Below are 57671 nucleotides of genomic sequence, written 5' to 3'. Positions count from 1 at the left end.
TTCGGCTTGGCAGTATGCGTCGTCTAGTACGATTTCGCCTACTTCGTCTTCCATAGACTCAAGAACTTGGTTACGTTGTTTGACGGTTAGATCACCATTAGACACCAAACCATTCAAGAAGATCTTAATGTTAACTTCGTTATCCGAGCAGTCTACACCACCAACGTTATCAACGAAGTCAGTATTAACTCGACCGCCCGTTAGAGCGTATTCAATACGACCCAATTGAGTCATACCCAAGTTCCCACCTTCGCCAACAACCTTGGCCTTTAGGTCGCGACCATCGATACGTAGAACGTCATTTGCACGGTCACCTACATCAGTATGAGTCTCGCTTGAAGACTTAACATAAGTACCAATACCACCGTTCCAAAGTAGATCAACGTTCATAGACAGGATCGCTTTGATCAAGTCATTTGGTGCCATTGATGCTTTCTTCGTGCCCAGCATTTTCTGTATTTCAGGTGTCAGAGAGATAGACTTCGCTCGGCGAGAGAAGATGCCACCACCTTGAGAAATCAGGTCTTTATTATAATCTTCCCAGCTTGAGCGAGGTAGATTAAATAGACGATCACGCTCTACCCAGCTTGACGCTGATTCTGGGTTAGGATCAATGAAGATGTGCATGTGGTTAAACGCAGCTTGTAAACGGATGTGCTTAGATAACAGCATGCCGTTACCAAACACGTCACCAGCCATATCACCAACACCTATCGCAGTGAAGTCTGTGGTTTGACAGTTAATACCCATCTCACGGAAGTGACGCTTAACCGATTCCCAACCACCTTTTGCTGTAATCCCCATGGCTTTATGGTCATAACCATTAGAACCACCCGATGCAAACGCGTCTCCTAGCCAGAAGTTGTACTCTGCAGCAACTGAGTTAGCCAGATCTGAGAATGTCGCGGTACCTTTATCCGCAGCAACAACTAAATATGGGTCGTCTTCATCATGACGAACGACGCTCTTAGGTGGGATAACCTCACCCTCGATGATGTTGTCTGATACGTCGAGTAATGCACGGATGAAGCGCTTATAACAACGTTGACCTTCAGCGAAGATTTCATCACGGCCAGACATCATATGCTGACGCTTACAAACGAAACCACCTTTTGCACCAACGGGCACAATCACCGTATTCTTAACTTGCTGTGCTTTAACTAGGCCTAGAATCTCCGTACGGAAATCCTCTTGACGGTCTGACCAACGTAAACCACCACGCGCAACTTTGCCGCCACGTAGATGCACACCTTCAATGTCCGGTGCGTAAACGAAAATCTCAAATACAGGAACCGGTGCCGGGATATCTGGAATCTCACTTGGTCTCATTTTCAGAGCCAACCAAGGCTTAGATTGCTTATTTTCATCTACTTGGTAGTAGTTAGTACGCAGCGTGGCAGTGATCATTTCCATGTAGCGACGAATGATACGATCATCATCCAAGCTTTCTACGTGATCCAACTGCTCAGTGATCTTCTTGATAAGATCTTGTTGGCCCTTCGCGCTACCCTTGAGTTTAGGATCAAAACGCTTGCCAAATAAACTGACTAGACCTTTTGCTAAATCTGGGTAATGAGACAGTGTGTCTTCAATATATTGTTGACTGAATGGGAAGCCAACTTGGCGCATGTAGCGTGCATAAGCACGTAAAATTGAAATTTCACGACCAGAAAGACCCGCGCCTAGCACCAAGCGGTTGAAACCATCGCTGTCTAACTCGCCCGCCCAAATTGCCGCAAACGCTTGTTGGAAAAGATCACGAGCTTCACGAAGATCAATTGTCTTGTCACTCTTATGCAGCATTGAGAAATCCAAGATCCAATATGTCACACCATTGGTTTTACGGACTTCATATGGAGATTCACCGATAACGCGCAGGCCAAAATTTTCAAGCATTGGCATTACATCTGAAAGGTGGATTGGCTCATCACTGTGATAGAACAACTTCAAACGAACAGCTTTTGAATCCGCCGCTTCTTCTTGAGGACGGTAGAAAAGCATACCCAGTTTGTTGTCTACACTTAACGCTTCTAAACGTTCGATGTCAGCAACAGCTGAGCCTGGCATCATGTCCTCTTTGTACGAACGTGGGAATGCACGCATATACTCTTTCGACAATGGAAGGCCTTTGCTTTCACCAAAGTTTGCAATGATTGATTCAGAGAGACGGTCATCCCATGTAGACGATACTTCCATTAAATTTTGCTCAATTGTTTTCACGTCCACATCCATGTTGTTGTTATCAACACGAACAATATAATGCGTTCTCGCCAGTGGGCTTTCAGAGAAGTATGTTGTGAATTCCACTTCCTGCTCACAACCAAAGTACTGCTTCAAGATGCGTTGTGTTTGACGGCGAAGCTCAGTGTTGTAACGATCTTTTGTTACGTAAACCATACAACTAAAGAAACGGCCAAACGGGTCTTTGCGAACAAACAAGCGCAGAAGATCACGATCTTGCATTTGTACGACACCAGTGCCCACTTCTAGTAGCTCTTCTTCTCGAGCTTGAAGCAATTCATCTCGTGGGTAGTTTTCAAGAATGTTGTGTAGTGCTTTGTAAGAATATGAACCCTCACGGTAACCACTCGCGTCTAAGATACGCTCTACTTTTTCACGAACTAGAGGAATACTTTCAACGGTTTGGTTATAAACGGCTGAAGTGTAAAGGCCTGTAAAGCGGTGCTCGCCAATGACCTTACCGTTCTTGTCGAATTTCTTAATGCCAATGTAGTCATTGTAAGCTGGGCGATGAATGCGAGAAGCCGTGTTACCTTTAGTTACGATAAGTACATAAGGTTTTTTCGCTTCTAGACGTGCCGAGTCAGAAAATTCAGACAGCTTAACATTGCGAACGCGATCTGAATTTGCGAACAAACCAAGGCCTTGCTCTTTAGTCGGTTGCAATTCTGTGTCGCCATTCACAGAAACAAGGTCATATTCCTTGTAGCCCATAAACGTAAAGTTGTGCTCACCTAACCAACGAAGAAATGCCAATGTTTCATCAAAGCGCTGGCTGTCGACAGGAATGGTATCTTTCTGCTCTTCAACTTGGTTAGTAACTTCTCCAAGTCTTTCTACCATTTTCAGCCAATCGTTAACAACAAGCCCAGTGTCGGTAAAAATATCCAGCAGTTCCGTTTTGAGCGCTGTCATTTCAGCTTTGCTGCTAAGACGGTCAACTTCGATATGGAAAAGCGATTGGAATGCACCTTCGTTATTGCTAACGCCGACAACACTGCCCTTATCAGAGCGAGATATTTGAGTTGGGTTGTGAAGCATAAGGTGAGAAGAAAGATCGAGACGGGTTAATGCCATTTTTACTGAATCAACCAGGAATGGGCTGTCTGGTACTACAATCTCTACGATTGTGTGAGTAGACTGCCAACCTTGACGACTTACTGTTGGGTTAAATACTCGAACAGAGATTTCGTCGGCTTTTTTTTCATTGATGTGATGCCATAAGCTAACTACAGCACCATATAAATCGGATTCGTTTCTCTGAGTCAAGTCGTCGTGAGAAACATTACTAAACAAGTGTTGAGCAAGTTGAGTTACGAGAGGTCGATGAGCAAGGTCAAGTTTGTCTTGAATCAGTTTGTAAACTTTTTCAAGTAAAACTGGAACCACAGTTTCACGTGCGGTCATAGTCACACTCCACAATTAGAATTATATTTTATTATTAGGGGGATCACTTAATCGGGTGTTTGAAACGTGCCGTTGAGCGCTTTTCTACTAACGAGTTAAGCAAAGGTAATGCATTCATTTATTGTAAAAGCATTATTGAAAAATAGTTAATTGTTTTGGAGGTGGTAAGAGGTGAAATGTTTGATTATGTGATTAAGATTCCTTTTAACTCACTAGGCACGCCAAGCTTTACAGAGCTTCTAACTTAATAAACTTATTTTTTTGGTCAGTTGTCAGCCTAAACTGCCCTCTAACCCCTATTTGTGTAAGAAATGGTCTGAACCGAGTTGCAGGTAACTGTAAACGTAAACCTGTTGTTGTTATCACTTGAACTTTGCTAGCCGCCCCAGAATAACTCACCAAGAATTGCTGATACGAAATGTTAAGTTGGAAAATATAGTGATTCATACGATACCTGTATAAATATACAGTGCCGGTGTTTTTTGGCACAAATGGGTTAAAATTAGCAAAGTGTTAGCGCTTATAGCTATGTTCGCACATGCCTATGTTCGTATACGTCTATGGTCCATATACTATGTTTAAGATTTAAAACGACATTTAGGCTTCTAACAAACTGAGTAGCATTGAAAGCAAAAAATCAGTGACAGATTCCTCTGTCACTGATTTAGTTTACCTGTTTTATCGCTTAACTTAAGCCTCTAGTGCTTTATTCACTTTTTCAAACAGATCTTTAGCTAAGTTATCCATGTTCTTGAGCGTCTCAAGTTCTTTTATGATCAAAGCTTGACGCTCATCGTCGTATTTACGGAACTTAAGCAGTGGGTCTATTAAACGCGACGCCACTTGAGGGTTGCTGCTGTTAAGCTCGCGTAAGATTTCACCAGCAAACGCATAACCTTGGCCTGACTTGTCATGGAATTGAACCGGGTTCATATTTAGGAATGAGCCAACCAAATTACGGGTACGGTTCGGGTTCTTCAAACTGAACGCTTGGTGCGACATCGACGCTTTGATCACGTCAAGCGCGCTTGCACTTGGGTTTGTACCTTGCAAGGCAAACCATTTGTCCATAACAAGGCCATCGCGTTTCCACTTGTCACTGTAATCTGCCATCAAGGTTTCACGACATGCTAGCTGTGCACTGTTGGCCGCCCCCATTGCAGCCATAGTATCTGTCATGTTGTTTGCCTGTTGATACATAGTCACAACCAAATCATTACCCTGTTCAGTATGTGCTAAGTAACTTAGGCAAACTTTACGCAGAGTACGCTTACCAATCGAATCATGATCAATTGTGTATTCAGTTAATGCATGACTGTGATAAACCGCAGACAGTTCATCTTCCAACTCTTTCGCTAATGTCACTTTCATCGCATTTAATACCGACGCAACTGCATCGATATCGACGCGATCATACCAACCAGAAACTTCGTTGTGACTTGGCAATGAAAGCATCTCTGCAATAAATGCAGGCTCCAATGAGTCACTAAGCAGTACTCCACGGAACGCATCTACAACAGAAATTGAAAGTTCAAACTCTTCACCTTGTTGAACTCTTTCAACGTTACTGCGGATGTACTTAGCCAGTAGCATTTGACCCGCATCCCAACGAGAAAACTCGTTGCGAGCATTAACCATCAAGAAGATCAGCTCTTCATCTGAGTAATCGTACTCAAGTTTCACTGGTGCAGAGAATTCACGAAGTAATGATGGGATCGGTTGCTCAGAAACGTTTTCAAACACGAAAGTCTGTTCCGCCTCTTTCACATCTAGCACATTGTGAACTGACCTTCCGTTACGTTGTAACTCAATCACATTACCCGTAGCTGTGTACAGTTCTATATCAAAAGGAATATGTAGAGCTTGCTTTTCCGTTTGCTCATGAGTTGGAGCCGTTACTTGGCGAGTTGTTAACGTGTACTGTTTCTTCTCTGCATCGTAATGGCTTTCAACCGAAAGTGTCGGCGTACCTGATTGGCTATACCATAAACGGAACTGAGACAGATCAACACCCGACGCATCTTCCATTGCCGCTACGAAGTCTTCACACGTTGCTGCCGTGCCATCGTGACGTTCAAAGTACAACTTCATGCCTTTTTGGAAACCTTCCTCACCCAACAATGTGTGGATCATTCGGATCACTTCACTGCCCTTTTCGTATACCGTTAATGTGTAGAAGTTATTCATTTCTATCACTTTTTCTGGGCGAATTGGGTGAGACATTGGACTCGCATCTTCAGCGAATTGTGGCCCGCGGATAATACGAACATTGTTGATACGATTTACTGCGCGAGAGCCAAGATCAGAAGAGAACTCCTGGTCACGGAACACCGTTAAACCTTCTTTCAAGCTTAACTGGAACCAATCACGACAAGTAACTCGGTTACCCGTCCAGTTATGGAAGTATTCGTGACCGATTACAGCTTCAATACCTAGGTAGTCTGTATCTGTTGCTGTTTGGTCATTAGCTAAAACGAACTTAGAGTTGAATACGTTCAAGCCTTTGTTTTCCATCGCACCCATATTGAAGAAATCAACGGCTACGATCATGTAGATGTCTAAGTCATACTCAAGATTGAAACGCTCTTCGTCCCACTTCATGGAGTTAATCAAAGAAACCATCGCGTGGTTTGCGCGGTCTAGATTGCCTTTGTCGACAAAGATTTCCAAATCAACATTACGACCAGATTTTGTGGTGTATGCGTCACGAAGTACATCGAAGTCACCCGCAACTAAAGCAAACAAGTACGCTGGTTTTGGATGTGGGTCTTGCCATTTCACCCAGTGACGACCATTTTCAGCTTCGCCTTGATCTACTCGGTTACCGTTACTGAGTAAGAATGGATTCTCTGCTTTGTCCGCAATGACAGTTGTCGTGAACTTAGCCAGAACATCTGGGCGATCCATGTAGTAAGTAATACGACGGAAACCTTCAGCTTCACATTGAGTGCAGAAAGCACCACCCGATTTGTATAGGCCTTCAAGCGCACTGTTCCCCTCAGGGTTCACCTCAGTCACGATGGTCAACGTAAAGTCTTTCGGTAAAGCGTTCAGAATAAGCTGAGTTTCAGATAGCTCGTACTGAGTCCACTCGTTACCTTCAACTACAACAGAAACCAGCTTCAAGCCTTCACCATCAAGTACTAAGGTCGAGCTATCTCTCTCTTGCTTAACACTAGACACCGCCGTAATGATGGATGCTGAATCGTACAAATCGAAAGTAAGGTCGATTTGAGAAATAGTGTGAGATGGTGATTGATAATCTTTACGATACTTGGCTTGAGGTGTATGTGCCATGACGGGTTCCTTTTGATCGTTATACGTAATTTTTCTTAACTGTATATATCTAAAGGTTGAACGCCAAGAACACAAGAGGAAAGTTAAAAAAAGAAGGCATTGTTGGAAAATGCCTCCATGTTTTGCTATTTTTTCAATCAAATCAGAAAGGAACGCCTAAGAAATGACCTGCACACCATATTATCAACGAACGGCGTTTTACAAATAAACCGAATACTTATCGAATACGATTGAGCACCGCAAACATATCTCCCTCTTCACCTTGAAGGGTCAACACATCGCTATTTAGTGTGTAACGCGTACCGTGTTCACCATTTTCATATAAGAGCACCAACTGATCACCCTCTGTGTAATAAACACCACGACGAACCACTTCACTGCCCACTTCATCGGATACTCGGAACATAAATACAAAGTCAGGTTGAAGTACTAAATCCATTTTTTGAATGTTACTTGCCCGCAAGTCACTACCTGAAAGTTCGGCACTTGACCAAATCCCAGCCAAGGCGTTTGGCAACGCTTTGGTAAACATAACACCATTAAGGTTCAGCATATTGTGATTACTGCTATAGGCGTAAACCTGAGGTTCTGAAGTATTCAAACCAAGGATGAGCGTATCTTCATTGGCGTTGTACAAACCTTCCCAATGGTCAACGCTGTAGTCTTTCTTCTGAATATCAATGGTGAACGAGTAATTAGAATCAAGGGTCAATTTGATCGCCCTGAAATTTTCAGTGCCTTGATCTGGTTCCGGATTCATTAAATACCAATCACCAAGCAATAAAGGAAGATCAAAATGGGATAGATTACTGTCGCTTTTTGATTGTTGCGTGCTTGAAGCAACCTCGCTCCCAAAAGCAACAAAACTTACGCAAGATAAAAATAGTAGAATCCATTTCATAAACGTCCCCTCGTTTTCTTTAAGCTTAGGCACGTAATGAATAGAAAGCGAAAAAATACGATCCAAGTCACTAAATTTTAAATGCGAAGTAACTTAAATGTCATTATTAAACGCAAAATAGAGCTAGATACCCTGAATATTGGATGTGTTTTGCGTCGATCCCGACCGATACGGTCAAATATTTCTGTCAAATATTTCTGTCAAATATTTCTGTCAAATATTAGGCATAAAAAAAGCGAGCCTAAGCTCGCTTTTTAAATTATGTATCTTTAAACAATCACCTTTGATAGGTAACTGCTCTACTTTTTGATCATATCCAGCATGATAGCAACAGACTCATCAAGGTAAGCATCGGGAGCTTCGTAGTCTTTAGGAATATCATCCAACGTTTTAAAAGCTTCTTGCTTAGCAGCCTTTTGACGTTGATTAATACGTTCTAAGCGGAGTACATCTGCTTCATCGCTTTCTTGCTGACGAATCTTTTCATTAAGAGAAAGGTCGTTATCATCTTTATCTGCTTTATACTTTTCAATATCTTGTGCAATAAAGCCAAACTCCATGTCAGTCGCGATACGAGCTTGGTGTTGAGCGGTTAAAGCTGCAACTTTTTCATCGTTACGCTGTAACACTGAGTAATTCGCTTTATCGATACTATCCCAAGGCAGAGCGTTATCTTCAACACTTTCCCCAGTATCTGCCGGGTCAATTGGCGTTGGGTAAGCAATATCAGGCACTACACCTTTGTTTTGCGTACTGCCACCATTGATTCGGTAGAATTTCTGGATTGTGTATTGAACGTAACCCAACTCTTTATCGAACAAATCATAAATATGATTCAAAGAGCGATGCTGTTGCACCGTACCTTTACCGAAAGAGTTTTCACCCAAAATGATTGCACGACCGTAATCTTGCATCGCGGCTGCAAAGATTTCAGATGCTGAAGCACTATAGCGATTCACCAATACCGTCAACGGACCTTGGTAACTGATTTGACCATCAGTATCGCTGTTCACTTTGACACGACCGTAGCTATCACGAACCTGGACAACGGGGCCCTCTTTGATAAACAACCCAGAAAGTTCGGTTGCTTCAGTGAGTGCACCACCACCATTATTTCGAAGATCGACAATGATACCATCGACACCTTGCTCTTTAAGTTCGGTGATCAGTTTATCGGTATCTTTAGATAGACCAACATAGAAACTTGGTACTTCGAGTACACCAATCTTCTTGCCATCTTTCTCGATGACTTCTGATTTAACAGCTCGGTCTTCTAAACGAATCTTATCGCGTACAATTGTGACAACGTGACTTTTTGCATCTTTACCATCAGGCAAAATCTGTAGCTTAACTTTGGTCCCTTTCGGGCCTTTAATCAATTGCACTACATCGTCTAAACGCCAGCCGATAACATCTACTATCTCTTCGCCATCTTGACCAACACCAACAATACGATCGCCATCACTTAGTTGTTTGCTATTTGACGCTGGGCCACCAGCAACTAATGAGCGAATAATGGTGTAATCATCTGTCATCTGAAGCACAGCGCCAATACCTTCTAAAGATAGGTTCATCTCAGATTGGAATTGCTCTGCATTTCTTGGAGAAAGGTAACTGGTGTGCGGATCAACTTCACGCGCGAATGCGTTCATGTAGATTTGAAAAGCATCTTCATTATGCGATTGCGTAATACGCTTCATCGCATTGTTGTAACGCTTTTCCAAAACTTCTTGAATCTCTGGCCACTCTTTACCAGTGAGTTTTAGATTCAACGCATCGTATTTAACGCGTTTTCTCCAAAGCTCATTCACTTCAGCGATATCTTTTGGCCATTCAGCTTCACTACGATTGAGTTCAATACTTTCATCGGTATCAAACTTAATCTCTGTATCAAGCAAAGACAATGCATATTGAAAACGTTCAAAACGCTTCTGCATAGACAAATTATAAACATCAAATGCAATCTGGTTATTGCCTGCTTTCAACTGATCATCAATTTGTATGGATGAAGCAGCGAAAGAGTCAATATCAGCTTGAGTGAAGATATTACGATTATAATCCAGCATCTCTAAGTAACGATTAAAGATAGCTTGAGAGAAATCATCGTTGAGATTGAAGTGTTTATAGTGAGAACGAGTAAATCGAGAAGTAACACGTTTACTAGCAGTTTCGTGTTGGACCTCAGGAGCGAGTAGAGGTAAATCGTCCTGATCTAATTTGGCTTCGAGAGCCTGAGCTGAAGCTGCTAGCCAAAAGCTAGCAGCAATCAGTGTCAATTTTGAACGGCATTTCATGCGTAGGAGTATCTCCTTTAAGCGCGCAAGTGCTCCGCTTTAACAACCATTTGTAGGCCGTTTGCTAACTGAACACGCACATCTTCCTTATTGATTTCAACAATGGTCGCAGCCATGTTTCCTTTACCCATGTTCACATTTACTTCGTTGCCAGCGACAAATTCGTCAGCGTTCAAAGCGCGTGTTTCAACAGGCTTTTCTACTTTTGGAGCTTTAGGCGCTTGACGACGAGGCTGTTGAGCTTTCTTCGCCTTAGGTTTCGCTTTGCCTTCTTCACGAGCTTTCTGTGCTTGTTCTTTACGACGAGCTTGCACTTTAGCTTTGCTTTCAGCAAGTGTAGCTTTAGCGTGCTCTACATGCTCTTCTTCTAATGTGCCACACGAGTTGCCGTCTAGGTCAACACGATCTGCGCCAGCTTTTACGCCGTGCAGGTAACGCCATGATGATGTGTACTGTCTTAACGCTGCACGAAGCTGAGTCTTACTGACTTTTTCGTCTTCATTTAGACGTTCAGCAAGATCTTGAAAAATACCAATTTTAAGTGGTTTTGCTTCACCTTCTAGAGTAAAGCATTTAGGGAAACATTCAGCAATATATGCGATAACTTCTTTGCTGTTTTTTAACTTTTCAGTGTTTTCCATGTGGGTTCCTGGTTTTTGCGGTTTTCCGCGAGCATTAAGAAAATATTTTTACGTATTATAGAGAGATGCTTGGGAAAAACCACAGTAAGAGAATAATTTATGCCTTGTTCGCGTGCGAATTAAGCAGCTTTTCCACTTCTGCCATGAAAAATGTCAATCCGTCTTCGTCTATTTGCGAAAAACGACCAACATTTGGGCTATCTATATCAAGAACGCCCGCTACTTTTCCGTCAATTGAGAACGGAATAACGATTTCTGAGTTACTCGCAGCATCACAAGCGATGTGACCTTCAAACTCATGAACATCATGAATACGTTGAACTGTATTCGTCGCAACCGCAGTTCCACACACACCACGCCCTACAGGAATTCGCACACAAGCAGGTTGACCTTGAAAAGGACCAAGTACTAGTTCGTCTTTTTCCTTAGCTTGGTCTTGCTTTATTAAATAGAAACCCGCCCAGTTCAATTCATCCAATTCCATAAACAACAGTGAACTTATATTAGCTAGATTAGCAGTTAGATCGGTTTCTGATTCAATTAATGCAACAGCTTGTTTGGTTAAGCGTTGGTAATGTTCTATTTTCATATTAGCTTCCAATTAAATTGAGACTTCCATTATCAAGAGAACGCAGTAAAATGCGGCCATCAAACTAAATAGGACTTATTCTCATTACAATGAACAATTCAGAAGACACTATTAGCCGTTCTTGGTTAATAACTCAAGTAAAAAAACACAAGTCCAAATTACTGTTTGCTAACATTATTGCCATTTTTGCAACTCTCATTAGTGTCCCTATCCCGTTGCTGATGCCACTAATGGTTGATGAAGTTTTACTTGATAAGCCGGCCTCTGGCTTAGAAATGATGAATCACCTGCTTCCATCATCGTTACAAACACCCACAGGTTACATTGCGCTAACTTTGCTGTTAGTCATCCTCATGCGAACGACCAGTCAAGCATTGAATATTCTGCAGGGACGTCAGTTTACGCTTGTATCCAAAACAATCACCTACCAAATGCGTAGTAAGATGATAGATAAGCTTGGCCGAATCAGTATTCGACAATACGAGACCAAAGGCAGCGGAGGTATTAATGCTCACCTAATTACAGACATAGAGACCATTGATAAGTTCATTGGTTCTACCCTATCTAAATTTATCATCAGCTTTTTAACTGTGCTCGGAACGGCGATCGTTCTACTGTGGTTAGAATGGCGACTAGGTCTCTTCATCTTACTGGTCAATCCTGTTGTTATTTATTTTTCTCGTAAACTAGGCAGTAAGGTAAAACACCTTAAGAAGTATGAAAATCAGTCTTTCGAACATTTTCAAAACCGCTTAGTAGAAACCTTAGATGGCATTTATCAGCTACGAGCAGCCAATAAAGAACGAATTTTCCTAGATGAACTTAAGGTCCAAGCGAACCAAGTAAGAATCGATGCCGACAAGTACGCATGGCAGTCTGAAGCTGCAGGTCGTGTTTCATTTTTGCTGTTTTTACTAGGCTTCGAGCTTTTCCGTGCGGTTGCGATGCTAATGGTATTATTTAGTGACTTAACCATTGGTCAAATATTCGCGGTATTTGGTTACTTATGGTTCATGTTAGGTCCCGTCCAAGAATTGCTGGGAATTCAATTCTCTTGGTATAGCGCCAAAGCCGCATTGCAACGTATCAACGACTTACTTCAATTAGAAGAAGAAAAACGACCGATAAGTAAGATCAATCCGTTCAATGAAGATAAAGAAGTGACAGTAGACATAGACAACGTTACATTTTCTTACACATCAGAAAACACTGTTTTAAATAAACTATCGCTGCATATTCCAGCAGGTAAAAAAGTCGCTTTAGTCGGCGCTAGTGGTGGTGGAAAATCAACACTGATCCAGCTGCTCATTGGGGTTTATCAAGCAGATTCAGGTTGTATACGCTTTAACGGTGAAACCACCGATGACATTAGCTTTGACGTAATTCGAAGTCAAATTGCCGTTGTTTTACAACAACCTATACTCTTTAACGATACATTGAGGCATAATCTGACCCTTGGAGCCGAATACGATGACATGTCGTTATGGCGATCTCTAGAAGTTGCTCAAATGCAAGACGTGATCAAGCAACTGAGTAATGGTCTTGATACTCAAATAGGCCGAAATGGCGTTCGCTTATCTGGCGGTCAAAGACAACGCCTAGCCATTGCCCGCATGGTGTTGAGTAATCCGAAGTTTGTTATTCTTGATGAAGCAACATCGGCATTAGATACTGCAACAGAGGCGGCACTACACAAAGCATTAAGCGAATTTTTGAAAGATCGCACAACTTTGATTGTGGCTCATCGATTATCAGCGGTGAAACAGGCCGATCTAATCTATGTTTTAGAAGACGGGCAAGTGACACAAACGGGAACACATGGTGAATTGGTTGAACAGCAAGGACTATATCAAACACTCTATGGCAGTGTGCAATCGCACGCCTGATGTATGTTGTTCCGAGCGTTTAAGTGAGATAAAAAGCCTGGCTTACGTTTCAACTTGGGAGGTCGCGTGACCTCCCCATCATTAACTACCCCTTTATCAACTCAACACCAGTTGTCAACTAAATCTCCGTTAACAGCTGAATCTTCGTTAACAACCGAGCACCAGTGCGACAGCAGCTCCGTACGTCTTTGTCAGGGTTGCGAACTCCCGGTTGATAAAATGGACATCCCACACGGCAAATCCGCGTATTGCCCTAGATGTGGCACCCAACTTTATCGAGGTGGTACACCGAGTCTTTCCGGAAATCTAGCAATCGCCATCACTTGTCTGTTGCTGTTTATCCCTTCTCACTTTTTTGAATTCATTAGTATCCGTCTGATTGGGGTGATGATTCCAGCTACATTGCCATCCGGTGTATTTACGTTAATGGGAGAAGACTTCCCACTACTTGGTTTACTAATATTATTCTGTAGCTCAATAGCACCGTTACTGGTGTGCAGTTCTGTACTCATCACCCATGTATCACTACGTTTTAAGATTTTTGTGCCATTTCGCTATTCGCTAGCGATTATCCAAACCCTTAAACACTGGATGATGTTAGACGTATTCTTGGTAAGCGTCGCGATTTCCTGTTTCAAACTACAAGATTACTCTGACATTTTTGTCGGCCCAGGATTGATAGGTTTAATTCTATTGCAGTTGTGTAGCGTGTTACTGGTAAGTCGTATTAGTGTGAGACGTTATTGGGAAGCATGGGCCAAAGAGTCAGACTACGCGTTCGCCGAGAGTAAGAACGTTCATTGTCATAACTGCCACCTATCTCAACCTGATGGACATGCTTGTGTGCGTTGTCATCATGAGTTGTATCACCGTAAGCCCTACTCTGTACAAAAGACGTGGGCGTTGTTGTTTGCAGCGACCGTCGCCATCATACCGGCAAACGTCATTCCAATATCGATCCTGATTACCAACGGACAAAGACTGGAAGATACAATTCTCTCAGGCGTTGCTTCACTAATTAATAGCGATATGTATGGCATTGCAGTGATCATTTTTGTTGCCAGTATTGTCGTGCCTGTGGCAAAAATTCTTGGCCTTGCTTACATCCTAATTTGTATTCAAACGAAGCGCGCGGTCTACCACAGACAACGTATGACCATCTACTTTATTGTTAAATGGGTGGGGAAATGGTCCGTAATGGATCTGTTCGTTATTTCGATCATGATGACCTTGGTCGACCGTGGGCAAATTTTAAATTTTACACCAGGTTATGGTGCTGTGGCTTTTGGCGTCGTGGTTGTTCTCACGATGTTGGCAGCTGAAAGCTTAGATCCTAGGCTAATTTGGGATAACTACACCTCTAAAGATGAGTCAGTGAATGAACAACAATAACCAATCACAAACGTCATATTCACCAGAAGTCAGGAAAAACAAGGGCATCTCGCCTTTGTGGATTCTTCCTATTTTGACTGTCGTGCTCGCCGGTTGGCTGGTAATGAAGTCAATACACGATGCTGGTCAACGTGTGCAAATCTACTTCTCAGACGCTGCGGGGTTAGTCGCAGGACGCACAACCATTCGATACCAAGGCTTAGAGGTCGGTATGGTTCGTGACATCACATTATCTAAAGACCTATCTAATATTTACGTTGATGCTGATATCTACCCTGAAGCTAAAAAGTTACTGTCGAAAGGCACGCGCTTTTGGTTAGTGAAACCAACGGCGAGCTTATCCGGTATCTCTGGGTTAGATGCGCTGGTGTCCGGTAACTATATTGCGATTCACCCAAGTGAAACCAAAGAAGAACCTGAAACCGTATTTCATGCATTGGAGTCATCCCCTTCCGATCTCTTGGCGTCTGAGGGGCTTAACATCTCTCTTACAACTAAAGATCTCGGCGGCGTGTCTATTGGTTCTCAAATAGTCTATCGCAAGATTCCAATTGGTGAAGTCTACAATTACCAGCTCAACGACAACGCGAAATCAGTGACAATTCAAGCTGCAATTAAAGATGAATATAGCCACATAATCACTGATCAAAGCCGTTTCTGGAATGTAAGTGGCTTGGGGGCGAGTATTGGTTTCTCTGGCGTTGATGTTCGCTTAGAAAGCTTGAGTGCTCTATTAGGAGGCTCAATTGCGGTTGATTCACCGGGAGAAGGTCAACCGGTCGAGATGAACACCAAATTCAAGCTCTACCCTGATTTAAAAACTGCGGGTCGTGGTATTTCGATCCAAATCGCCGTTCCGGACGACAACAAGATCAGTGCGACTGGCGCTCCAATCATGTATAGAGGCATTGAAATTGGACAAATCACCAACTTATCTTTGAGCGAAGGTCGCGAACACGTGATTGCTTCTGCTGCTATCCAACCTGCATTCAGTGACTTTTTAAACAGCGGCAGTAAATTCGTTCTAGAAGAAGCGGAACTGTCGCTAACAGGGATGAAAAACATCGCGAATTTGGTAACCGGCAATTTCCTTACCTTGGTACCCGGTGAAGGTGACAAGGCTCGCAAGTTTACTGCTATTCGTAAGAATGAGTTCAGTCAGGAACAGGAGAAGTCGGTCTCGATTCGTCTAACGTCGAACAATTCATTTGGTTTAGATGTTGGAACCCAGTTGTTATACAAGGGAATCGCTGTGGGCTCTATCATTAACGTAGGGTTAGTAGAAGGTGTCGGTACTGGAAGCGACAAGCACGAAGTGTTCATGGATGCTTTAATCGACAACGAATACTCTCACTTGATTAAAAGCCACAATCGATTCTTTGTTACAGGCAGCGCGACTGCAGAACTAACAGAATCTGGATTAAGTGTAACAGTACCACCTGCTAAACAATTACTGTCAGGCTCCATCAGCTTTGTGAGCGAAGGTAAAAACCAATCTCGCACCCATTATCAACTATTTCAAAGTAAATCATTGGCAGAGATAGCAAAGTTCAATCAGACTGGTTCAAAAACATTGTCATTGTTTGCTAGTGAGTTACCTTCAATTTCCAAAGGAAGCCCACTGCTCTATCGTAATCTTCAAGTCGGCAGTATCTCAGATTTCCAACTCGCTGATGGCGGCGTAAGAATTAAAGTTACGATTGAAAACCGCTATACGCACCTAATCAACAAGCATACTGTTTTCTGGAACCGATCTGGTGTAGAAGTAGATGCGTCTTTGGCTGGGATCAGTATTAAAGCTGCACCGGTAAAAACACTGATTCAAGGTGGTATCGCCTTTGATTCGTTACCTGGAATCGACAACAAACTAGGCGACGTATGGAAATTATATAACGATTCGAAGTCAGCTCGTAAATTTGGTCGTGCCATTACGATTACTTCTGCAGGCGATCAAGAAGTCAGCAAAGGTACTACCATCAAATATCAAGGTGTCACAGTTGGTGAAGTGACCTTAGTTATTCCTAACTTTAACAAAGGTGGCATTGAGATTACGGCTCGCATTTTACCCGAGTATGTCGACAAAATTGCGGTCGCTAACAGTCATTTCTGGCTCGCAGAACCAGAGATTGGGTTGAATGGTATTAAGAACGTTTCCGCATTAATATCCAAATATATCAACGTCGAACCGGGCCAAGGTGAAAGAAAAACGAAGTTCAAACTGAGCAAAGGGCCTGTCCAGCCAGAAGGAAAGATATTCCAACTGCAAAGTGAAACACGAGGGTCTGTATCGGAAGGAACGCCTATCTTATTTCGTGAGTTAGAAATAGGTACCGTTATAGATGTCCAGCTCGGCGAATTTGCAGACCGCATTATCTCAACGATTCAAATTAAGCCTGAATTCGCATACTTGATCCGTGCAAACAGTGTATTTTGGAACGTTTCTGGTGTAGATGTTTCTATTGGCCTCACAGGTGCAAACATCAAAGCTGGGACCGTTGATAGCCTAATCAGAGGTGGGATAACTTTCTCAACGCCACCAACGAATGAACTACAACCTTTGGCAAGTGAAGACCAGTCTTTCTACTTATATCCGCAAGCGGAAGATGAATGGAAATCATGGAGAACGGCTATACCAAAGCCATAAGCCGAACCTCTGTTACGGTACATATAAATTTAACTAAAAGTGCAGCCATTGAGCTGCATTTTTATTGTTTGAAACAAATATGGTTTAGGACAATCTCATTTTGCTTTAAACTGCCCGCATTAACGCTATAAATCGAGATACCCTTTTGCACGCTAACGTATATATCCCAGAAGAATTCCTAACTCACATTAAAGGCATTATGCCAAGCCACTTAGACATGGCTTCTTTTATCGCATCTTGTCAAAAGCCACTTCGTAAAAGTATTCGAGTAAACACACTAAAAATCAGTGTCGAAGACTTTCTCGTACGTGCGAAAGATAAAGGTTGGGAACTGGAACCTGTGCCGTGGTGTGAAACGGGATTTTGGATCACCGCTAATGAAAGCGAGGCGCCTTTAGGCAATACAGCTGAACACATGTCTGGCTTATTTTATATCCAAGAAGCCAGCTCTATGATGCCACCTTCTGCATTGTTTCAAGGCGAAGAAGACTATCAAGCCGTGTTAGATACAGCAGCTGCACCCGGCTCTAAAACAACGCAAATCGCGGCGCTAATGAATAATCGCGGCGTACTGGTTGCCAATGAGTACGCTGCAAGCCGAGTGAAAGTACTTCACGCTAACATCGAGCGTTGTGGCGTTCGCAATACAGCGCTGAGCAATTTTGATGGACGTGTATTCGGCGGCTGGTTACCAGAACAGTTTGATGCCGTATTACTAGACGCCCCCTGCTCTGGTGAAGGTACGATTCGTAAAGACGCGGATGCCATGAAAAACTGGACGTATCAATCAGTGGTCGATATTGCTAATACCCAGAAAGACCTGATTGAAAGTGCGTTCCACGCGCTAAAGCCTAACGGCGTATTAGTTTACTCGACTTGCACATTAAGCACAGAAGAAAACCAACAAGTATGTCATCACCTAAAAGAGACTTTTGGTGACGCTGTAGAATTTGAATCTCTTGAATCACTATTCGACAACGCAAAAGCAACCACGACGGAAGAAGGCTTTCTTCATATATTCCCACAGGTGTATGACTCTGAAGGTTTCTTTGTCGCACGCATCCGTAAACTGGCATCTGTTACTCCACCAGAAGTTAAAAAACGCCTGGGTAAATTCCCATTTGAAAAAGCGTCAAAGAAAGTTCAACAAGAAGTCGCTGAACAACTGATGAGCACGCTTGATATAGAATTACCAACTGATACTCAAGTATGGATTCGCGATAAAGACGTTTGGTTGTTCCCTGAAGCATTAGAGCCAATGATTGGTGAGTTCCGCTTCTCTCGTATGGGCATCAAGATCGCTGAAACTCATAAAAAAGGCTACCGATGGCAACACCAGGTGGCGACAACACTGGCTACAGGCAACGAAACTAATATTGTAGAGCTATGTATTGAAGACGCTCGAGAATGGTTTATGGGTCGCGATGTACGTCCTGAAGGCCTATCGGGCAAAGGAGAAGTATTGGTGAAGTATAACGGCGCAATCATCGGCCTTGGTAAGTGGGTAGGTAACCGAGTTAAAAATGGCTTACCACGAGAGCTGGTACGCGATAAAAATCTTTTCTAATCCTACAATTAAAGGCACCGCCGTCTTTTATGCGCAAAAAACAAAAAGCCCAAACAACGTGAGTTGTTTGGGCTTTTTCTATTTCACTTGAGAAACTATTAACTGTTTTATAGCAACAGTGCGATTAGCGCAAATTAAAACATTGTCAAATCAACGTTTAATTACATAACCATCAATTCAAGTCACTATTTGTGTGATGAAAAATCGCATTATGGAGAATTTAAACTAGACTTTGCTCTATTAGACACAGAACTACAACGATTAGCGTAGGCTCTTCGGAGCCCTTTCCCCTAAGCCCAAACAGGAAGGTTTGGGCTTTTTTTTACCTATAATAGTTTCGCTTATTCAGCTAAACGGATGCCTTCTTTATCGATAGCAATCTTGCCTGACTTGTACAAACCGCCGATCGTCTTTTTGAATGTGCCTTTACTGGTTCTGAATGCAGAGAAAATCGCTTCAGGTGAAGACTTGTCATTCAAAGGCAAGAAGCCACCTTTCTTCTCAAGCAAATCCAAAATCTTAGTGCTTAGATCATCCATCTTGGCCACACCGATTTTTTGAAGAGACAGATCGATTTTTCCGTCTTCTTCACGAACGTTCTTGATGTAGCCTTTCAACGTTTTACCAATGAACAACTTGCCGATGATATCTGATGGGAAGATCATGCCCCAGTGTTCACCGTTCACGATCGCTTTGTAACCAAGTTGGCTGCGCTCAGCGATGATAAGATCTACTTGCTCATTTTGCTTATAAGTCGCAGGCGTGTTGTCTAACCACTTGTTAAACTTCGTTGTACCAACAATGCGGCTAGATGCTTTATCAATATACACATATACTAAGATTGATTGACCTTCGTTTAAACGTCCGCGCTGCTCGCTGAAAGGAACCAGTAGCTCTTTCCCTTTCACGCCCCAGCTCATAAATGCACCGGTACTGTTTACACCTTCAACCGTCATTAGGCCAAACTGCCCTACTTGAGCTATGGGTTTTTCAGTGGTTGCTGCGATCTGGTTGTCAGAATCAATGTATAAGAAAACATCTAACTTTTGACCAATTTCAACACCTTCAGGAGTAAACCGTTTCGGAAGCAACACAGTTCCATAGTCGCTAGCGTCAAGGAATACACCGAAGTCTGCTTGTTTTACTACTTCTAAATTGTTTATTTGACCAATATTAATCATCAAGATTGTCTCTACTTTAAATTTGGCGGTGATTATACGTGATCTCTGATATGCTTTCGCTAGTTTCATTCATATTTTTACATTCTAGGAGACATCGTTGATCACCGTTGATAAACAAGATGCGATAACACTTAAAATTAACCATGCGATGGCAAAAACAAAAAAGCTCGACATGGACGTTTATCTATTCATTCCCGGTGAACTCGGGCTGACGCCTGAAGTGCTTTCTGAAAGTGCATTTTTTTATAGCTCGATTACACAAAACCGTGCCTACTATAGTGATAAAACACTGTTACCACTCGTACACAGTCGTTTGGCAAAACGTGGACGCTTATCAACGACTCAATATCGTGTGAGTTTGAGTTTGTTCGCATATCAATACGTTATTGCTTTAGATAAAGCCGTGAGCAGCTTAAACAAGACAGATAGTGACGACGTAACGGCTGATGAGGTCGACGAAGTCATTGAGCTTGCGTTAGATATCTTGAAAAAGCTCCGCCGAAGCATTCCTTATGAAGAAAACCTCAAACGCTACTACGCAAACATTGATAACTACCTTTCTTGGTACACAGAGCAAAAGTTCTTGTCACTGGTCTCACATATGCCACGTGGCAGTGAATATTCAACCATCAAAGAACGCCTTTTAATACTATGCGAAAAAGAGACGGCTCACCGGAAGCTCAATCGCTACAACTCCACGAGAGTTCGAGAAGACGTCACTCGTTTGAGCAACAAGATGCGTTTATTGCGCCGCTTGATTGAACACCCTATCGTGCTCAAAGAAAAGACCACCTCGATGGGAAAAAACGTAAAGCGTGCAGTTAAAGGTATCGCTACCGGTTTGGTGATGGTGGTCGTGACAACAACCGTTATATTAGCTCGTGATTTCTTGGGCGAGATTACCGCTTCTTTTATCGTTTCGATGTCATTTATCTATGCGTTGCGCGAGATCTTCAAAGATGACTTAAGAGATATCCTTTGGCGCTGGCTTCGTAAGGGCAAGCCAAAATGGAAACGTCGCTACTTTGATCCGACGACCAACAAATCAGTTGGCCACAAATTAGAATGGCTGGACTACGCAAGCTTTTCTAAGCTAGCTGATCGTATTCAGTCGATCCGTAAGAAGCGCGTGGTACAGCGTGAAGAACAAATTCTGCACTATCGTTCACATACAGAAATGTCTACCTCAACCTTCATGAGTGGTTACGAAGAGACTCGTGAAACGCTTTCTATCAGCTTGAGAGCTCTAACCCGTCTAATGGATAAAGGGTCGAACAAGGTTTATCGCTTGAACGAGGGGCAAGTGAGTCGTGAATCAGTAGAAAAGCGCCATCTACTCAACTTGATCATCAAAGAGAACAATCACGACAACGAACCAACATATTACCGTTGGAAAATCGTTATGAACCGTTCAAAAATTGTTGATATTGAAGAGATTAGCCAAGAATCGTAGAACGCCGCAGTATGTGGTAATCACATACTGCGATTTTGGTTTGTTATTGTTCGATATGAAATTTAACGCTTTGAAGGAACTTTTTTAATAGACAGTGTCAATTGAAACTCCGCCATGGGTTCATCACCATGTAAAGAAGGACAAGTCGCGATGATCGTTACGGTTTGATTAACACGTTCGCCAGTCGACATTGTTTCAGCCAGCATAGTATTGATGAGTTCACCGTCATTACATGTAAAATGCACATCAGCTTCAGGACGCTTTAAGAAGTTTCCCGTCACCTCTTTAAATGCTAACGATATTTTTTCCCCTTGCTGTTGGGATTTACTCATCGCAAGAAAGCCCCCGGCAACATCTGCGCCCACAGCTAATACACCAAAATACATACTATTTAAGTGATTCTTCGTTCGTCTTTTTAGGGGGATCTTAAGCTCGACATGCTTGTCATCAAGGGCGAGTAACTTCGGCCTGCATAACCAAATTAATGGCACTTTGAACATACCAAACATAGTTAAGTAGAGATTTGCTTTTTGTAGAGGGGTTAGCATCCGAGTCACCTAGCATAATTAGTCCTCTGACCAGTTAATAGACTCAAGATCAAAATGTCAAAAAAATGTTACAAAAAAGAGATATCATCGGCAATGATATCTCTTTCATTCTTAAAGCATTAGTGTTTCAAATCAAACTTATAAACGTTGCGAATTGAATTACGCGGTAATCACCGTTTCAACGCCTTCAAGATCTGCGATATAGCCTTGTAAACGAGGGTAATCAACCAAACCTTGAGTCACCAGCAATACAGGTTTCTTCGCGTGCAACGTTGCTTTAACGATCATATCCAATAGGGTAATAACGGCCTCATTTTGAGGGTCAAAAGCATGTTGTTGAGCTTCATTTTGTTTATCTACACCTAATGTAAAAGATGCCAAGCTATCAACATTAACCACTACACCATCAAAATAATGCAGTAATCGTTCACTCAACAATACCGCTGATGGTACATCGCAAGAGAACAGAACTTTCAAACCGTTGAGGCCACGTGGTAAGCCTTGCTCGGCAAGCAAATCGATAATCTTCGCGGCATCACTCAATGCGCGAACGTAAGGAACAACCACTTCAACGTTGATACCCTGATCTCGCAATGTTTTGATCACCTGACACTCTAGCGCGAATGCCTTGCTGTATTCCTGTGTCGCGTAGCGAGCCACACCACGAACCCCAAGCGCTGGGTTAACTTCTTCTACTTCACAATGACCACCTAGCAATGAACGGAAGCCATAACTATCTGCGCTGCTCAAAGCAATCCGAACTTTAGTGTGACTAGGTTGAATTGCCGCTTGAATTGCCACGACAAGTGTAGATACAAAATGTTCATCGACAGTCTTATCACCAAGAATGGCATTTAACGAGGTTTTCTCTATATCAGAAAGAGTCTCTATATGACTTTCAATACTTGGGTGATAGAAAACACGGTCCATAACCAATTCAGATAATGAAACGTAGAGATGGTTGGAATTATTATTATCGTTATAAGAAGGCAGCACATCACCTAAGACAAGTTCTGGGTGCAAAGTGCTTTGATTTTCTTGAGTCATTGCTGCTCCAGCATTTTTATATTGTGTTCAAACGAAAATACCGATAGCTGCCTGTTAATACAAGTGAAAATCCCCTATTTGCCGCCGCGCTGCTGATAAAAATAAGAATATTAGCAATAACAGAGATAACTTTGACTTAAGAGAGTTTATTCCTCTGTTCAATTCCGTTATCTTAACCACTTCGCAATAGAATAAAAAAAGCTATCACATGCCATTAAAAACTGATGAGTTGAGAACCCAAGCTCTGGGTCCTATGCCAACTCCTGCCGAATTAGGCAATGCACACCCTATTACTGACGACGTTGCTGAGCGCATTAAAAATTCTCGCCGCCAAATCGAAGATATCCTAACGGGTCGTGATAACCGCTTGTTAGTTATCGTTGGCCCTTGCTCTGTACATGACACAGATGCAGCTCTTGATTACGCAGAGCGTCTAAGCCAAATTCAAGAACAGTATAAAGATGAACTGTTCGTCGTAATGAGAACCTACTTTGAGAAACCTCGTACTGTTGTAGGATGGAAAGGTTTGATCACCGATCCTAACCTTGACGGCTCGTATGCTCTTGAAACGGGCTTAAACAAGGCTCGTAAGCTTTTGCTAGACATCAATAAACTTGGCCTTGCTACTGCAACTGAGTTCCTTGATATGATCACTGGCCAATACATTGCAGACCTGATCACTTGGGGCGCGATTGGCGCTCGTACAACAGAATCTCAAATTCACCGTGAAATGGCTTCTGCACTGTCTTGCCCTGTTGGTTTCAAGAACGCAACTAATGGCAACATCAAGATTGCTATTGATGCTATTCGCGCTGCGCATGCTTCACACTACTTCTATTCTCCAGATAAGAATGGCCGCATGACAGTTTACCGTACTTCTGGTAACCCATACGGTCACGTAATTCTACGTGGTGGTGACAAAGGCCCGAACTTCGATGCTGAATCTGTCGATAACGCATGTAAGCAATTAGCTGAATTCGAACTTCCTCAACGCTTGGTTGTAGACTTTAGCCATGCTAACTGTCAGAAACAACACCGTAAGCAGTTAGACGTTGCACAAGATATTTGTGAACAGATAAAATCTAACAAGAATCAAATTGCAGGCATCATGGCGGAAAGCTTCATTGTTGAAGGCAACCAGCCAATGACAGACATCAATAACCTAGAATACGGCAAATCTATTACCGACCCATGCCTTAGCTGGGAAGATACTGCAACAATGCTCGACATGCTTGCAACGGCAATTAAAGATAGAAATTTAGCTTAAGGACACAACACAATGCCATCATTTGACATTATCTCTGAAGTAGAATCAGTAGAACTACGCAACGCTGTAGACAACGCTAACCGTGAACTATCGACTCGTTTCGATTTCCGTGGCGTAGAGGCTAGCTTTGATTACAAAGATGAATCAGTAAAACTGAGCGCTCAAGACGATTTTCAGCTAAAGCAGATGCGCGATATTCTTCGTAGCAACCTGACAAAGCGTAATGTTGATCCTAACGCGATGGAAGCAAAAGCCGCTGATCAAACAGGTCGAACTTGGCACCAAACGGTTATTTTTAAGCAAGGTATCGAAACGGATGTCGCTAAAAAAATCGTCAAGCTAATCAAAGACAATAAAGTGAAAGTTCAAGCCGCTATCCAAGGCGACAAAGTTCGAGTAACGGGCAAGAAGCGCGATGATCTGCAAGCGGTTATGGCCTTAGTTCGTAGTGCTGAGCTTGGTCAACCTTTCCAATTTGATAACTTCCGCGATTAATTATACTGACAATAAAGCGACGGCTTTAATCACCGATCGCGAATAGGCAGCACCGCAGAAGGTGATTTCGATACATAAACAATTATCGAAGATGCAATTGGAAAAAAGCCACTTCTTTTAGGGAAGTGGCTTTTTATTTGTCGGAGCATTTTTCCAGAACATCGACAGTCTATTTAGATTTTTCCGAAAAGCTCTTTCCTCAATCTAATACTCTCGCAGAAGACAGTTTCAGATCTTTACCTGCCAGTAAATTAAACTCTACGCTTGCTGGTGGAATGAAGACACACACTCTTAAGTTTTCCGCTCTTGCTTGCTCTAACTTGGTAGAAAGCTCACCACTGTTAGCATAGCTCTCCCTTTCCGCGTCTCGACGACACAAATCGACGAACTCGAATGGACAATCATTCGGAGCAAGAACAAGCTCCGCTTCTTGCATCAAACGTAAAGCTTTCATTGGTAACAGCTCAATATCTTGCTCGAACTCAATCCAAGTGACCTGTCCTTCATTGTCAATGCCTTCAGTCAACGCTTGTTGGTAATACGCTTCTAATTGCTCTCTGTCTGCCACCTGCTCTATAAAACTTGATGACAGAAACCGTTCCCAAAACTTACGACGCTCGTCGACAGTTGGGAATGACTCTTTGATCGAATTGCGTTTTGATGCACCAAAATCTGCGATTAACCCTATGTTTTGCGGAAGTATCGTTTCGAGTTTTTCTCTAATATTTCTCACTAAAACAGGTGATGCACCGCCGCTAGAGATCGCAATTTGGATTCTTCCGCGATTTATCATCGAAGGAGTAATGAAGTCACAATAAGGCAAATCATCGACCACATTGACTAAAATACCCAGTTTTTTCGCATCATTATGTACTTGATGGTTAAGACTTGGATTGTCTGTAGTCGCCCAAACTTGTAGATAATCTTTTGAGATAATTTGTGACGAGTAAAAGTTTTGTACCCAATGAAGTTTACTCTCGTCAACTAGCTGCTTTAAGTAAGGTGCAACCTTGGGAGACACCAAAGTCACATTAGCCCCTGCTCTTAATAAGCTATCTACTTTTCGGCAAGCAACCTCACCCCCACCAACCACTAGAATTGGCTTATTCTCTACATCCAAAAACATTGGGAAATAACGCATGTTCTTCCTTGAGACTACTTCAATAACTATTCAACCATGTTACCAAATTTGGAGCACATTAATAACTATCCAAGTGTAATAAAAATATTTATTCACCAAATTTCAACATCTCTTAAGTTTAATGTTTCATCATTGTGATGTTGATTCAGAATATTTATCTAGTCGATTATCAATATAAAAATCTAAATCTTGTTGCACCAACAGTGTGAACCGTTGCACTATTTACATTCACTTAACATTTGGTCATTCTAATTGTGTTCGGATTTGTGATTTCATTCAAAATTCTTTTTAAATTATACATTTGTGAAAGTACGGATCCTTTCCTAACCTTATAAACAGTTGCTTAAATCGCACACAGTTTCATTTGCAAAATGCAACAGGTTTGATTTGAGTAACAAGGTCATAGAAAACGCAACACATATAGAAAAACTCAAACGAGCACGAGTATCAGGTGTCACCTGGTTAACAAGGAAGGATACAAATGACAAATAAACTAACACTTCTTGCTTCAGTAGTAGCTGCATCAACTGCGATGATGGCAACATCAGCATCAGCGGCAGAAAGCACTCTGGACAAAGTCACATCTCAAGGCTTTCTAACTTGTGGTGTAAGTACAGGTCTTCCAGGGTTCTCTAACCCTAACTCAAAAGGTGAATGGGAAGGAATCGATGTTGAGTATTGTCAAGCGCTTGCAGCGGCTGTACTCGGTGACAAGACTAAAGTTAAGTATGTACCTCTAACAGCTAAAGAACGTTTTACTGCGCTTCAATCTGGCGAAATCGACGTACTATCTCGTAACACAACATGGACATTACATCGTGACACGGCTCTTGGTCTGAACTTCGTTGGCGTTAACTACTACGATGGTCAAGGCTTCATGGTTAAGAAAGATCTTGGTCTTACAAGTGCTCAAGAACTTGATGGCGCTTCAGTATGTGTTCAATCAGGTACAACGACTGAGCTTAACCTAGCCGATTACTTCCGTAACAGCGGCATGTCTTACAAGCCAGTGGTATTTGATACAGCAGCGCAGACATCTAAAGGTTTCGACGCGGGTCGTTGTGACGTTCTTACTACAGACCAATCTGGCTTGTATGCACTTCGCTTAAACCTAGCTGATCCTAAATCTGCGCAAGTACTTCCTGAAATCATCTCTAAAGAGCCTCTAGGCCCTGTGGTTCGCCAAGATGATGACAAATGGTTTAACGTTGCTAAATGGACACTTTCAGCAATGATTAATGCGGAAGAGTACGGTATCTCTTCTAAAAACGCTGACGAAATGCTGAAGTCGAAAGATCCAAACATCAAACGTATTCTTGGTGTAGACGGTCCTAAAGGTAAAGGCCTTGGTATTCGTGATGATTGGGGTTACCAAGTAATTAAACAAGTTGGTAACTACGGTGAGAGTTTTGAACGTACTGTTGGTACAGGTTCTCCACTTCAAATTTCTCGTGGTGTAAATGCATTATGGAATGCGGGCGGCTTTATGTACGCTCCACCAATCCGTTAATAAATTTTCAAGCATCAACTAGGGCGGAGTTTTCCGCCCTATTTATTAAATGGATTTGAGGTTATAGTAGTATGAAACCTAATGAAACTATTTCTCCAGCTCAGACAAAGCCACAGCCCAAAAGTGCCAACCTGTTATACAACCCCACTTTTCGCTCAGTCATTTTTCAAATTATCGCTGTCGGAGCTCTTTGTGCCTTCTTTTACACGATTGTAAACAACGCACTCACTAACTTAGATTCCCGTGGTATTGCCACTGGTTTTGATTTTCTCTCCCAAGAAGCTGGTTTTGGTATCGGCTTAACACTCATCGAATACGACGAAACATTCTCATACGGTCGTACTTTCTTTATCGGTCTTCTCAATACCGCTTTAGTTTCAGTACTAGGCATCATGTTAGCCACAGTACTAGGCTTTAGTATGGGTATCGCTAGACTCTCTTCGAATTGGTTAGTTAGCCGATTTGCAGCTATCTACATTGAGATATTCCGAAATATCCCTCTTCTTCTACAAATCTTTTTCTGGTATTTCGCCGTTCTTCAAGCATTACCTTCCGCTCGTCAAAGTATGAGCCTCGGTGAAGCCATTTTCTTGAACGTGCGTGGTTTGTATTTTCCTGCGCCAGTATTAGAACAAGGCAGTAGCATTGTCATCGCTTCATTAATTGCCGGTGTTATCGCTACTTTTATCATCAATATTTGGGCTAAAAACAAACAGAAGTTAACTGGCCAACAAACACCTATGTTGCGTATTGCGGCAGCGTTAATTATTGGTTTACCACTGGTTACTTACTTCATTATGGGTATGCCTATCTCGGCAGATTACCCAGTATTGAAAGGGTTTAACTTCAAAGGTGGTATTAGCATTATCCCAGAGCTTGCTGCATTAATGCTTGCTTTAAGTATCTATACAGCGGCATTCATCGCGGAGATCGTGCGTTCAGGTATTAACGCGGTGAACCATGGGCAAACAGAGGCTGCAATGTCTCTAGGCATCCCTCGTTCAAGAACACTTAAGCTGGTAATTATTCCACAAGCCTTAAGAATCATTATCCCACCTCTAACCAGTCAATATTTGAACCTAACTAAAAACTCATCACTTGCGATGGCCATTGGTTACCCTGATCTTGTGTCCGTTTTTGCAGGAACAACGTTGAATCAAACTGGACAAGCTATTGAAGTAATTGCGATGACAATGGGCGTCTACTTAACCCTGAGCCTATTAACATCCGCTCTAATGAACATATACAACCGCAAAGTAGCGTTGGTGGAGAGATAAGATGAGTACACATCAATTTCAACCGGACCTTCCGCCTCCAGCGAACACCGTTGGACCTGTCGGTTGGTTACGAAAAAATCTATTTAATGGTCCAGTAAACAGCGTTGTTACTGTGGTTCTAGCCTACTTCGCTTTTACCCTTTTATGGGCTGTAGCAGACTGGGCATTCCTAAGTGCAGATTGGATAGGAACAACACGAGATGCCTGTACTAGTGACGGCGCTTGTTGGGTTTTCATTAGCGTTCGTTGGGATCAGTTCATGTATGGCTTCTACCCTGAAGCCGAGCTGTGGCGACCTCGCCTTTTCTACGCAACGTTAGCTTTTTTTGTCGCGATATTAGCTTACGAAAAAACACCTAAGCGTACGTGGATTTGGTTATTTTTTGTAAACATCTACCCTTTCTTGATTGCTGGTCTTCTTTACGGCGGTATCTTCGGATTGGAAGTGGTTGATACACACAAATGGGGCGGATTACTGGTTACACTGATCATTGCTCTTGTCGGTATTGTTGTATCGCTGCCTATTGGTGTCGCGTTGGCTCTGGGTCGTCGTTCAGAGATGCCAATCATCCGCAGTATGTGTACCGTTTACATTGAGATCTGGCGTGGCGTTCCGCTTATTACGGTTCTGTTCATGGCATCAGTAATGCTTCCACTCTTCTTATCTGAGGGAACAGAAACCGACAAACTGATCAGAGCACTTGTAGGTGTTGTGTTATTCAGTGCCGCTTATATGGCAGAAGTAATTCGAGGTGGTTTACAAGCAATACCAAAAGGCCAATACGAAGCCGCAGATGCACTGGGATTAAGCTACTGGAAAAAGACCGGGCTTATCATTCTACCTCAAGCCTTAAAAATCACGATTCCTTCAATTGTGAACACCTTCATTGGTTTATTCAAAGATACCAGTCTTGTATTGATTATCGGTATGTTTGATGTTTTGGGAATTGGCCAAGCCGCGAATACCGACCCTGAATGGCTAGGGTATTCAACAGAAAGCTATGTATTTGTCGCGTTAGTGTTCTGGGTATTTTGTTTTGGCATGTCGAGATATTCGATATGGCTAGAAAACAAACTTCACACCGGTCACAAACGATAATTAACAAGATCAAGGACGTATTATGACGCAGCAAACAGAAAACAACTCTCAAGGTCTTATGATTGAGTTGAAAGACATGAACAAGTGGTACGGTGAGTTTCACGTACTAAAGAACATTAACCTTGAAGTAAAAAAAGGTGAGAAAATCGTTATCTGTGGCCCTTCTGGCTCAGGTAAATCAACGATGATTCGTTGTATCAACCGATTGGAAGAGCACCAAAAAGGCGATATCTTCGTTTCAGGTAATGAGCTAACTGAAGACTTAAAAAACATTGAAGCCGTGCGCAGAGATGTCGGCATGTGTTTCCAACACTTCAACCTATTCCCTCACCTAACGGTTTTGGAAAATTGCACGCTCGCTCCTATTTGGGTGAAAAAGATGCCTAAGGAAGAAGCTGAAGCGATTGCAATGAAATACCTAGAGCGCGTAAAAATCCCTGAGCAAGCAGACAAATTCCCAGGTCAGCTTTCAGGTGGTCAGCAGCAACGTGTGGCGATCGCTCGTTCTCTATGTATGAATCCTCAAGTTATGCTTTTTGATGAACCAACTTCGGCACTCGATCCAGAAATGGTTCGCGAAGTGCTAGATGTAATGGTCGAGCTAGCTGAAGAAGGCATGACCATGCTATGTGTAACACACGAGATGGGTTTTGCTAAAGAGGTCGCCGATAGAGTAATCTTCATGGATGCAGGTGAGATTATTGAAGAAAACAATCCTGTCGATTTCTTTGAAAACCCACAATCAGATAGAACACAAAACTTCTTGAGCCAAATTCTGCACCATTAATGTGTTATGATGCATAAACTAAAGAGGCGGCTTCGGTCGCCTCTTTGTGATTCAAGGTCAAGACAAAGAACGGCATTCAATATCATTGAAAATTAGAATATCGATCCAATGCAACGTTTTATTCCCCATTAAGAAATAATTTGTTACATCTTCAGAAACACTTAACCGACTATTTTGATTATTATTTTAGGTATACAAGAGGAATGAAAGACTTGATTTTTCGAACTTTCACCCCCATAAATGTACTAATAACTATTGAAGTCACCTTACGAGGAAGATTATGAACAGCCCTATGTTTTCACGCACAGCATCTCAAGAAAGTGCTCTGCAAACCAATAAAGTATTGCGTAATACTTACGCACTACTGTCTATGACACTACTTTGGTCTGCTGTTGTAGCAGGCATATCTATGGCGATGAACCTTCCTCGTCCTGGTCTCATTATCATGCTAGTTGGTTTCTACGGCCTACTTTTCTTGACTGAAAAGAACCGTGACAACAGCATGGGTCTAGTCTTCACATTCCTGTTTACAGGTTTCTTAGGCTATACCATCGGTCCAATCTTAAACATGTATGTTGGTGCAGGTATGGGTGATATCATCCTTACGGCACTAGGTGGTACGGCATTGGCATTCATGGGAGCGTCAGCTTACGCTCTTACAACAAAGCGCGACCTTTCATTCCTTAACGGTATGTTAATGGCCGGTTTCGTTGTACTGCTAGTCGGTATGGTTGCAAACATCTTCCTACAAATGCCTCTACTATCTTTGGCAATGAGCGGTATGTTCATCCTATTCTCTACTGGTGTTATCTTGCTAACAACGCAAAGCATCATACGTGGTGGCGAAACGAACTACATCTCAGCAACGATCAGCTTGTATGTTTCTATCTACAACATCTTCATCAGCCTATTAAGCATCTTAGGTATTATGAACAGCAACGACTAATTACCTAGCGTTGAAAACTTAAGCCCAAGAGACTATCTCTTGGGCTTTTTTATACCTGTAAGTACAATATTTTTCTAGATGACTACAATATCTATTGAGTAAGGTAAACTGGGTCATGTACCCTATTCTTATAGTATAATTTGATTCTGGACTAAACATGTTTGAATATAACGGTAAGCAAATCGAAACCGACGCTCAAGGCTACCTATTGGACTACACACAATGGGAAGAAGGCATGATCGAAATTCTTGCTCAAGATGAAGCTATTGAACTGACTGATGCACATTTGGAAGTCGTACATTTTGTAAGAAGCTTTTACGAAGAATTCAAGACTTCTCCAGCCGTTCGTATGCTTGTGAAGGCGATGGAAAAAGCTCACGGCCCAGAGAAAGGTAACAGCAAATACCTTTTCAAGTTATTCAAGAAAGGTCCTGCGAAGCAAGCAACCAAACTTGCCGGTTTACCTAAACCAGCAAAGTGCCTGTAAAAGACTAGCTGTTTAAGGTAACCCTCAATATCAATACTTTAGTGCGTTAACTACAGTATTTTGAATTCGCCAACACGTACCACTCTAAGATCTGCTTCTGTAACATCATATTTGACAACATGGTCGACTGTCGCACTAGCAGGTCCTATTTGTAACCAAGCGTACAACTTATTAATCTGCTCCATCTCTCCGACAGCTAACACTTCAACTCGCCCATCATTCAAATTCATGGCGTATCCTGAAATATCCAAAGCTTGTGCTTGTCTACTGGTGTGATAGCGAAAACCAACACATTGAACGACGCCCGACACGACAAATATACATTGTGAATTTTTCATAACGTTGCCTCATAAATTATATGAATGATATAGCTGCCATTCTATTCATTCACCGCTTATTGGTGGACTTACTTCGAGTATAACGATTATGAAAGAAATCCCATTTCGTTGGATTGACAAATATCTCATTCACCTAAAAATCCAAGAAAAGTTCTATCTACTCTTCTTATTGCCTCTTCTCGCCCTAGTGATATTAACTCTCGTTTTAGATAGCGCAGCGGACTCTTTACTTGCCCACCTTTATCAAGAAGAAATGCTCTTGATGAAAGGCCTTATCGAAGCAGGCCAACTCACTAAAGATCAAGTCGCTCAGCTTGTTAGTCATTCTGAAAGCATTTCTCTAGGCTATGGTACGGGATCCGTTTCAGTGATGAACGGCGCGTTCAGTTTAGTCGCAAACCATGATCAAAACCTATGGTCGGCTTTATCTACAAAGCAAGTTTCTATCATTGCGGTTACTCTGACCTTAATTGCGCTTGGCGTTTATTACATCATGACTTTCATTGGCGGAGCGATGTTCTCCATGAACAAAGCATTGAACACTCTCGCCAATGGTGATTTAACTTGTCGTATGAACTACTTCTTAGTTCGTGATGAGTTCAGCGAAATTGCGATCACTATTGATAAGGTTGCCGAACGTGAGCAAAATATGGTTCTATCAATCCAAGAGTCTGTCGCACTCATGCAACAGATCAGTTCGGATTTGAATCAGTCAACACAACAAAGCTCAGATATTTCAGGTAATCAACAAGAACACCTGAATAGTTTGGCAAGTGCGACGGAACAAATGGCGGCGACAATTCGTGAAGTCGCTACCCTTGCTCATGAGTCTAGCTCACAAACGATGGACGCTCGCGGCGTGGCCCAGAGCGGTCAAGTAAAAGTTTCAAACACATTGGAGTCTATCTCTAACCTATCTCAAGAGATCCAATCCGCTTCACAAGCAGTAGAAGAGCTTGATACCAACGCGGCGCAGATCGATGAGGTGGTCGCAACCATCAATGGCATTTCAGAGCAGACCAATCTACTCGCATTGAACGCGGCTATCGAAGCCGCTCGTGCCGGCGAGCAAGGTCGTGGATTCGCTGTTGTTGCCGATGAAGTTCGTGCCCTTGCAGGTCGTACTCAACAAGCAACTGTAGAAATCCAAAGCATGATTGAATCATTACAACGTAACAGCCAATCACTAACCAAACTGATGGAAATAACGGTAAACAACGCTAGTGAAGGCCAGACACTGATGTCAGAAGTGAATGTCGAGATCGGCTCTTTAGCAGAAAAGAATCAATCTATCTCAGACAGTAGTACTCAGATTGCTACAGCCGCGGAAGAGCAAGGTGTTGTTGCAGATAACATAGCTCAAAGTGTTGAGGAGATTCGTCATCAGTCAGATAGCATCTGTGAAATGATCAGTAAGAGCAATTCCAATGTTGACCAACTTCGTAAACAAAGTGATACGATGGAAGGCTTGCTGACAGGTCTCAAAGCTTAATACTTATATCTAGCCAGTATGTGCTGATTAATCATTACTAGGGCTGCTTGTGCAGCCCTTTCTTATTTGCTTTTCAACTGTACTTCCTCGACAATACCCCTCCTTCAAATTCAACAAACAGAGTAAATTATGACTCCTTCAATTCATCTAGCTAAAGGCCGTGACAAATCACTACGCCGTAAACACCCATGGGTATTTTCACGCGGTATCGATAAAGTCGAAGGCGAGCCAAAATCAGGTGAAACTGTAGACGTATACACTCAAAATGGTCAGTGGCTTGCAAAAGCGGCTTACTCACCGGAATCTCAAATTCGAGCTCGTGTTTGGACATTTGAAAAAGAAGAAATCAATAAAGCATTCTTCGTAAAACGAATTCAAGACGCGCAATCTTTGCGTGAAGATATCATTGAACGTGATGGTCTAACTGGCTACCGCCTTACTGCAGCAGAGTCTGATGGCCTTCCCGGTATCACAATCGATAAATATCAAGATTTCCTCGTATGCCAATTACTTAGCGCCGGAGCTGAGTTTAATAAGAACATACTTGTTGAAGCTTTAATTGAATGTTTCCCTGACTGCAATATTTATGAGCGTTCTGACGTAGCAGTCCGTAAAAAAGAAGGCTTAGAACAAGTTGTTGGCGTACTTCACGGTGAAGAACCACCTAAATCAGTGGTCATTGAAGAAAACGGTGTGAAAATCAGCGTAAACATTATCGAAGGCCATAAAACGGGCTTCTATATGGACCAACGTGATAGCCGTAAAGAATCGATGAAATACGTTAAAGGCAAAGATGTCCTTAACTGTTTCTCGTACACAGGTGGTTTTGGTCTGTATGCCCTTAAAGGTGATGCTAAGCGTGTAATCAATGCAGACGTTTCTCAATTAGCTCTTGATACAGCTAAGTTCAACGCTGAGCTGAATGAGTTCGACATCTCGAAAAAGCGTGCAGTATTCCTAAACGCAGACGTATTCAAACTACTTCGCGAATACCGAGACCAAGGCACGAAGTTCGACGTAGTGATCATGGATCCACCAAAATTCGTTTCAAGTAAGAACAACCTGACATCTGGCGCGAACGGCTATAAAGACGTTAACATGCTTGCGATGCAAATACTGAAACCAGGTGGCACTCTACTCACCTATTCTTGTTCAGGCTTAATGGGCGCTGACTTATTCCAAAAAATCATTGCTGATGCGGCACTAGACGCAGGCAGAACCGTAAAATTTGTCGAGCGCTTCGAGCAAGCAGCCGATCATTTAACAGATACAGCTTATCCAGAAGGTTTCTACCTAAAAGGTTTTGCTTGTAAGGTGCTTTAATCTTAGTGCTTTAGAATCTAGCTTTTATAGCAAACAAGATCTATTAAAAAAGGGCCTTTCGGCCCTTTTTGTTATTGTTCTGGTAAATTCACGAAGAGTTGATTAACCAAGTTACTTAAGTCGCTACTAATCACGCTGCCATCGCCTTGGGCATTCACTGAGTCAAATTGATTTCCCGTATTGTCGAGCACAATTGTTTGTGTTTGACCGCTGTTGCTCGCATCTTCAGAGATAGTAATCACTAAATCCTTATCCCCGCCACCATTATCGACTTTTTCAATCGTGATATGATCAAGTAAATCTGACATTGAATTTTCCGTTGGCAATAACTGCGATATATCTAAGTGATCTTGGCCTAAAGCAAAGTCGGTTATTGTATCAATATCGCCTTGGAACGGCTGGTCAACCCACTGGAACAAATCATCACCGCTGCCACCAGTCAAGATGTCATCACCTAACCCACCAATTAATAGATCATCACCCTCTCCACCATCAAGAAGGTCATTACCTTTATCTGCAACCAATACATCATCACCATCAAAACCCTGAAGTGCACTAGCATAATTTTGGGCTACCGCTATTGCGCCACCGTTATTATCTGACTCATAAGTACCAATAATCACTGACCCATCATTCAAAATTACTTCAAAAGATGCACCTATAAAGCTACTGCCTTGATCTACACCAAAATTGTCAGTATCGAATGTGAACCAAAACTCATCATCGCTGGTAAAATCACCATCAACAAAATTAGCAATCAGTACTGAAGAATCCGAGTCCATTGCATCCCAAATATTATCAGTTTGCTCGATGCCTTTTGACTCTGTTTGGTACAAAGGGTTTCGGCTATCACTGATATCCCAGTTAGCATTGTTGTCGATACTACTCAAGTCAATACTAATTTGCATTACTGACAAACTAGCAGCCAAGCTAGACAATACGAATCCGTATTGATTAGGGGTATTGTAAGTATTACCGGAACGAACGGTAGCAGTAATTGTTGCCAATTCTCCTATACTATTAGTCGGCGGCTTACCTATAATAATATCATCAGCTTGTGTTCCTGATAAAACAGAACTGTCGACAAAATTCACTTCAACACCAGCGCTATCTGAAACGCCATTTCCATCAATCACATAACTGAACTCATCACCACTTTCAGCGTTTGCTAAAATAACAGCTTCCCCATCTAGAGTAACTGTAGCCTCAGAGCTTTCGACACTAGAAACAATGGTATCTGAAGTTATTGCGTCTGAGTGCGTAAGATAATCAGTATCAATAGACAATGAAGAGTCACTGTTCAAATTAGTAATAATATTATTTACGTTTGCATCGACGGTCGCGTAGTAATCGATATTAAGCGTTAATTTTAGAGAGTCCTGATCTCCATCCCCATCTTCAACCTGCACTTGAATAACTTCACTCTCGTTTAATACATTTCGGTCGACGACGATACTGTAATAATATTCACCGGAGTCGAAATTAATCCTAAACTCCCCGCCTAACGCGGTTGAAACTGTAATTTCAGGTGAACTCACATCATACTCATAAGTGATGCCGTCGATGACAATCGATGTTATTGATACACCGTCAGCTCCTTCTAAAATACCGCCTTCGGTGTCAAACAACTTAACGTCACCACTAATACTGTTGTTATCAAAATACTCTAAAACTGTATTGGTCAAATCATCAGCATCATCAACCACAACAGCATAATTGCTATCATCATCGTCAGGATCAGGAGAATGTGCGATAGGCGTTAGCTCATCTAGTGGTGCGTTGCCGATACCTATAGCAAAAGAAATATCATAGTTTGATGAATCTAAGTAGCTATTCCAACTGTTTTGAAGAGTTGAACCCACGCTAAACCCATTATTAGGCTCACCATCTGAAATAAAGTACACAAAACTCTGGTCAGAAGTTGGCAAATCCCCACTGTCCATAACTTTTTCTAGTGCATCGCTATATCGTGTTCCACCGTTAGCTTGCAAGGATTCAAGGTACGTAACCACCTGAGCGACATCGTCTGATAGCCAACCAGAATTGACTATATTATTACCTGAGAAAGTAACTATTTGAACATTGACATCACCGGTATCATCAACTTCGCCAACGAGAGCCGTCAAGGCTTCAATTGCCGTTTCTAGATAGCTTTTCCCATTACCAGCTGAGTCGTCCATACTACCTGACAAGTCGAGAGCAAAAGTCAAATTTGTTGTTATAGGGTCTGATGTGGTCGTTAAGTTGCGTTCAACATCACTGACAATAGGCACATCATCAACGATATTAATATTAAGCTGCGCACTGTCCGTAACACCAACGCTATTTGATATCTCGTAATTAAAACTATCTACAATATCATCACCAATTGATGTATTCATTAATTCATATTCAAAGTCCCCTGAACGGAAGCCATTAGAATCATCAGTATATACAGTCAACGTACCGTAAGATGTAGTAACAACCACGATTCCATTTACTGGTGCCTGACCGTTAACTGCGCTAATTAACGTAGAACTACTAACGCCACTATCATTGTCGAGGATATTGCCGGTCACAATACTTGCGTCACTATTAGCATCAGTACCCGATTCAAGACCAGCTTCATATACCTCTTCGCTATTATCTTTAGCTACTGGTAATGAGTCTTGTGTAACTGTCAATTGAGCTGAAGACTCACTACCATCAGCATCAGTCAACTCGTATTGGAACGTATCTTGATTAGCCGAGCCTACGCTGTATTGAACCTCAACACTCTCTACCATAAAGTTATTGGTAGTACCGGTATAAAGCACCACAGTTTCAAAACCACTATCAGAAACAATAGTTAAGTCGTTACTACTTATAGTACCACTGTCAACTAGAGAGCCCTGATTGTCATATGCCTTCCAGAAAACTTCCTCACTGTTAACAACGCCATTCAAAGTAAAGTTAGCGACAGAAACCTCGCCGCTAAACTTAGTAACCAATGCTTCGTCGTAACGTATTTGACTGCCGTTTCCTTCGGAGTTGTCGTAGTAGATGCCAACTTTTTCGCTGATGTTGACTACACTGGCAGAGTTAGTGTTTAGGTTCGTAACATCAACTTGTCGATAATCGCTATAAGCATAAAGCTCAATACCGTTATTATTCAGCATGTCGTTTGTTGAAAACGACTTTACTTGGCCTTCAGCTTGGGTTGATTGGTAGCTATAGCTGCCGTCTTGATTAAACGTAGCAATAGCGGTACCTGTATCAATGACGATCTCACCGTCATTGTTCCATTCGTTGTATTTCTGGCCATCGAAAGTAATACTGGTTACTTTCGTAATATCACTACCTAAGTCATCCTTACCTGAACCATCGTTTTCACCAGAGATCAAGTTACCGAAGCCTAAACCGCCAAAGCCTACACTATCAAAGTCGTCAACTGCAGTCGGTCCACTATCCGTGACCGCGATTTCGATCTCAGTCCAATTGGAGTTTCCTTTACCATCAGTAACTAAATAATAAATGGAATCAGTTATTGCTACGCCTTGAGTATGATCCTGGCCTTGAGGAGCTTGATAACTAAATGAACCATCATCATTTATAGTTACCGTCCCACCTAAACTTGTAGAGAACGTCGAACCTGGAGAGGATACATCAACCTCATTTGTACCAGACGAGTCACTTGCTAGCGAAAGAACAGCCAAATTCGTGTCATCGTTATCAACATCGTTAACTAACAACTGATCAGGAGTAAAGGTGACTGTGCTACCTTCTTCGAGAGTTGCGGTATCTGGATTTCCGCTAGGAGCGTCATTACTACCAATAATATTAATAGTTGCTGTCGCCGTATCTGTTGCGCCATGTTCATCTGTAATTGTATATGTGAAGCTCTCAGTCGTTAGTTCCCCAGCTTGCAAGTAATCATAGACGTCGTTGGTGTCATAGTCGTAAGTCCCATCGGCATAAATAGTAAGCAATGCGCCACTTGGAAGAGTAACAACTGAACCATTAGTAATCGTCTGGCCATTTACAGCGGTCAATGAAAAGGTATCACTTTGGTCATCGATATCGTTTGCAAGAAGCCCTGCATTAGCGTCGGTCACAGATACGCCGTCGTCTTCATCAGCAATGATGGCACCATCACCTAGATCTATTCCGGTAACGCTAATTGAAGATAAGACATAATCAGAAGAATCCCCAACTCGTACACCATTCGAATCTGCTTCGAAGACTAACGTATCAAATACAATATCACCGGTGTCGATGCTAAAGTCGCCCGTAGAAGCGCCAGAATCCGTTTTGAATACTCCTGAAGCGACAAGCTCTCCATTATAATATGCAGACCAAGCACCTTGTTCTCCTTCATTTTCACCACCAAAAAGTCGTGAAACGCTAAAATCGACATTATTAGCTAACTCACTAAATTCAAATTTAATTTTTTCAGAGGTGTCAGATCCAGGATCATATTCAATCTGATCAGCAATTTGTCCGCTATCCCTAATAGAGCCTGCGACACCAATTCCAAAGCCACTTAATTCAGATATAGTCCCTGATGTCTCATTACCATCGGAGTCATAAGTGATGGCTTCAATCGAGAACAGAGGTTGGCCATCACTTCCAGTTGGAATTGTAATACCATCAGTGAAATCGGCAGAAGCAGTGTATTCCTGGCCTAACGAACCATCATCTATAGCGTCAACAGAGTTATAAGTTGGTGTATCGCTATCAACCGCCTTCGCATTGTCGCTATCGGTCGCCGTTAGGCTAACCGCTGGCAGTGTCTCGCCTGCATTTACCGCGTCAACACCCGCTTGCGTCAGTACCACATCGGTGCCGCTGATCGCGTAGTAACCATCGGTGTTTGTGCCCGGGGTGAAGGCAACACTTGGTGTGCCGTCTTCTTCATCCGACGCCGTGAACGTCGCCACCACGGTATCTACCGCCGCGTCGTTTTCATTGAACTCAGGCTCTGCCACCACATCGATGGTTGGCACATCGTTCGTGCCCGTGATGGTCACGGTCACGTCGTGTGTCGTGCCGTCGGCCGTTGCCACCGTGATGACGCGTGTCACTGGGTCGCTATCGCTGTCCAGTGCCTGTACATCCGCGTGGTCGTTGTTCAGATCGTACGTCCAGTTGCCCGCCGCATCGATGCTGAAGCTACCCCAGTTGCCATCCGCTACGTTCGTTTGCGTAACGAACACCGCTTCGCCTGCGTCTGGGTCAACCACGTCCAACTTGCCTGTCGCTAGGTCGGTCACGTCTTCTTGCACCGCGCCCGCGTCGTCGCCATCTTGGCTTGGGGTCACGACCGCTTTGTCGTCGCTGCCCGTGATGGTCACGGTCACGTCGTGTGTCGTGCCGTCGGCCGTTGCCACCGTGATGACGCGTGTCACTGGGTCGCTATCGCTGTCCAGTGCCTGTACATCCGCGTGGTCGTTGTTCAGATCGTACGTCCAGTTGCCCGCCGCATCGATGCTGAAGCTACCCCAGTTGCCATCCGCTACGTTCGTTTGCGTAACGAACACCGCTTCGCCTGCGTCTGGGTCAACCACGTCCAACTTGCCTGTCGCTAGGTCGGTCACGTCTTCTTGCACCGCGCCCGCGTCGTCGCCATCTTGGCTTGGGGTCACGACCGCTTTGTCGTCGCTGCCCGTGATGGTCACGGTCACGTCGTGTGTCGTGCCGTCGGCCGTTGCCACCGTGATGACGCGTGTCACTGGGTCGCTATCGCTGTCCAGTGCCTGTACATCCGCGTGGTCGTTGTTCAGATCGTACGTCCAGTTGCCCGCCGCATCGATGCTGAAGCTACCCCAGTTGCCATCCGCTACGTTCGTTTGCGTAACGAACACCGCTTCGCCTGCGTCTGGGTCAACCACGTCCAACTTGCCTGTCGCTAGGTCGGTCACGTCTTCTTGCACCGCGCCCGCGTCGTCGCCATCTTGGCTTGGGGTCACGACCGCTTTGTCGTCGCTGCCCGTGATGGTCACGGTCACGTCGTGTGTCGTGCCGTCGGCCGTTGCCACCGTGATGACGCGTGTCACTGGGTCGCTATCGCTGTCCAGTGCCTGTACATCCGCGTGGTCGTTGTTCAGATCGTACGTCCAGTTGCCCGCCGCATCGATGCTGAAGCTACCCCAGTTGCCATCCGCTACGTTCGTTTGCGTAACGAACACCGCTTCGCCTGCGTCTGGGTCAACCACGTCCAACTTGCCTGTCGCTAGGTCGGTCACGTCTTCTTGCACCGCGCCCGCGTCGTCGCCATCTTGGCTTGGGGTCACGACCGCTTTGTCGTCGCTGCCCGTGATGGTCACGGTCACGTCGTGTGTCGTGCCGTCGGCCGTTGCCACCGTGATGACGCGTGTCACTGGGTCGCTATCGCTGTCCAGTGCCTGTACATCCGCGTGGTCGTTGTTCAGATCGTACGTCCAGTTGCCCGCCGCATCGATGCTGAAGCTACCCCAGTTGCCATCCGCTACGTTCGTTTGCGTAACGAACACCGCTTCGCCTGCGTCTGGGTCAACCACGTCCAACTTGCCTGTCGCTAGGTCGGTCACGTCTTCTTGCACCGCGCCCGCGTCGTCGCCATCTTGGCTTGGGGTCACGACCGCTTTGTCGTCGCTGCCCGTGATGGTCACGGTCACGTCGTGTGTCGTGCCGTCGGCCGTTGCCACCGTGATGACGCGTGTCACTGGGTCGCTATCGCTGTCCAGTGCCTGTACATCCGCGTGGTCGTTGTTCAGATCGTACGTCCAGTTGCCCGCCGCATCGATGCTGAAGCTACCCCAGTTGCCATCCGCTACGTTCGTTTGCGTAACGAACACCGCTTCGCCTGCGTCTGGGTCAACCACGTCCAACTTGCCTGTCGCTAGGTCGGTCACGTCTTCTTGCACCGCGCCCGCGTCGTCGCCATCTTGGCTTGGGGTCACGACCGCTTTGTCGTCGCTGCCCGTGATGGTCACGGTCACGTCGTGTGTCGTGCCGTCGGCCGTTGCCACCGTGATGACGCGTGTCACTGGGTCGCTATCGCTGTCCAGTGCCTGTACATCCGCGTGGTCGTTGTTCAGATCGTACGTCCAGTTGCCCGCCGCATCGATGCTGAAGCTACCCCAGTTGCCATCCGCTACGTTCGTTTGCGTAACGAACACCGCTTCGCCTGCGTCTGGGTCAACCACGTCCAACTTGCCTGTCGCTAGGTCGGTCACGTCTTCTTGCACCGCGCCCGCGTCGTCGCCATCTTGGCTTGGGGTCACGACCGCTTTGTCGTCGCTGCCCGTGATGGTCACGGTCACGTCGTGTGTCGTGCCGTCGGCCGTTGCCACCGTGATGACGCGTGTCACTGGGTCGCTATCGCTGTCCAGTGCCTGTACATCCGCGTGGTCGTTGTTCAGATCGTACGTCCAGTTGCCCGCCGCATCGATGCTGAAGCTACCCCAGTTGCCATCCGCTACGTTCGTTTGCGTAACGAACACCGCTTCGCCTGCGTCTGGGTCAACCACGTCCAACTTGCCTGTCGCTAGGTCGGTCACGTCTTCTTGCACCGCGCCCGCGTCGTCGCCATCTTGGCTTGGGGTCACGACCGCTTTGTCGTCGCTGCCCGTGATGGTCACGGTCACGTCGTGTGTCGTGCCGTCGGCCGTTGCCACCGTGATGACGCGTGTCACTGGGTCGCTATCGCTGTCCAGTGCCTGTACATCCGCGTGGTCGTTGTTCAGATCGTACGTCCAGTTGCCCGCCGCATCGATGCTGAAGCTACCCCAGTTGCCATCCGCTACGTTCGTTTGCGTAACGAACACCGCTTCGCCTGCGTCTGGGTCAACCACGTCCAACTTGCCTGTCGCTAGGTCGGTCACGTCTTCTTGCACCGCGCCCGCGTCGTCGCCATCTTGGCTTGGGGTCACGACCGCTTTGTCGTCGCTGCCCGTGATGGTCACGGTCACGTCGTGTGTCGTGCCGTCGGCCGTTGCCACCGTGATGACGCGTGTCACTGGGTCGCTATCGCTGTCCAGTGCCTGTACATCCGCGTGGTCGTTGTTCAGATCGTACGTCCAGTTGCCCGCCGCATCGATGCTGAAGCTACCCCAGTTGCCATCCGCTACGTTCGTTTGCGTAACGAACACCGCTTCGCCTGCGTCTGGGTCAACCACGTCCAACTTGCCTGTCGCTAGGTCGGTCACGTCTTCTTGCACCGCGCCCGCGTCGTCGCCATCTTGGCTTGGGGTCACGACCGCTTTGTCGTCGCTGCCCGTGATGGTCACGGTCACGTCGTGTGTCGTGCCGTCGGCCGTTGCCACCGTGATGACGCGTGTCACTGGGTCGCTATCGCTGTCCAGTGCCTGTACATCCGCGTGGTCGTTGTTCAGATCGTACGTCCAGTTGCCCGCCGCATCGATGCTGAAGCTACCCCAGTTGCCATCCGCTACGTTCGTTTGCGTAACGAACACCGCTTCGCCTGCGTCTGGGTCAACCACGTCCAACTTGCCTGTCGCTAGGTCGGTCACGTCTTCTTGCACCGCGCCCGCGTCGTCGCCATCTTGGCTTGGGGTCACGACCGCTTTGTCGTCGCTGCCCGTGATGGTCACGGTCACGTCGTGTGTCGTGCCGTCGGCCGTTGCCACCGTGATGACGCGTGTCACTGGGTCGCTATCGCTGTCCAGTGCCTGTACATCCGCGTGGTCGTTGTTCAGATCGTACGTCCAGTTGCCCGCCGCATCGATGCTGAAGCTACCCCAGTTGCCATCCGCTACGTTCGTTTGCGTAACGAACACCGCTTCGCCTGCGTCTGGGTCAACCACGTCCAACTTGCCTGTCGCTAGGTCGGTCACGTCTTCTTGCACCGCGCCCGCGTCGTCGCCATCTTGGCTTGGGGTCACGACCGCTTTGTCGTCGCTGCCCGTGATGGTCACGGTCACGTCGTGTGTCGTGCCGTCGGCCGTTGCCACCGTGATGACGCGTGTCACTGGGTCGCTATCGCTGTCCAGTGCCTGTACATCCGCGTGGTCGTTGTTCAGATCGTACGTCCAGTTGCCCGCCGCATCGATGCTGAAGCTACCCCAGTTGCCATCCGCTACGTTCGTTTGCGTAACGAACACCGCTTCGCCTGCGTCTGGGTCAACCACGTCCAACTTGCCTGTCGCTAGGTCGGTCACGTCTTCTTGCACCGCGCCCGCGTCGTCGCCATCTTGGCTTGGGGTCACGACCGCTTTGTCGTCGCTGCCCGTGATGGTCACGGTCACGTCGTGTGTCGTGCCGTCGGCCGTTGCCACCGTGATGACGCGTGTCACTGGGTCGCTATCGCTGTCCAGTGCCTGTACATCCGCGTGGTCGTTGTTCAGATCGTACGTCCAGTTGCCCGCCGCATCGATGCTGAAGCTACCCCAGTTGCCATCCGCTACGTTCGTTTGCGTAACGAACACCGCTTCGCCTGCGTCTGGGTCAACCACGTCCAACTTGCCTGTCGCTAGGTCGGTCACGTCTTCTTGCACCGCGCCCGCGTCGTCGCCATCTTGGCTTGGGGTCACGACCGCTTTGTCGTCGCTGCCCGTGATGGTCACGGTCACGTCGTGTGTCGTGCCGTCGGCCGTTGCCACCGTGATGACGCGTGTCACTGGGTCGCTATCGCTGTCCAGTGCCTGTACATCCGCGTGGTCGTTGTTCAGATCGTACGTCCAGTTGCCCGCCGCATCGATGCTGAAGCTACCCCAGTTGCCATCCGCTACGTTCGTTTGCGTAACGAACACCGCTTCGCCTGCGTCTGGGTCAACCACGTCCAACTTGCCTGTCGCTAGGTCGGTCACGTCTTCTTGCACCGCGCCCGCGTCGTCGCCATCTTGGCTTGGGGTCACGACCGCTTTGTCGTCGCTGCCCGTGATGGTCACGGTCACGTCGTGTGTCGTGCCGTCGGCCGTTGCCACCGTGATGACGCGTGTCACTGGGTCGCTATCGCTGTCCAGTGCCTGTACATCCGCGTGGTCGTTGTTCAGATCGTACGTCCAGTTGCCCGCCGCATCGATGCTGAAGCTACCCCAGTTGCCATCCGCTACGTTCGTTTGCGTAACGAACACCGCTTCGCCTGCGTCTGGGTCAACCACGTCCAACTTGCCTGTCGCTAGGTCGGTCACGTCTTCTTGCACCGCGCCCGCGTCGTCGCCATCTTGGCTTGGGGTCACGACCGCTTTGTCGTCGCTGCCCGTGATGGTCACGGTCACGTCGTGTGTCGTGCCGTCGGCCGTTGCCACCGTGATGACGCGTGTCACTGGGTCGCTATCGCTGTCCAGTGCCTGTACATCCGCGTGGTCGTTGTTCAGATCGTACGTCCAGTTGCCCGCCGCATCGATGCTGAAGCTACCCCAGTTGCCATCCGCTACGTTCGTTTGCGTAACGAACACCGCTTCGCCTGCGTCTGGGTCAACCACGTCCAACTTGCCTGTCGCTAGGTCGGTCACGTCTTCTTGCACCGCGCCCGCGTCGTCGCCATCTTGGCTTGGGGTCACGACCGCTTTGTCGTCGCTGCCCGTGATGGTCACGGTCACGTCGTGTGTCGTGCCGTCGGCCGTTGCCACCGTGATGACGCGTGTCACTGGGTCGCTATCGCTGTCCAGTGCCTGTACATCCGCGTGGTCGTTGTTCAGATCGTACGTCCAGTTGCCCGCCGCATCGATGCTGAAGCTACCCCAGTTGCCATCCGCTACGTTCGTTTGCGTAACGAACACCGCTTCGCCTGCGTCTGGGTCAACCACGTCCAACTTGCCTGTCGCTAGGTCGGTCACGTCTTCTTGCACCGCGCCCGCGTCGTCGCCATCTTGGCTTGGGGTCACGACCGCTTTGTCGTCGCTGCCCGTGATGGTCACGGTCACGTCGTGTGTCGTGCCGTCGGCCGTTGCCACCGTGATGACGCGTGTCACTGGGTCGCTATCGCTGTCCAGTGCCTGTACATCCGCGTGGTCGTTGTTCAGATCGTACGTCCAGTTGCCCGCCGCATCGATGCTGAAGCTACCCCAGTTGCCATCCGCTACGTTCGTTTGCGTAACGAACACCGCTTCGCCTGCGTCTGGGTCAACCACGTCCAACTTGCCTGTCGCTAGGTCGGTCACGTCTTCTTGCACCGCGCCCGCGTCGTCGCCATCTTGGCTTGGGGTCACGACCGCTTTGTCGTCGCTGCCCGTGATGGTCACGGTCACGTCGTGTGTCGTGCCGTCGGCCGTTGCCACCGTGATGACGCGTGTCACTGGGTCGCTATCGCTGTCCAGTGCCTGTACATCCGCGTGGTCGTTGTTCAGATCGTACGTCCAGTTGCCCGCCGCATCGATGCTGAAGCTACCCCAGTTGCCATCCGCTACGTTCGTTTGCGTAACGAACACCGCTTCGCCTGCGTCTGGGTCAACCACGTCCAACTTGCCTGTCGCTAGGTCGGTCACGTCTTCTTGCACCGCGCCCGCGTCGTCGCCATCTTGGCTTGGGGTCACGACCGCTTTGTCGTCGCTGCCCGTGATGGTCACGGTCACGTCGTGTGTCGTGCCGTCGGCCGTTGCCACCGTGATGACGCGTGTCACTGGGTCGCTATCGCTGTCCAGTGCCTGTACATCCGCGTGGTCGTTGTTCAGATCGTACGTCCAGTTGCCCGCCGCATCGATGCTGAAGCTACCCCAGTTGCCATCCGCTACGTTCGTTTGCGTAACGAACACCGCTTCGCCTGCGTCTGGGTCAACCACGTCCAACTTGCCTGTCGCTAGGTCGGTCACGTCTTCTTGCACCGCGCCCGCGTCGTCGCCATCTTGGCTTGGGGTCACGACCGCTTTGTCGTCGCTGCCCGTGATGGTCACGGTCACGTCGTGTGTCGTGCCGTCGGCCGTTGCCACCGTGATGACGCGTGTCACTGGGTCGCTATCGCTGTCCAGTGCCTGTACATCCGCGTGGTCGTTGTTCAGATCGTACGTCCAGTTGCCCGCCGCATCGATGCTGAAGCTACCCCAGTTGCCATCCGCTACGTTCGTTTGCGTAACGAACACCGCTTCGCCTGCGTCTGGGTCAACCACGTCCAACTTGCCTGTCGCTAGGTCGGTCACGTCTTCTTGCACCGCGCCCGCGTCGTCGCCATCTTGGCTTGGGGTCACGACCGCTTTGTCGTCGCTGCCCGTGATGGTCACGGTCACGTCGTGTGTCGTGCCGTCGGCCGTTGCCACCGTGATGACGCGTGTCACTGGGTCGCTATCGCTGTCCAGTGCCTGTACATCCGCGTGGTCGTTGTTCAGATCGTACGTCCAGTTGCCCGCCGCATCGATGCTGAAGCTACCCCAGTTGCCATCCGCTACGTTCGTTTGCGTAACGAACACCGCTTCGCCTGCGTCTGGGTCAACCACGTCCAACTTGCCTGTCGCTAGGTCGGTCACGTCTTCTTGCACCGCGCCCGCGTCGTCGCCATCTTGGCTTGGGGTCACGACCGCTTTGTCGTCGCTGCCCGTGATGGTCACGGTCACGTCGTGTGTCGTGCCGTCGGCCGTTGCCACCGTGATGACGCGTGTCACTGGGTCGCTATCGCTGTCCAGTGCCTGTACATCCGCGTGGTCGTTGTTCAGATCGTACGTCCAGTTGCCCGCCGCATCGATGCTGAAGCTACCCCAGTTGCCATCCGCTACGTTCGTTTGCGTAACGAACACCGCTTCGCCTGCGTCTGGGTCAACCACGTCCAACTTGCCTGTCGCTAGGTCGGTCACGTCTTCTTGCACCGCGCCCGCGTCGTCGCCATCTTGGCTTGGGGTCACGACCGCTTTGTCGTCGCTGCCCGTGATGGTCACGGTCACGTCGTGTGTCGTGCCGTCGGCCGTTGCCACCGTGATGACGCGTGTCACTGGGTCGCTATCGCTGTCCAGTGCCTGTACATCCGCGTGGTCGTTGTTCAGATCGTACGTCCAGTTGCCCGCCGCATCGATGCTGAAGCTACCCCAGTTGCCATCCGCTACGTTCGTTTGCGTAACGAACACCGCTTCGCCTGCGTCTGGGTCAACCACGTCCAACTTGCCTGTCGCTAGGTCGGTCACGTCTTCTTGCACCGCGCCCGCGTCGTCGCCATCTTGGCTTGGGGTCACGACCGCTTTGTCGTCGCTGCCCGTGATGGTCACGGTCACGTCGTGTGTCGTGCCGTCGGCCGTTGCCACCGTGATGACGCGTGTCACTGGGTCGCTATCGCTGTCCAGTGCCTGTACATCCGCGTGGTCGTTGTTCAGATCGTACGTCCAGTTGCCCGCCGCATCGATGCTGAAGCTACCCCAGTTGCCATCCGCTACGTTCGTTTGCGTAACGAACACCGCTTCGCCTGCGTCTGGGTCAACCACGTCCAACTTGCCTGTCGCTAGGTCGGTCACGTCTTCTTGCACCGCGCCCGCGTCGTCGCCATCTTGGCTTGGGGTCACGACCGCTTTGTCGTCGCTGCCCGTGATGGTCACGGTCACGTCGTGTGTCGTGCCGTCGGCCGTTGCCACCGTGATGACGCGTGTCACTGGGTCGCTATCGCTGTCCAGTGCCTGTACATCCGCGTGGTCGTTGTTCAGATCGTACGTCCAGTTGCCCGCCGCATCGATGCTGAAGCTACCCCAGTTGCCATCCGCTACGTTCGTTTGCGTAACGAACACCGCTTCGCCTGCGTCTGGGTCAACCACGTCCAACTTGCCTGTCGCTAGGTCGGTCACGTCTTCTTGCACCGCGCCCGCGTCGTCGCCATCTTGGCTTGGGGTCACGACCGCTTTGTCGTCGCTGCCCGTGATGGTCACGGTCACGTCGTGTGTCGTGCCGTCGGCCGTTGCCACCGTGATGACGCGTGTCACTGGGTCGCTATCGCTGTCCAGTGCCTGTACATCCGCGTGGTCGTTGTTCAGATCGTACGTCCAGTTGCCCGCCGCATCGATGCTGAAGCTACCCCAGTTGCCATCCGCTACGTTCGTTTGCGTAACGAACACCGCTTCGCCTGCGTCTGGGTCAACCACGTCCAACTTGCCTGTCGCTAGGTCGGTCACGTCTTCTTGCACCGCGCCCGCGTCGTCGCCATCTTGGCTTGGGGTCACGACCGCTTTGTCGTCGCTGCCCGTGATGGTCACGGTCACGTCGTGTGTCGTGCCGTCGGCCGTTGCCACCGTGATGACGCGTGTCACTGGGTCGCTATCGCTGTCCAGTGCCTGTACATCCGCGTGGTCGTTGTTCAGATCGTACGTCCAGTTGCCCGCCGCATCGATGCTGAAGCTACCCCAGTTGCCATCCGCTACGTTCGTTTGCGTAACGAACACCGCTTCGCCTGCGTCTGGGTCAACCACGTCCAACTTGCCTGTCGCTAGGTCGGTCACGTCTTCTTGCACCGCGCCCGCGTCGTCGCCATCTTGGCTTGGGGTCACGACCGCTTTGTCGTCGCTGCCCGTGATGGTCACGGTCACGTCGTGTGTCGTGCCGTCGGCCGTTGCCACCGTGATGACGCGTGTCACTGGGTCGCTATCGCTGTCCAGTGCCTGTACATCCGCGTGGTCGTTGTTCAGATCGTACGTCCAGTTGCCCGCCGCATCGATGCTGAAGCTACCCCAGTTGCCATCCGCTACGTTCGTTTGCGTAACGAACACCGCTTCGCCTGCGTCTGGGTCAACCACGTCCAACTTGCCTGTCGCTAGGTCGGTCACGTCTTCTTGCACCGCGCCCGCGTCGTCGCCATCTTGGCTTGGGGTCACGACCGCTTTGTCGTCGCTGCCCGTGATGGTCACGGTCACGTCGTGTGTCGTGCCGTCGGCCGTTGCCACCGTGATGACGCGTGTCACTGGGTCGCTATCGCTGTCCAGTGCCTGTACATCCGCGTGGTCGTTGTTCAGATCGTACGTCCAGTTGCCCGCCGCATCGATGCTGAAGCTACCCCAGTTGCCATCCGCTACGTTCGTTTGCGTAACGAACACCGCTTCGCCTGCGTCTGGGTCAACCACGTCCAACTTGCCTGTCGCTAGGTCGGTCACGTCTTCTTGCACCGCGCCCGCGTCGTCGCCATCTTGGCTTGGGGTCACGACCGCTTTGTCGTCGCTGCCCGTGATGGTCACGGTCACGTCGTGTGTCGTGCCGTCGGCCGTTGCCACCGTGATGACGCGTGTCACTGGGTCGCTATCGCTGTCCAGTGCCTGTACATCCGCGTGGTCGTTGTTCAGATCGTACGTCCAGTTGCCCGCCGCATCGATGCTGAAGCTACCCCAGTTGCCATCCGCTACGTTCGTTTGCGTAACGAACACCGCTTCGCCTGCGTCTGGGTCAACCACGTCCAACTTGCCTGTCGCTAGGTCGGTCACGTCTTCTTGCACCGCGCCCGCGTCGTCGCCATCTTGGCTTGGGGTCACGACCGCTTTGTCGTCGCTGCCCGTGATGGTCACGGTCACGTCGTGTGTCGTGCCGTCGGCCGTTGCCACCGTGATGACGCGTGTCACTGGGTCGCTATCGCTGTCCAGTGCCTGTACATCCGCGTGGTCGTTGTTCAGATCGTACGTCCAGTTGCCCGCCGCATCGATGCTGAAGCTACCCCAGTTGCCATCCGCTACGTTCGTTTGCGTAACGAACACCGCTTCGCCTGCGTCTGGGTCAACCACGTCCAACTTGCCTGTCGCTAGGTCGGTCACGTCTTCTTGCACCGCGCCCGCGTCGTCGCCATCTTGGCTTGGGGTCACGACCGCTTTGTCGTCGCTGCCCGTGATGGTCACGGTCACGTCGTGTGTCGTGCCGTCGGCCGTTGCCACCGTGATGACGCGTGTCACTGGGTCGCTATCGCTGTCCAGTGCCTGTACATCCGCGTGGTCGTTGTTCAGATCGTACGTCCAGTTGCCCGCCGCATCGATGCTGAAGCTACCCCAGTTGCCATCCGCTACGTTCGTTTGCGTAACGAACACCGCTTCGCCTGCGTCTGGGTCAACCACGTCCAACTTGCCTGTCGCTAGGTCGGTCACGTCTTCTTGCACCGCGCCCGCGTCGTCGCCATCTTGGCTTGGGGTCACGACCGCTTTGTCGTCGCTGCCCGTGATGGTCACGGTCACGTCGTGTGTCGTGCCGTCGGCCGTTGCCACCGTGATGACGCGTGTCACTGGGTCGCTATCGCTGTCCAGTGCCTGTACATCCGCGTGGTCGTTGTTCAGATCGTACGTCCAGTTGCCCGCCGCATCGATGCTGAAGCTACCCCAGTTGCCATCCGCTACGTTCGTTTGCGTAACGAACACCGCTTCGCCTGCGTCTGGGTCAACCACGTCCAACTTGCCTGTCGCTAGGTCGGTCACGTCTTCTTGCACCGCGCCCGCGTCGTCGCCATCTTGGCTTGGGGTCACGACCGCTTTGTCGTCGCTGCCCGTGATGGTCACGGTCACGTCGTGTGTCGTGCCGTCGGCCGTTGCCACCGTGATGACGCGTGTCACTGGGTCGCTATCGCTGTCCAGTGCCTGTACATCCGCGTGGTCGTTGTTCAGATCGTACGTCCAGTTGCCCGCCGCATCGATGCTGAAGCTACCCCAGTTGCCATCCGCTACGTTCGTTTGCGTAACGAACACCGCTTCGCCTGCGTCTGGGTCAACCACGTCCAACTTGCCTGTCGCTAGGTCGGTCACGTCTTCTTGCACCGCGCCCGCGTCGTCGCCATCTTGGCTTGGGGTCACGACCGCTTTGTCGTCGCTGCCCGTGATGGTCACGGTCACGTCGTGTGTCGTGCCGTCGGCCGTTGCCACCGTGATGACGCGTGTCACTGGGTCGCTATCGCTGTCCAGTGCCTGTACATCCGCGTGGTCGTTGTTCAGATCGTACGTCCAGTTGCCCGCCGCATCGATGCTGAAGCTACCCCAGTTGCCATCCGCTACGTTCGTTTGCGTAACGAACACCGCTTCGCCTGCGTCTGGGTCAACCACGTCCAACTTGCCTGTCGCTAGGTCGGTCACGTCTTCTTGCACCGCGCCCGCGTCGTCGCCATCTTGGCTTGGGGTCACGACCGCTTTGTCGTCGCTGCCCGTGATGGTCACGGTCACGTCGTGTGTCGTGCCGTCGGCCGTTGCCACCGTGATGACGCGTGTCACTGGGTCGCTATCGCTGTCCAGTGCCTGTACATCCGCGTGGTCGTTGTTCAGATCGTACGTCCAGTTGCCCGCCGCATCGATGCTGAAGCTACCCCAGTTGCCATCCGCTACGTTCGTTTGCGTAACGAACACCGCTTCGCCTGCGTCTGGGTCAACCACGTCCAACTTGCCTGTCGCTAGGTCGGTCACGTCTTCTTGCACCGCGCCCGCGTCGTCGCCATCTTGGCTTGGGGTCACGACCGCTTTGTCGTCGCTGCCCGTGATGGTCACGGTCACGTCGTGTGTCGTGCCGTCGGCCGTTGCCACCGTGATGACGCGTGTCACTGGGTCGCTATCGCTGTCCAGTGCCTGTACATCCGCGTGGTCGTTGTTCAGATCGTACGTCCAGTTGCCCGCCGCATCGATGCTGAAGCTACCCCAGTTGCCATCCGCTACGTTCGTTTGCGTAACGAACACCGCTTCGCCTGCGTCTGGGTCAACCACGTCCAACTTGCCTGTCGCTAGGTCGGTCACGTCTTCTTGCACCGCGCCCGCGTCGTCGCCATCTTGGCTTGGGGTCACGACCGCTTTGTCGTCGCTGCCCGTGATGGTCACGGTCACGTCGTGTGTCGTGCCGTCGGCCGTTGCCACCGTGATGACGCGTGTCACTGGGTCGCTATCGCTGTCCAGTGCCTGTACATCCGCGTGGTCGTTGTTCAGATCGTACGTCCAGTTGCCCGCCGCATCGATGCTGAAGCTACCCCAGTTGCCATCCGCTACGTTCGTTTGCGTAACGAACACCGCTTCGCCTGCGTCTGGGTCAACCACGTCCAACTTGCCTGTCGCTAGGTCGGTCACGTCTTCTTGCACCGCGCCCGCGTCGTCGCCATCTTGGCTTGGGGTCACGACCGCTTTGTCGTCGCTGCCCGTGATGGTCACGGTCACGTCGTGTGTCGTGCCGTCGGCCGTTGCCACCGTGATGACGCGTGTCACTGGGTCGCTATCGCTGTCCAGTGCCTGTACATCCGCGTGGTCGTTGTTCAGATCGTACGTCCAGTTGCCCGCCGCATCGATGCTGAAGCTACCCCAGTTGCCATCCGCTACGTTCGTTTGCGTAACGAACACCGCTTCGCCTGCGTCTGGGTCAACCACGTCCAACTTGCCTGTCGCTAGGTCGGTCACGTCTTCTTGCACCGCGCCCGCGTCGTCGCCATCTTGGCTTGGGGTCACGACCGCTTTGTCGTCGCTGCCCGTGATGGTCACGGTCACGTCGTGTGTCGTGCCGTCGGCCGTTGCCACCGTGATGACGCGTGTCACTGGGTCGCTATCGCTGTCCAGTGCCTGTACATCCGCGTGGTCGTTGTTCAGATCGTACGTCCAGTTGCCCGCCGCATCGATGCTGAAGCTACCCCAGTTGCCATCCGCTACGTTCGTTTGCGTAACGAACACCGCTTCGCCTGCGTCTGGGTCAACCACGTCCAACTTGCCTGTCGCTAGGTCGGTCACGTCTTCTTGCACCGCGCCCGCGTCGTCGCCATCTTGGCTTGGGGTCACGACCGCTTTGTCGTCGCTGCCCGTGATGGTCACGGTCACGTCGTGTGTCGTGCCGTCGGCCGTTGCCACCGTGATGACGCGTGTCACTGGGTCGCTATCGCTGTCCAGTGCCTGTACATCCGCGTGGTCGTTGTTCAGATCGTACGTCCAGTTGCCCGCCGCATCGATGCTGAAGCTACCCCAGTTGCCATCCGCTACGTTCGTTTGCGTAACGAACACCGCTTCGCCTGCGTCTGGGTCAACCACGTCCAACTTGCCTGTCGCTAGGTCGGTCACGTCTTCTTGCACCGCGCCCGCGTCGTCGCCATCTTGGCTTGGGGTCACGACCGCTTTGTCGTCGCTGCCCGTGATGGTCACGGTCACGTCGTGTGTCGTGCCGTCGGCCGTTGCCACCGTGATGACGCGTGTCACTGGGTCGCTATCGCTGTCCAGTGCCTGTACATCCGCGTGGTCGTTGTTCAGATCGTACGTCCAGTTGCCCGCCGCATCGATGCTGAAGCTACCCCAGTTGCCATCCGCTACGTTCGTTTGCGTAACGAACACCGCTTCGCCTGCGTCTGGGTCAACCACGTCCAACTTGCCTGTCGCTAGGTCGGTCACGTCTTCTTGCACCGCGCCCGCGTCGTCGCCATCTTGGCTTGGGGTCACGACCGCTTTGTCGTCGCTGCCCGTGATGGTCACGGTCACGTCGTGTGTCGTGCCGTCGGCCGTTGCCACCGTGATGACGCGTGTCACTGGGTCGCTATCGCTGTCCAGTGCCTGTACATCCGCGTGGTCGTTGTTCAGATCGTACGTCCAGTTGCCCGCCGCATCGATGCTGAAGCTACCCCAGTTGCCATCCGCTACGTTCGTTTGCGTAACGAACACCGCTTCGCCTGCGTCTGGGTCAACCACGTCCAACTTGCCTGTCGCTAGGTCGGTCACGTCTTCTTGCACCGCGCCCGCGTCGTCGCCATCTTGGCTTGGGGTCACGACCGCTTTGTCGTCGCTGCCCGTGATGGTCACGGTCACGTCGTGTGTCGTGCCGTCGGCCGTTGCCACCGTGATGACGCGTGTCACTGGGTCGCTATCGCTGTCCAGTGCCTGTACATCCGCGTGGTCGTTGTTCAGATCGTACGTCCAGTTGCCCGCCGCATCGATGCTGAAGCTACCCCAGTTGCCATCCGCTACGTTCGTTTGCGTAACGAACACCGCTTCGCCTGCGTCTGGGTCAACCACGTCCAACTTGCCTGTCGCTAGGTCGGTCACGTCTTCTTGCACCGCGCCCGCGTCGTCGCCATCTTGGCTTGGGGTCACGACCGCTTTGTCGTCGCTGCCCGTGATGGTCACGGTCACGTCGTGTGTCGTGCCGTCGGCCGTTGCCACCGTGATGACGCGTGTCACTGGGTCGCTATCGCTGTCCAGTGCCTGTACATCCGCGTGGTCGTTGTTCAGATCGTACGTCCAGTTGCCCGCCGCATCGATGCTGAAGCTACCCCAGTTGCCATCCGCTACGTTCGTTTGCGTAACGAACACCGCTTCGCCTGCGTCTGGGTCAACCACGTCCAACTTGCCTGTCGCTAGGTCGGTCACGTCTTCTTGCACCGCGCCCGCGTCGTCGCCATCTTGGCTTGGGGTCACGACCGCTTTGTCGTCGCTGCCCGTGATGGTCACGGTCACGTCGTGTGTCGTGCCGTCGGCCGTTGCCACCGTGATGACGCGTGTCACTGGGTCGCTATCGCTGTCCAGTGCCTGTACATCCGCGTGGTCGTTGTTCAGATCGTACGTCCAGTTGCCCGCCGCATCGATGCTGAAGCTACCCCAGTTGCCATCCGCTACGTTCGTTTGCGTAACGAACACCGCTTCGCCTGCGTCTGGGTCAACCACGTCCAACTTGCCTGTCGCTAGGTCGGTCACGTCTTCTTGCACCGCGCCCGCGTCGTCGCCATCTTGGCTTGGGGTCACGACCGCTTTGTCGTCGCTGCCCGTGATGGTCACGGTCACGTCGTGTGTCGTGCCGTCGGCCGTTGCCACCGTGATGACGCGTGTCACTGGGTCGCTATCGCTGTCCAGTGCCTGTACATCCGCGTGGTCGTTGTTCAGATCGTACGTCCAGTTGCCCGCCGCATCGATGCTGAAGCTACCCCAGTTGCCATCCGCTACGTTCGTTTGCGTAACGAACACCGCTTCGCCTGCGTCTGGGTCAACCACGTCCAACTTGCCTGTCGCTAGGTCGGTCACGTCTTCTTGCACCGCGCCCGCGTCGTCGCCATCTTGGCTTGGGGTCACGACCGCTTTGTCGTCGCTGCCCGTGATGGTCACGGTCACGTCGTGTGTCGTGCCGTCGGCCGTTGCCACCGTGATGACGCGTGTCACTGGGTCGCTATCGCTGTCCAGTGCCTGTACATCCGCGTGGTCGTTGTTCAGATCGTACGTCCAGTTGCCCGCCGCATCGATGCTGAAGCTACCCCAGTTGCCATCCGCTACGTTCGTTTGCGTAACGAACACCGCTTCGCCTGCGTCTGGGTCAACCACGTCCAACTTGCCTGTCGCTAGGTCGGTCACGTCTTCTTGCACCGCGCCCGCGTCGTCGCCATCTTGGCTTGGGGTCACGACCGCTTTGTCGTCGCTGCCCGTGATGGTCACGGTCACGTCGTGTGTCGTGCCGTCGGCCGTTGCCACCGTGATGACGCGTGTCACTGGGTCGCTATCGCTGTCCAGTGCCTGTACATCCGCGTGGTCGTTGTTCAGATCGTACGTCCAGTTGCCCGCCGCATCGATGCTGAAGCTACCCCAGTTGCCATCCGCTACGTTCGTTTGCGTAACGAACACCGCTTCGCCTGCGTCTGGGTCAACCACGTCCAACTTGCCTGTCGCTAGGTCGGTCACGTCTTCTTGCACCGCGCCCGCGTCGTCGCCATCTTGGCTTGGGGTCACGACCGCTTTGTCGTCGCTGCCCGTGATGGTCACGGTCACGTCGTGTGTCGTGCCGTCGGCCGTTGCCACCGTGATGACGCGTGTCACTGGGTCGCTATCGCTGTCCAGTGCCTGTACATCCGCGTGGTCGTTGTTCAGATCGTACGTCCAGTTGCCCGCCGCATCGATGCTGAAGCTACCCCAGTTGCCATCCGCTACGTTCGTTTGCGTAACGAACACCGCTTCGCCTGCGTCTGGGTCAACCACGTCCAACTTGCCTGTCGCTAGGTCGGTCACGTCTTCTTGCACCGCGCCCGCGTCGTCGCCATCTTGGCTTGGGGTCACGACCGCTTTGTCGTCGCTGCCCGTGATGGTCACGGTCACGTCGTGTGTCGTGCCGTCGGCCGTTGCCACCGTGATGACGCGTGTCACTGGGTCGCTATCGCTGTCCAGTGCCTGTACATCCGCGTGGTCGTTGTTCAGATCGTACGTCCAGTTGCCCGCCGCATCGATGCTGAAGCTACCCCAGTTGCCATCCGCTACGTTCGTTTGCGTAACGAACACCGCTTCGCCTGCGTCTGGGTCAACCACGTCCAACTTGCCTGTCGCTAGGTCGGTCACGTCTTCTTGCACCGCGCCCGCGTCGTCGCCATCTTGGCTTGGGGTCACGACCGCTTTGTCGTCGCTGCCCGTGATGGTCACGGTCACGTCGTGTGTCGTGCCGTCGGCCGTTGCCACCGTGATGACGCGTGTCACTGGGTCGCTATCGCTGTCCAGTGCCTGTACATCCGCGTGGTCGTTGTTCAGATCGTACGTCCAGTTGCCCGCCGCATCGATGCTGAAGCTACCCCAGTTGCCATCCGCTACGTTCGTTTGCGTAACGAACACCGCTTCGCCTGCGTCTGGGTCAACCACGTCCAACTTGCCTGTCGCTAGGTCGGTCACGTCTTCTTGCACCGCGCC

At 48.3% G+C, this 57671-nt stretch carries 28 protein-coding genes (2 of these 28 cut by a window edge); 15 read left to right on the top strand and 13 right to left on the bottom strand.

The window, feature by feature from the left end:
• The 7 genes from OCW38_RS06955 to OCW38_RS06925 all read right to left on the bottom strand — a co-directional run.
• Positions 1-3648, bottom strand: partial view of an NAD-glutamate dehydrogenase gene (locus OCW38_RS06955; protein WP_261895566.1) — the 5' portion only. Its footprint begins 1194 nt before the window's first position; 3648 of the gene's 4842 nt are visible here — the first part of the coding sequence; its start codon is at positions 3646-3648; its stop codon lies beyond the left edge, outside the window.
• Between the two features lie 228 nt (positions 3649-3876).
• The gene (locus tag OCW38_RS06950; protein WP_261895564.1) at positions 3877-4095 is read right to left on the bottom strand and encodes a DUF2835 domain-containing protein; all 219 of its coding nucleotides are present in this window, start codon (positions 4093-4095) and stop codon (positions 3877-3879) included.
• A 243-nt stretch (positions 4096-4338) separates the two neighbouring features.
• Positions 4339-6945 carry an aminopeptidase N gene (pepN, locus tag OCW38_RS06945; protein WP_261895562.1) on the bottom strand — a complete coding sequence of 869 codons (2607 nt, stop codon included), beginning with the start codon at positions 6943-6945 and terminating at the stop codon, positions 4339-4341.
• A 217-nt stretch (positions 6946-7162) separates the two neighbouring features.
• Complete coding sequence (locus OCW38_RS06940) at positions 7163-7846, bottom strand: hypothetical protein (protein WP_010440762.1); 684 nt, start codon at positions 7844-7846, stop codon at positions 7163-7165.
• A 299-nt stretch (positions 7847-8145) separates the two neighbouring features.
• Complete coding sequence (gene prc / locus OCW38_RS06935; RefSeq protein ID WP_016767706.1) at positions 8146-10140, bottom strand: carboxy terminal-processing peptidase; 1995 nt, start codon at positions 10138-10140, stop codon at positions 8146-8148.
• A 17-nt stretch (positions 10141-10157) separates the two neighbouring features.
• Positions 10158-10781, bottom strand: coding sequence for an RNA chaperone ProQ (gene proQ / locus OCW38_RS06930; RefSeq protein WP_261895559.1), 624 nt, complete (start codon positions 10779-10781; stop codon positions 10158-10160).
• Between the two features lie 97 nt (positions 10782-10878).
• Positions 10879-11370 (bottom strand): GAF domain-containing protein, encoded by a 492-nt coding sequence (locus OCW38_RS06925; RefSeq protein WP_010440756.1) that lies wholly within the window; start codon positions 11368-11370, stop codon positions 10879-10881.
• 89 nt (positions 11371-11459) lie between these two features.
• Here OCW38_RS06925 and OCW38_RS06920 point away from each other — a divergent pair, with 89 nt between their 5' ends.
• The 4 genes from OCW38_RS06920 to rsmF all read left to right on the top strand — a co-directional run bounded on the left by OCW38_RS06920 (position 11460) and on the right by rsmF (position 18859).
• On the top strand, positions 11460-13256 hold the full coding sequence (locus OCW38_RS06920; protein WP_016799938.1) for an ABC transporter ATP-binding protein: 1797 nt from the start codon (positions 11460-11462) through the stop codon (positions 13254-13256).
• 54 nt (positions 13257-13310) lie between these two features.
• On the top strand, positions 13311-14648 hold the full coding sequence (locus OCW38_RS06915) for a paraquat-inducible protein A (protein ID WP_261895556.1): 1338 nt from the start codon (positions 13311-13313) through the stop codon (positions 14646-14648).
• On the top strand, positions 14635-17292 hold the full coding sequence (locus tag OCW38_RS06910) for an MlaD family protein (protein ID WP_010440750.1): 2658 nt from the start codon (positions 14635-14637) through the stop codon (positions 17290-17292). Before OCW38_RS06915 ends, OCW38_RS06910 begins: the two co-directional genes overlap by 14 nt.
• A 145-nt stretch (positions 17293-17437) precedes the next feature.
• Positions 17438-18859 (top strand): 16S rRNA (cytosine(1407)-C(5))-methyltransferase RsmF, encoded by a 1422-nt coding sequence (gene rsmF, locus OCW38_RS06905; protein ID WP_016788265.1) that lies wholly within the window; start codon positions 17438-17440, stop codon positions 18857-18859.
• Between the two features lie 341 nt (positions 18860-19200).
• Here rsmF and OCW38_RS06900 read toward each other — a convergent pair whose 3' ends face one another.
• On the bottom strand, positions 19201-20109 hold the full coding sequence (locus OCW38_RS06900; protein ID WP_261895554.1) for a CvfB family protein: 909 nt from the start codon (positions 20107-20109) through the stop codon (positions 19201-19203).
• Between the two features lie 28 nt (positions 20110-20137).
• Between OCW38_RS06900 and OCW38_RS06895 the strand changes: the two genes are divergently transcribed.
• A complete protein-coding gene (locus OCW38_RS06895; RefSeq protein ID WP_010440743.1) occupies positions 20138-21493 on the top strand; it encodes a hypothetical protein in 1356 nt (451 codons plus the stop codon).
• Positions 21494-21555: 62 nt separating this feature from the next.
• Here OCW38_RS06895 and OCW38_RS06890 read toward each other — a convergent pair whose 3' ends face one another.
• Both OCW38_RS06890 and OCW38_RS06885 read right to left on the bottom strand, forming a co-directional pair.
• Positions 21556-22041, bottom strand: coding sequence for a PaaI family thioesterase (locus OCW38_RS06890; RefSeq protein WP_010440741.1), 486 nt, complete (start codon positions 22039-22041; stop codon positions 21556-21558).
• A 159-nt stretch (positions 22042-22200) separates the two neighbouring features.
• The gene (locus OCW38_RS06885; protein ID WP_261895552.1) at positions 22201-23088 is read right to left on the bottom strand and encodes a putative PEP-binding protein; all 888 of its coding nucleotides are present in this window, start codon (positions 23086-23088) and stop codon (positions 22201-22203) included.
• A 208-nt stretch (positions 23089-23296) separates the two neighbouring features.
• Here OCW38_RS06885 and OCW38_RS06880 point away from each other — a divergent pair, with 208 nt between their 5' ends.
• Together OCW38_RS06880 and OCW38_RS06875 are read left to right on the top strand one after the other, a co-directional pair.
• Complete coding sequence (locus OCW38_RS06880) at positions 23297-24355, top strand: 3-deoxy-7-phosphoheptulonate synthase (protein ID WP_010440737.1); 1059 nt, start codon at positions 23297-23299, stop codon at positions 24353-24355.
• A gap of 12 nt (positions 24356-24367) precedes the next feature.
• Positions 24368-24850, top strand: a complete 483-nt coding sequence (locus OCW38_RS06875; RefSeq protein WP_010440735.1) for a YajQ family cyclic di-GMP-binding protein — start codon at positions 24368-24370, stop codon at positions 24848-24850.
• Positions 24851-25049: 199 nt separating this feature from the next.
• Here OCW38_RS06875 and OCW38_RS06870 read toward each other — a convergent pair whose 3' ends face one another.
• Entirely contained in the window at positions 25050-25991 is a 942-nt protein-coding gene (locus OCW38_RS06870; RefSeq protein ID WP_010440733.1) for a precorrin-2 dehydrogenase/sirohydrochlorin ferrochelatase family protein, read from the bottom strand.
• Positions 25992-26472: 481 nt separating this feature from the next.
• Here OCW38_RS06870 and OCW38_RS06865 point away from each other — a divergent pair, with 481 nt between their 5' ends.
• The 6 genes from OCW38_RS06865 (at position 26473) to OCW38_RS06840 (ending at position 32097) form a co-directional block, all read left to right on the top strand.
• Positions 26473-27501, top strand: a complete 1029-nt coding sequence (locus OCW38_RS06865) for an amino acid ABC transporter substrate-binding protein (RefSeq protein ID WP_010440731.1) — start codon at positions 26473-26475, stop codon at positions 27499-27501.
• A gap of 71 nt (positions 27502-27572) precedes the next feature.
• Positions 27573-28778, top strand: coding sequence for an amino acid ABC transporter permease (locus OCW38_RS06860; RefSeq protein WP_010440729.1), 1206 nt, complete (start codon positions 27573-27575; stop codon positions 28776-28778).
• 1 nt (position 28779) lies between these two features.
• On the top strand, positions 28780-29877 hold the full coding sequence (locus OCW38_RS06855) for an amino acid ABC transporter permease (protein WP_010440727.1): 1098 nt from the start codon (positions 28780-28782) through the stop codon (positions 29875-29877).
• 22 nt (positions 29878-29899) lie between these two features.
• A complete protein-coding gene (locus tag OCW38_RS06850) occupies positions 29900-30664 on the top strand; it encodes an amino acid ABC transporter ATP-binding protein (protein WP_010440725.1) in 765 nt (254 codons plus the stop codon).
• 280 nt (positions 30665-30944) lie between these two features.
• Positions 30945-31610 (top strand): Bax inhibitor-1/YccA family protein, encoded by a 666-nt coding sequence (locus OCW38_RS06845; protein ID WP_261895547.1) that lies wholly within the window; start codon positions 30945-30947, stop codon positions 31608-31610.
• A 157-nt stretch (positions 31611-31767) separates the two neighbouring features.
• Entirely contained in the window at positions 31768-32097 is a 330-nt protein-coding gene (locus OCW38_RS06840; protein WP_004733621.1) for a TusE/DsrC/DsvC family sulfur relay protein, read from the top strand.
• 50 nt (positions 32098-32147) lie between these two features.
• Here OCW38_RS06840 and yccX read toward each other — a convergent pair whose 3' ends face one another.
• Complete coding sequence (gene yccX, locus OCW38_RS06835; RefSeq protein ID WP_010440721.1) at positions 32148-32435, bottom strand: acylphosphatase; 288 nt, start codon at positions 32433-32435, stop codon at positions 32148-32150.
• An 88-nt stretch (positions 32436-32523) separates the two neighbouring features.
• On the opposite strand from yccX, the gene OCW38_RS06830 reads away from it, so the two are divergent.
• Both OCW38_RS06830 and OCW38_RS06825 read left to right on the top strand, forming a co-directional pair.
• The gene (locus tag OCW38_RS06830) at positions 32524-33927 is read left to right on the top strand and encodes a methyl-accepting chemotaxis protein (RefSeq protein WP_261895545.1); all 1404 of its coding nucleotides are present in this window, start codon (positions 32524-32526) and stop codon (positions 33925-33927) included.
• Positions 33928-34056: 129 nt separating this feature from the next.
• On the top strand, positions 34057-35250 hold the full coding sequence (locus OCW38_RS06825; RefSeq protein WP_010440717.1) for a class I SAM-dependent methyltransferase: 1194 nt from the start codon (positions 34057-34059) through the stop codon (positions 35248-35250).
• 71 nt (positions 35251-35321) lie between these two features.
• Here OCW38_RS06825 and OCW38_RS06815 read toward each other — a convergent pair whose 3' ends face one another.
• Positions 35322-57671, bottom strand: the 3' portion of a protein-coding gene (locus OCW38_RS06815) for a VCBS domain-containing protein (protein ID WP_315974570.1). Its footprint extends 12459 nt past the window's final position; the window shows 22350 of its 34809 coding nt (coding positions 12460-34809); its start codon lies off the right edge, out of view — the gene reads right to left on this strand; it ends in the stop codon at positions 35322-35324.

The sequence above is a fragment of the Vibrio cyclitrophicus genome, from assembly GCF_024347435.1.
Taxonomy (GTDB): domain Bacteria; phylum Pseudomonadota; class Gammaproteobacteria; order Enterobacterales; family Vibrionaceae; genus Vibrio; species Vibrio cyclitrophicus.
The sequence above is the reverse complement of the archived record's forward strand: the minus strand, read 5'-3'. Positions and strand labels throughout refer to the sequence as shown.

What these genes read in the sequence shown, in the direction of transcription:
- OCW38_RS06920 (WP_016799938.1), top strand. Translation starts at nt 11,460, where the DNA reads ATGAACAATTCAGAAGACACTATTAGCCGTTCTTGGTTAATAACTCAA.
- OCW38_RS06840 (WP_004733621.1), top strand. Translation starts at nt 31,768, where the DNA reads ATGTTTGAATATAACGGTAAGCAAATCGAAACCGACGCTCAAGGCTAC.
- OCW38_RS06865 (WP_010440731.1), top strand. Translation starts at nt 26,473, where the DNA reads ATGACAAATAAACTAACACTTCTTGCTTCAGTAGTAGCTGCATCAACT.
- proQ (WP_261895559.1), bottom strand. Translation starts at nt 10,781, where the DNA reads ATGGAAAACACTGAAAAGTTAAAAAACAGCAAAGAAGTTATCGCATAT.
- OCW38_RS06890 (WP_010440741.1), bottom strand. Translation starts at nt 22,041, where the DNA reads ATGCTAACCCCTCTACAAAAAGCAAATCTCTACTTAACTATGTTTGGT.
- OCW38_RS06850 (WP_010440725.1), top strand. Translation starts at nt 29,900, where the DNA reads ATGACGCAGCAAACAGAAAACAACTCTCAAGGTCTTATGATTGAGTTG.
- OCW38_RS06950 (WP_261895564.1), bottom strand. Translation starts at nt 4,095, where the DNA reads ATGAATCACTATATTTTCCAACTTAACATTTCGTATCAGCAATTCTTG.
- OCW38_RS06845 (WP_261895547.1), top strand. Translation starts at nt 30,945, where the DNA reads ATGAACAGCCCTATGTTTTCACGCACAGCATCTCAAGAAAGTGCTCTG.
- prc (WP_016767706.1), bottom strand. Translation starts at nt 10,140, where the DNA reads ATGAAATGCCGTTCAAAATTGACACTGATTGCTGCTAGCTTTTGGCTA.
- OCW38_RS06870 (WP_010440733.1), bottom strand. Translation starts at nt 25,991, where the DNA reads ATGCGTTATTTCCCAATGTTTTTGGATGTAGAGAATAAGCCAATTCTA.
- yccX (WP_010440721.1), bottom strand. Translation starts at nt 32,435, where the DNA reads ATGAAAAATTCACAATGTATATTTGTCGTGTCGGGCGTCGTTCAATGT.
- OCW38_RS06860 (WP_010440729.1), top strand. Translation starts at nt 27,573, where the DNA reads ATGAAACCTAATGAAACTATTTCTCCAGCTCAGACAAAGCCACAGCCC.
- OCW38_RS06855 (WP_010440727.1), top strand. Translation starts at nt 28,780, where the DNA reads ATGAGTACACATCAATTTCAACCGGACCTTCCGCCTCCAGCGAACACC.
- OCW38_RS06910 (WP_010440750.1), top strand. Translation starts at nt 14,635, where the DNA reads ATGAACAACAATAACCAATCACAAACGTCATATTCACCAGAAGTCAGG.
- pepN (WP_261895562.1), bottom strand. Translation starts at nt 6,945, where the DNA reads ATGGCACATACACCTCAAGCCAAGTATCGTAAAGATTATCAATCACCA.
- OCW38_RS06875 (WP_010440735.1), top strand. Translation starts at nt 24,368, where the DNA reads ATGCCATCATTTGACATTATCTCTGAAGTAGAATCAGTAGAACTACGC.
- OCW38_RS06825 (WP_010440717.1), top strand. Translation starts at nt 34,057, where the DNA reads ATGACTCCTTCAATTCATCTAGCTAAAGGCCGTGACAAATCACTACGC.
- OCW38_RS06900 (WP_261895554.1), bottom strand. Translation starts at nt 20,109, where the DNA reads ATGAAACTAGCGAAAGCATATCAGAGATCACGTATAATCACCGCCAAA.
- OCW38_RS06925 (WP_010440756.1), bottom strand. Translation starts at nt 11,370, where the DNA reads ATGAAAATAGAACATTACCAACGCTTAACCAAACAAGCTGTTGCATTA.
- OCW38_RS06885 (WP_261895552.1), bottom strand. Translation starts at nt 23,088, where the DNA reads ATGACTCAAGAAAATCAAAGCACTTTGCACCCAGAACTTGTCTTAGGT.
- OCW38_RS06880 (WP_010440737.1), top strand. Translation starts at nt 23,297, where the DNA reads ATGCCATTAAAAACTGATGAGTTGAGAACCCAAGCTCTGGGTCCTATG.
- OCW38_RS06830 (WP_261895545.1), top strand. Translation starts at nt 32,524, where the DNA reads ATGAAAGAAATCCCATTTCGTTGGATTGACAAATATCTCATTCACCTA.
- OCW38_RS06940 (WP_010440762.1), bottom strand. Translation starts at nt 7,846, where the DNA reads ATGAAATGGATTCTACTATTTTTATCTTGCGTAAGTTTTGTTGCTTTT.